This window comes from Prosthecobacter sp. (genome assembly GCF_014879935.1).
Classification (GTDB): domain Bacteria; phylum Verrucomicrobiota; class Verrucomicrobiia; order Verrucomicrobiales; family Verrucomicrobiaceae; genus Prosthecobacter.
Genome location: NZ_JACSRD010000166.1, coordinates 1 through 43,754, shown reverse-complemented (window position 1 = coordinate 43,754; position 43,754 = coordinate 1). Strand labels below are relative to the sequence as shown.

The 43,754-nt window shown below is 61.6% G+C and carries 32 protein-coding genes; 21 read left to right on the top strand and 11 right to left on the bottom strand.

Features of this window, described 5'->3' with window-relative positions; translation table 11 throughout:
- The 19 genes from IAE77_RS16860 to lpxA form a co-directional block, all read left to right on the top strand.
- On the top strand, positions 1-453 hold a 453-nt coding region (locus IAE77_RS16860; RefSeq protein WP_294228757.1), incomplete at its 5' end, for an FAD-dependent oxidoreductase.
- A gap of 324 nt (positions 454-777) precedes the next feature.
- Positions 778-2,040: a PQQ-binding-like beta-propeller repeat protein gene (locus IAE77_RS16855; RefSeq protein WP_294228754.1), complete on the top strand. Its 1,263-nt coding sequence runs from the start codon at positions 778-780 to the stop codon at positions 2,038-2,040.
- 173 nt (positions 2,041-2,213) lie between these two features.
- Positions 2,214-2,975: a carbonic anhydrase family protein gene (locus IAE77_RS16850; RefSeq protein WP_294228750.1), complete on the top strand. Its 762-nt coding sequence runs from the start codon at positions 2,214-2,216 to the stop codon at positions 2,973-2,975.
- Positions 2,976-2,996: 21 nt separating this feature from the next.
- On the top strand, positions 2,997-4,466 hold the full coding sequence (locus tag IAE77_RS16845) for a DcaP family trimeric outer membrane transporter (protein WP_294228748.1): 1,470 nt from the start codon (positions 2,997-2,999) through the stop codon (positions 4,464-4,466).
- Between the two features lie 60 nt (positions 4,467-4,526).
- Complete coding sequence (locus tag IAE77_RS16840) at positions 4,527-6,353, top strand: ATP-binding protein (protein ID WP_294228746.1); 1,827 nt, start codon at positions 4,527-4,529, stop codon at positions 6,351-6,353.
- 77 nt (positions 6,354-6,430) lie between these two features.
- Positions 6,431-7,078: a response regulator gene (locus tag IAE77_RS16835; protein ID WP_294228743.1), complete on the top strand. Its 648-nt coding sequence runs from the start codon at positions 6,431-6,433 to the stop codon at positions 7,076-7,078.
- A gap of 68 nt (positions 7,079-7,146) precedes the next feature.
- Entirely contained in the window at positions 7,147-7,584 is a 438-nt protein-coding gene (locus tag IAE77_RS16830) for a response regulator (protein ID WP_294228740.1), read from the top strand.
- Positions 7,581-8,615: a transporter gene (locus IAE77_RS16825; protein WP_294228738.1), complete on the top strand. Its 1,035-nt coding sequence runs from the start codon at positions 7,581-7,583 to the stop codon at positions 8,613-8,615. The genes IAE77_RS16830 and IAE77_RS16825 overlap by 4 nt, the downstream gene beginning before the upstream one ends.
- 26 nt (positions 8,616-8,641) lie before the next feature.
- The gene (locus IAE77_RS16820; RefSeq protein WP_294228735.1) at positions 8,642-9,223 is read left to right on the top strand and encodes a YSC84-related protein; all 582 of its coding nucleotides are present in this window, start codon (positions 8,642-8,644) and stop codon (positions 9,221-9,223) included.
- Positions 9,224-9,281: 58 nt separating this feature from the next.
- Entirely contained in the window at positions 9,282-10,769 is a 1,488-nt protein-coding gene (locus IAE77_RS16815) for an arylsulfatase (RefSeq protein ID WP_294228732.1), read from the top strand.
- An 81-nt stretch (positions 10,770-10,850) separates the two neighbouring features.
- Positions 10,851-11,861 carry a DUF4105 domain-containing protein gene (locus IAE77_RS16810; protein ID WP_294228730.1) on the top strand — a complete coding sequence of 337 codons (1,011 nt, stop codon included), beginning with the start codon at positions 10,851-10,853 and terminating at the stop codon, positions 11,859-11,861.
- 175 nt (positions 11,862-12,036) lie between these two features.
- Positions 12,037-12,738 (top strand): DUF3313 family protein, encoded by a 702-nt coding sequence (locus IAE77_RS16805; protein WP_294228727.1) that lies wholly within the window; start codon positions 12,037-12,039, stop codon positions 12,736-12,738.
- 49 nt (positions 12,739-12,787) lie between these two features.
- Positions 12,788-15,280, top strand: coding sequence for a hypothetical protein (locus IAE77_RS16800; RefSeq protein WP_294228724.1), 2,493 nt, complete (start codon positions 12,788-12,790; stop codon positions 15,278-15,280).
- Positions 15,281-15,421: 141 nt separating this feature from the next.
- Positions 15,422-16,075, top strand: coding sequence for a DUF502 domain-containing protein (locus IAE77_RS16795; RefSeq protein WP_294228721.1), 654 nt, complete (start codon positions 15,422-15,424; stop codon positions 16,073-16,075).
- Complete coding sequence (locus tag IAE77_RS16790; RefSeq protein ID WP_294228718.1) at positions 16,072-17,271, top strand: carbohydrate porin; 1,200 nt, start codon at positions 16,072-16,074, stop codon at positions 17,269-17,271. The genes IAE77_RS16795 and IAE77_RS16790 overlap by 4 nt, the downstream gene beginning before the upstream one ends.
- A 64-nt stretch (positions 17,272-17,335) precedes the next feature.
- Positions 17,336-18,607 carry a hypothetical protein gene (locus IAE77_RS16785; protein WP_294228715.1) on the top strand — a complete coding sequence of 424 codons (1,272 nt, stop codon included), beginning with the start codon at positions 17,336-17,338 and terminating at the stop codon, positions 18,605-18,607.
- A gap of 31 nt (positions 18,608-18,638) precedes the next feature.
- Positions 18,639-20,234, top strand: a complete 1,596-nt coding sequence (locus tag IAE77_RS16780) for an alpha/beta fold hydrolase (protein ID WP_294228711.1) — start codon at positions 18,639-18,641, stop codon at positions 20,232-20,234.
- A 250-nt stretch (positions 20,235-20,484) separates the two neighbouring features.
- Positions 20,485-21,804 carry a bifunctional UDP-3-O-[3-hydroxymyristoyl] N-acetylglucosamine deacetylase/3-hydroxyacyl-ACP dehydratase gene (locus IAE77_RS16775; RefSeq protein ID WP_294228708.1) on the top strand — a complete coding sequence of 440 codons (1,320 nt, stop codon included), beginning with the start codon at positions 20,485-20,487 and terminating at the stop codon, positions 21,802-21,804.
- Between the two features lie 27 nt (positions 21,805-21,831).
- Positions 21,832-22,647, top strand: coding sequence for an acyl-ACP--UDP-N-acetylglucosamine O-acyltransferase (gene lpxA / locus IAE77_RS16770; protein ID WP_345780991.1), 816 nt, complete (start codon positions 21,832-21,834; stop codon positions 22,645-22,647).
- Here the strand turns inward: lpxA and IAE77_RS16765 are convergent.
- From IAE77_RS16765 to IAE77_RS16750, 4 genes are read right to left on the bottom strand one after another with little or no spacing between them, the layout of a single operon-like run.
- Complete coding sequence (locus IAE77_RS16765) at positions 22,607-23,878, bottom strand: O-antigen ligase family protein (protein WP_294228703.1); 1,272 nt, start codon at positions 23,876-23,878, stop codon at positions 22,607-22,609. The genes lpxA and IAE77_RS16765 overlap by 41 nt on opposite strands.
- Complete coding sequence (asnB, locus tag IAE77_RS16760; protein WP_294228700.1) at positions 23,875-25,818, bottom strand: asparagine synthase (glutamine-hydrolyzing); 1,944 nt, start codon at positions 25,816-25,818, stop codon at positions 23,875-23,877. Before asnB ends, IAE77_RS16765 begins: the two co-directional genes overlap by 4 nt.
- 2 nt (positions 25,819-25,820) lie before the next feature.
- Positions 25,821-27,995 (bottom strand): glycosyltransferase, encoded by a 2,175-nt coding sequence (locus tag IAE77_RS16755; protein WP_294228697.1) that lies wholly within the window; start codon positions 27,993-27,995, stop codon positions 25,821-25,823.
- Entirely contained in the window at positions 27,992-29,350 is a 1,359-nt protein-coding gene (locus IAE77_RS16750; protein ID WP_294228694.1) for a lipid II flippase MurJ, read from the bottom strand. The genes IAE77_RS16755 and IAE77_RS16750 overlap by 4 nt, the downstream gene beginning before the upstream one ends.
- Positions 29,351-29,595: 245 nt before the next feature.
- Here IAE77_RS16750 and IAE77_RS16745 point away from each other — a divergent pair, with 245 nt between their 5' ends.
- Positions 29,596-31,905: a multicopper oxidase family protein gene (locus tag IAE77_RS16745; protein WP_294228692.1), complete on the top strand. Its 2,310-nt coding sequence runs from the start codon at positions 29,596-29,598 to the stop codon at positions 31,903-31,905.
- A 10-nt stretch (positions 31,906-31,915) separates the two neighbouring features.
- Here IAE77_RS16745 and glgX read toward each other — a convergent pair whose 3' ends face one another.
- Positions 31,916-34,135: a glycogen debranching protein GlgX gene (glgX, locus tag IAE77_RS16740; protein WP_294228689.1), complete on the bottom strand. Its 2,220-nt coding sequence runs from the start codon at positions 34,133-34,135 to the stop codon at positions 31,916-31,918.
- 38 nt (positions 34,136-34,173) lie between these two features.
- Here glgX and IAE77_RS16735 point away from each other — a divergent pair, with 38 nt between their 5' ends.
- Positions 34,174-35,406 (top strand): GDSL-type esterase/lipase family protein, encoded by a 1,233-nt coding sequence (locus IAE77_RS16735; protein ID WP_294228686.1) that lies wholly within the window; start codon positions 34,174-34,176, stop codon positions 35,404-35,406.
- A 127-nt stretch (positions 35,407-35,533) separates the two neighbouring features.
- On the opposite strand, the gene IAE77_RS16730 is transcribed toward IAE77_RS16735, so the two are convergent.
- From IAE77_RS16730 to IAE77_RS16705, 6 genes are all read right to left on the bottom strand, one after another.
- Positions 35,534-37,450 carry a DUF4838 domain-containing protein gene (locus IAE77_RS16730; protein ID WP_294228684.1) on the bottom strand — a complete coding sequence of 639 codons (1,917 nt, stop codon included), beginning with the start codon at positions 37,448-37,450 and terminating at the stop codon, positions 35,534-35,536.
- A 27-nt stretch (positions 37,451-37,477) separates the two neighbouring features.
- Positions 37,478-38,728 carry a polysaccharide pyruvyl transferase family protein gene (locus tag IAE77_RS16725; protein WP_294228681.1) on the bottom strand — a complete coding sequence of 417 codons (1,251 nt, stop codon included), beginning with the start codon at positions 38,726-38,728 and terminating at the stop codon, positions 37,478-37,480.
- Between the two features lie 428 nt (positions 38,729-39,156).
- Positions 39,157-40,449, bottom strand: a complete 1,293-nt coding sequence (locus IAE77_RS16720; RefSeq protein WP_294228678.1) for a Gfo/Idh/MocA family oxidoreductase — start codon at positions 40,447-40,449, stop codon at positions 39,157-39,159.
- Positions 40,450-40,542: 93 nt separating this feature from the next.
- Positions 40,543-42,153 (bottom strand): SGNH/GDSL hydrolase family protein, encoded by a 1,611-nt coding sequence (locus IAE77_RS16715; RefSeq protein WP_294228676.1) that lies wholly within the window; start codon positions 42,151-42,153, stop codon positions 40,543-40,545.
- Positions 42,154-42,186: 33 nt separating this feature from the next.
- Positions 42,187-42,687 (bottom strand): GNAT family N-acetyltransferase, encoded by a 501-nt coding sequence (locus tag IAE77_RS16710; RefSeq protein WP_294228674.1) that lies wholly within the window; start codon positions 42,685-42,687, stop codon positions 42,187-42,189.
- A 2-nt stretch (positions 42,688-42,689) separates the two neighbouring features.
- Positions 42,690-43,754: hypothetical protein (locus IAE77_RS16705; RefSeq protein ID WP_294228669.1), on the bottom strand; the 1,065-nt coding region annotated here is incomplete at its 5' end.

Sequence of the window (43,754 nt, the reverse complement as noted above, 5' to 3'; positions counted from 1 at the left end):
GGCCGCCGCATGGTCGGCGACTTCGTTTTGACCGAGGCGCAGCTCCGCAAAGCGAACCCCGAGCCCGTGAACGACAGCGTGGGCCTCATCTGGTGGCCGCCGGACTTCCACAGCGCCCGCTGCCTCGTCAAAGACGGCCGCGTGTGGAATGAAGGCGCGGTCTTCAACGTGTCGAAAGAGCCCGACTGGATCCCCTGCGGCATCCCGTATCGCTGCCTCGTGCCGAAAGCCGCCGAATGCACCAATCTCCTCAGCCCGACATGCCCGTCATCAAGCTACGTGGCCTACGGCGCGTATCGCGTCGAGTTCACCTTCATGGTCGCCGCCCAATCCGCCGCCACCGCCGCCGTGATGGCGATGAATGCGGACACACCGGTGCAAAGCGTGGACTATTCGGTACTACGCGAACACCTTCTCGCGGACAAGCAGGTGCTGGAAGTGCCGGCGAAGTGATTCAGCGGAAAATTTCGCGTAACCAACCGCCCGCTTCGTGCATTTCATCCCGCGATGAAGACCACTCTCACGCTATTACGCCCTCGTCTTCACGCCCGCCTCCGCCGCTCGTCGAGCGCCTGCGCGAACGCATCGCGGAGCGCCGCTCGCAGCGTTTGAATGTCGCGTCACATTATCTCTGGCCGGTGAAGACAGAATCACCGCTCCCAGTGCCCGCGAGCAGGGATGATCCATTCGGGGCGCCGTCACCTCCGGTGACGCCGTAATGCGGTGACATCTCAGGGCGGAATGCTGCGTTCTATTTCCGATCAATCCAACCACACCATGAAACGTACTCTGCCGCTGCTCCTGCTCTCCGCCCTTTGCGCACCGTTCCCCGCTCTCGCCGACAACTGGCCCATGTGGCGCGGGGCAAACGGGGATGGCACGTGTTCGGAGTCGAATCTGCCGGAGAAGTGGAGCCAGACGGAGAATGTGGTGTGGAAGGTGGCGCTGCCGGACCGGGGGAATTCCACGCCGGTGGTGTGGGGGGACAAACTGTTCCTGACCCAGGCCATCGAGAATGAGGGAAAGCGCCTGCTGCTGTGCTTTGACAAGAACACTGGCAAGCAGCTCTGGGACGCGGGCACGATCTACAAGGAGAAGGAGCTGACGCATGCGACGAACCCGTATTGCGCCGCGTCGCCAGCCACGAATGGCGAGCGTGTGATCGTGTTCTTCGCCTCGGCGGGCGTGTTTTGCTACGACATGAACGGCAAGGAGCTGTGGAAACGCACGGATCTGGGCAAACAGCACCACATTTGGGGCAACGGGACCTCGCCGGTGATCGCCGGAGACCGTGTGTTCCTGAATTTCGGCCCCGGTGAGAACACGGTGATGCATTGCTTCGACAAAAAGACGGGGAAATCGATCTGGCAGCACAAGGAGCCCGGTGGTGCGAGCGGCGAGGCGGGAAACAAGACCTGGCTCGGCTCCTGGAGTGATCCGCTGCTGCGGAAAGTCGGTTCGCGCTATGAGCTGCTGATGTCGTATCCCGGCCGTGCCTGCGCCTTTGACCCGATGAGCGGCAAGGAGCTGTGGACGTGCGGCGGACTGACGCCGCTGGTGTACAATTCGCCGCTCTACGCGGATGACATGGGCATTTTCATGTGTGGCTACGGTGGAGCAGCGATGGCCGTGAAACTGGGCGGCAGTGGTGATGTGACGGAGAAAAACCGCGTCTGGCATGAACCCCGCGTGCAGCAGCGCATTGGCAGCGGCGTGATTCATGAAGGGCGTCATTACATCCTGACAGACGGCGGCATCGTCGAATGCCGGGACGTGAAGACGGGGAAGCTGGTTTACAACGAGCGCCTCAAAGGCCCCGGACCCACGGCGAAAAACTGGTCCTCCTTGGTTCTCAGTGCTGATGGCAAATGCTATGCCGCGAACCAGGGAGGCGACTGCTTTGTCTTCAAGGCCGGTCCGACTTTCGAACTGATCTCCACGAACTCGCTGGGCGAGCTGATCATCGGCTCCGTTGCGGTGAGCGACGGCCGTCTGTACATCCGGGGTTACAAGAACCTGTGGTGCATCGGGAGGAAGTGACCCGTTTCGGTGGTTACCTGGCACCCACAGGCAACTTGAGCTTTCCAGAGGCATTGGTCTAAGGTCCAATTGAGCTCCGCAAGGCGGCCGGAGACTGTGCGCTTGTGAAAGCGTTCTTCCCTGTCCTCCCTGCTCTTTTCCTTCTTGGCATCCTTGCAGCCTGCAACAAGCCCGTGGGAAGCTCCACCCCTCACGGCGGTGCTGCGCGGCCTGCTCACTGGGGGTATGAAGGCAAGGACGGCCCGGAATACTGGCCGACCTTGAACCCGGCGTATGCGGCCTGTGGTCAGGGGAAAAACCAGTCCCCCATCAACATCACCCAGAGCGCCGCAGGGGATGCGAAGTCGTGGAAGTTCGACTACAAGACCACGTCGCTCAAAATCGCGCATCACGAGCATGTCACAGACATCGTGGACAATGGACATACGATCCAGGTGAGCGTGGATGGCGGCAGCACGCTGACGACGGAGCGCGGGGTTTACACGCTGAAGCAGTTTCATTTCCACACGCCCAGCGAGCACACGATCGACGGCAGTCACTTTCCGATGGAGATGCATTTCGTGCATCAGAGCGCCGACGGGAGGTTCGCCGTGGTGGCCGCGCTGTTCCAGGAAGGCGAAGAAAACGTGAACCTTGCCAAAATCATCCCGCACCTGCCTGCTGCGAAAGGGGCGAAGGCAGACCTTCCCGAAGTGCGGCTGGAGTTGTCCTTCCACCTGCCGGACAGCAAGGCGGCCTATACCTACATGGGATCACTGACGACGCCGCCTTGCACGGAGTCCGTGGAGTGGCTGGTGTTTCGTGATCCGGTCCCCGCGAGCACAGCCCAGTTGGAAGCCTTTGCAAGCCGTCTCAGCCCGAGCAACCGGCCGGTGCAGCCGCTCCACGGACGTGTCATCGGCAGCCGCACCACGGTGAACAAGGTTTCTCGTTGAACGCACGGTCCGTTTCCTGCCATGAAACGCGGTCACCATCGCATCCAGGTGCTGTGCATCGCCCTCATGAGTGCTGGCAGTGCAACCGGGGTCCGCGCTGAAAGCCAGGCCGCTGAATTGGAACATCTTCGCACCACGGTGGCGCGGATGGAGGTGATGATGCAGCAGATGCAGCGGCAGATTGCCCAACTCCAGAACCAGAACGGTGTCGCCAATCCCGTTGGCCAGACCCAAGCAGCGTCAGGGCACGCCAGGCCCCCTTCCGGCCTCGTCCAGAGCAGCAGCCCGGCATCTGAAGCTCCACGATTGAGCGATTCGGAGTCGAAGATGCGGCACCGGGACACAGTCACGGGCGACAATGTCTCCGCGCCGCGGCCTGGCAATGCGCCGATCGATCCCAGTTACAAAGGTTTCATGCAGATCCCAGAGACCCGCACATGGATCAAGCTGGGTGGTTACGCCAAGGTGGACTCGATCTTGGACTCCACCAAGATGGGCAATCCAAACAAGTTCACCACCAGCGGCATTCCTGTCGAAGGCGAGGCGAACTATGGCAAGGGGCAGGAGTATGCTCTTCATGCGAAGCAGAGCCGGTTCAACGTGGAATTACGCACGCCTTCGCCGTTTGGCGCCGTGCGCTACTTCTACGAAAACGATTTCTTCGCGAACAGCGCCAGCCCGGACATGGAATGCAATCTGCGTCACTTCTACGGACAGGTGGCAAACGTCACCGTCGGCCAGACATGGACGACTTTCTTCGATCCGGACACCATTCCGGACACGCTCGATTTCGCTGGTCCGGGTGTGCAGTCCATCCTGCGTCAGCCGCAGGTGCGCCACACTTTTTCCCCGGTTGCCGGTCACATGCATGTGGCTCTGGCTGTGGAGCAGCCGAAGAGCGACATTGGAGCGCTTCCCGCCGGAGCCACGACGCGCACCCCGATGCCGGACTTCACCGGTCACTGGCGTCTGGAAGGCGCTGCGGGGCATGTGCAGGTGGGTGGTGTGGCGCGTTCCCTGGCCTGGGAGGGATCGACAGGCACGGGTGACTCCGCGTTTGCCTGGGGAGCGAACATCTCCGGCGTCCTTCACACAACGAAGAGGGACAGCGTGGTGGCGGGATTGACGTTTGGAGACGGCATCGGTCGCTACATGCAGGATCTGCCCGCCGGCAGTGGCGCTGTGGTGGATGCTGCAGGACACCTCAACACGCTGTCCGGATGGGGTGGTCATGTCGGCTATCGCCACTTCTGGAGCGAACGCTGGCGCTCCGAATTCAGTCTTGGCTGCATCGACATGGAAACGGCGGGCGAACAGGGGCCGAAAGCCTATGACCGAACGTTGTACTCCGAGGTGAATCTGATCTGGGCGCCTTCAAAACGGTTTCACGTCGGCCTGGCGTATCTCCATGGATCGAAGAGGACGCGTGATGGCAGCGAGGGTGGCGCACACCGCATCCAGCTCGGCATGCAGTTCAAGCTCTTCGAGTGAACGCGCCCGAAGACAAGAATCTGATTGTTTCGTCCAACCGTTGATGCTTGAAGAGCCGTCGTGAATCTGATCACCATACTTTGGTCCATGGCGGCAGCGATTTCGCTGTCCTTGGGGGGGATCCATGGGACGGTCTGGTTCTCGGACCGGAAGGTGCGCGCGGAGCTTTGGTTCGCTGTGGCCGCCGTGTGCATGTGCACCTATCCATTTTTCGACATGGCGATGATGCGTGCCTCAACGGCTGCCGCCTATGGCGAGGCTGCGCGTTGGGCCCTGCTGCCGATCGCACTCATGACGGCAGCCATGTTGATGCTGGTGCATTCACACATGGGCACCGGCAGGCGCTGGCTTCTGATTCTTGCACTGACCAGCCGGTTGGGTGCCATCGTGGTGAATCTGGCCTGCCCGCAGGGATTGTTCTTCGACTCAATCGAAGGATTGAGGACCGTGACGCTGCTTGGAGAAGCCGTTTCACTGCCGGTGGGGGTGCCGGGCCGCTGGATGTGGGTGGAGCATCTCGGAGCTGTCATCTGGATGGGTTACGTGGCAGATGCTTCGGTCAGACTTTGGCGAAAAGGCGACGCGGAGGGACGGCGGCGGGTGGCGATGATTGGTGGTGGCATTTTGCTGATCTTTGTCCCAGGGCTTGTGCAGGCCTCGCTGGTGGTCCGGCAGGTCATCTCCGTCCCAGTGATGGTGACGCCGTTTTTCACGGTATTGATGCTCGCCATGGGCTTTGAACTGAGCCGGGACGTGCTTCGGGCGGCGCAGTTGTCCCACAGTCTTGCCGAAAGCGAAAAGCGTTTGGCACTGGCCGCCACCGCCGCACAACTGGCACTGTGGGAATGGGACCTGCGGACCAATTTGATCTGGGTGTCGAATGAAGGCCGCCGGATCTATGGCGTCGGCCAGGACGAGGAAATCGACTTCCAACGTTTTGTGGCCACGCTGCATCCAGAGGATCGTGACATGGTGGCTGTGGAGGTGGACAAGACGATGTCTGGAGCAGGCCTGTTTTCCGCCGAATACCGCGTCGTGGTGCCAGATGGGAAAGAGCGCTGGGTTGCAGCCTCAGGGCGGCTCGAACGGGATGCCAAAGGCCGTGCACTGCTGTTGCGCGGTGTTTCGATGGACATCAGCGAGAAAAAACGTTCCGAACAGGAGCTCATGCAGAAGCGTCAGGATCTCACGCATCTTTCCCGCGTCAGCATGCTGGGCGAGCTCGCCGGTACCATCGCTCATGAACTGAACCAACCCTTGGCCGCGATGTTGAGCAACTCCCAGGTCGGACGCGGCATGTTCGACTCGCCGGATCCTGACTTGAACGAACTGGCGTCCATCCTGGAGGACATCACTTCGGACGCCAAACGGGCCGGCAGCATCATCCACGGCATGCGTGCCATGTTTAAAAAAGAGTCGCTCGTCGAGATGCAGCCCGTGAACATCCATGAGGCGGTCAACCAGGTGTGCAGCCTTTTGCATAGTGAAATCGTCGTTAGAAAAGCCAAGGTCACGCTCGTGCTGGCGGAATCGCTTCCGGATGTGATGGCGGGGCGCGTGGAGATCCAGCAGGTCCTCATCAATCTTGTCCTCAACAGCCTCGATGCGATCAAGGCGGCAGGTAACAGCCTGGGCCAGGTCCGCATCAGCACGGAGCACCGGGATGGCCGCGTCATCATCAGCGTTTCAGACAACGGGCCTGGAATCGCTCCGGAAATGCTGACCCGCCTTTTCGAGGCCTTCGCAACGTCAAAGCCGGGAGGATTGGGCCTCGGACTCGCCATCAGCATGGGTATCATCAAGAACTTTGAGGGAGACCTTACGGGCGGAAACCTGCCTGGAGGCGGCGCGGCGTTTCACATCTCGCTGCCGGCCATTCGAGAGTGAGCTGGTTCACCGATGACATCTGGCGAAAATGCCGCTTGCGAGCAAAACGGGTGCCGCCAAAGAGTGCCATCCTGCCGATGAGTCCTGAACCCGCCACCGTCTTCATCGTGGATGACGACTTTTCCGTCTGCCGCAGTCTGGCACGTCTGGTGCGTCAGGCGGGATTGCGCGCGGAGACGTTCGGATCCGCGGAGGAGTTTCTGCGTTTGCAGACCGATCCGCTGACAAGGCCTGCCTGCGCCGTAGTGGACCTGCACATGCCCGGTCTCAGCGGCATCGAACTGCAAAAGCGTCTTTGCGACAGCCCGGCTGCCTGTCCGGTCATCTTCATCAGTGGAAACGGGGACATTCCCTCCACAGTGCAGGCCATGCGGCAGGGCGCGGTGACCTTCCTGACCAAGCCTTTTGACACGACCGAGCTGCTGCATGCCATCGAAGAGGCGCTGCGCAAGCATCGCGCATCGATGGTGGCTGATCACCGTGCGAGCGCGATCCTCGCCCGCGTGAACGATCTCACCGAGCGGGAGATCGAAGTCATGGCCTGGATCATCACCGGTGCGTTGAACAAGCAGATTGCCGCCGAGCTCAACATTGTGGAGAAGACGGTGAAGGTGCATCGCGCCCGGGTGCTGGAAAAGATGCAGGTCTCCTCCGTGGCCGAGCTCGTCCGCGTCTGCGCGGTGGTGAACTTCGCCCCGGCAAAGGCGGCGGAGCGGAAGGCGTGATCCCGGGCCTTTGTTGGCCCAAGGTCCAATAGCGGCGCTTTTTCGTTCCGGGCAGAGTGGCGCTGCAAATGCCCACCAAACGGCCCACCATTTTTTTGATCGATGACGACGCGAGCGTTCGCCGGGCGCTGGGGCGTGTGATGACGTCCGCCGGGCTGGATTATCTGGCCTTTGAGTCTGCGGATGAGTTTCTTGCCTGCAAAACCGTTGTGAAGTCCGGCTGCATCGTTGCGGACATGACCCTGCCAGGTCTCAGCGGCCTGGATCTCAAGCACGCGCTTAATGCGCGTCATTCGAAGCTGCCGCTCATTTTTCTCACCGCGCACGACACGACTGAATCACGCAGCGCGGCACACGAGGCAGGTGCCGAGGCCTATTTCCGCAAGCCTGTGGACACACAGGCGCTGCTGGACGCCATCCATTGGGCGCTCAACGAACCGCAGGACTCCAGTCCGCTTTCCTCCATCAAACCACAAACTCAAATAGCCGACATCCCGATCCCATGAAGACACTCCGGAAACAAAACCTCCTCGCCAGCCTGCTGCTTGGCATGCTGGCCTTTGGCACTCATCCTGCACAGGCTGAGATCGGCCACTTTGCGCCAGCGCTTCCGAACATCCGTGACTTTGCGGTGCCTGAACCGGGGTTCTATGGTGCGATGCTGAACTACTGGTACTCCGCCGACCGCCTGAATGACAGCGGTGGGAACAAAGTGACCACTCTGACCATCAGCCCCGGACCTGGACCCGGACTGACACTCACGCCTGACATCAAAGTGGACATCTATGCCCTCTCCCCCATGTTCATCTGGGTCTCGGACTACAAGATCTTCGGCGCAAAGTATGCCGCTTACATCGCGCCATCGTTTGCCACATCCACCATTTCCGCCTCGCTGACCACTTTGCGTGAGCGCGGCGCCTCAGTGAGCGGCCGCTCAGATTTCGGCCTGGGTGACTTGTTTGTACAGCCGCTTTGGCTTGGCTGGACCAGGAAGCATTTCGATTTTGCCTTCGGCTATGGGTTCTACGCGCCCATCGGTCGCTATGACACTGAAACGGTGACCCTGCCCGTCGTTGGCTCGTTCCAGACGGAGGCTGCGGACAACCTTGGCTACGGTTTCTGGACCAATCAGCTCCAGACGGCGGCCACCTGGTATCCTTGGGAAGACAAACGCATGGCCGTGGCTGTGGCGTTGACCTATGAGCTCCACGGCAAGAAGCGGGACTTCGACTACACGCCTGGCAGCAACCTCACCTTTAACTGGGGCGTCAGCCAGTTCCTGCCGCTGACGTCTGACCAAAAGCTTCTCATGGAAATCGGTCCCACCGGCTACAGCAGCTGGCAGGTGTCGGATGACAAAGGCAGCCACGCCAAGAACCCGAATGTGCATGATTCAGTTCATGCCGTCGGCGGCCAGTTGGGCCTGACCTACGTGCCTTGGATGCTGTCGATCAACTTCCGCGGCATGTACGAGTATGCCTCACGCGACCGGTTCCAGGGACACTCGTTCGGTTTGAACATTGCCAAGAAGTTTTAACCCGAACCATCCAGAGGACCGACTCCATGAAACATTCTTTTCAAACCATCGCGTTCACCGCTTTTGCCATCGCTGCCAGCTTGTTGACCAGCGGTTGCGCCAGCAATCAGAGGCCCAGTGCGTTGAGCAGCAGCGGACGCGAGATCTCGCATGAGTCGCACGCCGCCCTGCGCTGGCTCTATGGCACCAATCCCAAGGCGCGAGCGCTGGGCTCGCAGGCCAGGGCCGTCATGGTCTTCCCCAAGATCATCAAAGGCGGCTTCATGGTGGGCGGCATGGCCGGAAACGGGGCGCTCATCCGTGGCGGATCGACAAGCGCGTTCTACCAGACCGCGGGGCTCTCCTATGGCATGCAAGCGGGCATCCAAAGCTACGGTTATGCGCTCTTCTTCATGGATGAGGCCGCCCTCCGCTCCATCGACCAGAGGGACGGTTGGGAGATCGGCAGCGCTCCGAGCCTCGTGGTGCTCGATCAGGGCATGGCGGGATCGCTGAGCACCACCACGATCAACAAGGGCATCTACGCCGTCTTTTTCAACCAGCAGGGCCTCATGGGCGGGCTCGGCCTTCAAGGCTCCAAGATCACCCGCATCCACCCCAACCCCTGATGTCTGAAACAAGGGGCGCCGGACATCACCGCACTCACTTCACTAAACACACACCATCATGAAACACACCGTCAAACTCCTGGTGCTCGCCGTTGGCATGGCGCTCACCGCCCTCTCGACAACGCAGGCCGCGTCCAAACCCAACATCGTACACATCGTCTCGGATGATCTTGGGTGGAAGGACGTCGGATTCAACGGCGCCACTGACATCAAGACGCCTCACATCGACGCGCTGGCCGCCGGAGGAGCCAAGTTCACCCAGTTCTACACCCAGTCCATGTGTACTCCCACACGGGCCGCTTTGATGACCGGCCGTTATCCCTTCCGCTATGGCCTGCAGACCATCGTCATTCCCGGACCAGCCGGCTACGGCCTCGACACCAGCGAGTACTTGCTGCCTCAGTGCCTCAAGGACGCCGGTTACTCCACCGCCATCATCGGCAAATGGCACCTCGGCCACGCCGACATCAAATACTGGCCGAAACAGCGCGGCTTTGACTACCAATACGGTGCCATGATCGGCGAGCTGGACTACTACACGCACAGCGATGCCGGCGTGCTCGACTGGTTCCGCAACAACCAGCCTGTGAAAGAGGAAGGCTACACCACGCAGCTCATCGGCAACGACGCGGTGAAGTACCTCAACGAGCAGAGCGCCGACAAGCCCTTCTACCTCTACCTCACCTTCAACGCGCCGCACACGCCCTACCAGGCCCCACAGGATTACATCGACCGCTACAAGGACATCGAGGAGCCCACCCGCCGCATCTACGCAGGCATGGTCACCTGCATGGATGACGAGATCGGCCGCGTCGTCGCCACCCTCGAAAAGAAAGGCATGCGTGAAAACACCCTCATCATCTTCCACAGCGACAACGGCGGAACCAAGAACGCCATGTTCGCCGGCCAGATGACTGATCTTTCCAAGCTCAAGCTGCCCTGCGACAACGGTCCGTATCGCGATGGCAAAGGCTCCCTCTTTGAAGGCGGCAGCCGTGTCGCAGCCTGCGCCAACTGGCCCGGCCACATCAAGCCGCAGACGGTGGACGGCATCATCCACGCTGTGGACCTCTATCCGACGCTCGCCTCGCTCGCCGGTGCCTCCACCGCCAAGTGCAAGCCGCTCGATGGCGTCAACGTCTGGGACACCATCGCCAAGGGCAGGAACTCTCCCCGCACCGAGCTCGTCTATAACGTCGAGCCCTTCCGCGGCGCCGTGCGCCAGGGTGACTGGAAGATGATCTGGCGCACCTTGATCCCCACCAGCGTCGATCTCTACAACCTCGCTGACGATCCCTATGAGCAAAATAACGTGGCTTCGAAGCATCCGCTCAGAATCCACTCCATGCAGGCCCGCCTGAACGAACTCGGCAAGGAGTCCGCCAAACCGCTCGCGCTGATGTACGTCGCCAGCGTCGGTCTGGCCCACGGCAAGCCGAACATGGCCTCTCCCGATGGCAAAAAGCCCGCCGCCGAGCCGGTTCACGGCCACTCCATCACCGACGAAGGCGTTGGCGAGAAGGACATTCACGCCGAACAGAAGTAAACCATTCACCAGAGGAAACGGGGACATCTGGCCGCGAGGCCGGGTCTCCGTTTCCTTCGTTGTTTTCACACCACACGATCCATGAAGCTCGTCGTTCGAGTTGGGAAGAAACTGGGAAGGTGCCTTGTCTGGCTTTTGCTGTTGCTCGCCGCCGCATGGGCTTTTGGCGCGCTGCACTTTGATTTCCCGGTGTTTCGCGATGTCATCGCAGGATCCTTCGTCGTGGGTGTGGTGATGGCCTTGTTTCTGCCACGGGGCTTCTGCAAACAGACCGCCTGGGCTTTTGCATTGTGCGGCGTGGTGCTTGCCTGGTGGCTCACACTGACCCCGCGTGCCGACCGTGACTGGCAGCCGGACGTGGCGGAGATGCCTTGGGCCGCAATCCTTGGCGATGAAGTCACGGTTTACAATGTCCGGCAGTTCGAATACCGCACTGCGACGGATTTCACGCCGCGCTGGGAGACACGCACGATCCGCCTCTCGCAGATCACCGGCGTGGACATGTTCATCAACTACTGGGGCTCGCCCTGGATGGCACATCCCATCGTCAGCTTTCAATTCGCTGATGCGCCACCCCTGTGTTTTTCCATCGAGACCCGCAAGGAGGTCGGAGAAAAGTATTCCGCCATCGGCGGCATTTACCGGCAGTTCGAGCTGTATGTTGTCGCCGCGGACGAGCGGGATGTCATCCGCCTGCGCACCAGCATTCGTCCGGGGGAGGAATCGTACCTCTATCGCACACGCCTCACGCCCGAGCGTGCCCGCGAGCGTTTCATCGAATATCTGAGGACGTTGAACCAGTTGCGTGAGCAGCCACGCTGGTACAACGCGGTCACCACCAACTGCACCACGGCCATTCGCGGCCAGCACCCTGCCGGGAAACGTCTCCCGTGGGACTGGCGCATCCTTGTCAATGGCAAGGCGGACAGCCTGCTCTACGAGCGCGGCCACATCGAGACCGGCGGCCTGCCTTTTGCCGCGCTGCGTGAAAAAGCGCTCATCAATTCAGCCGCGAAGGCGGCGGGCACCTCCCCCGAGTTCTCTCGTCTCATTCGTGCGGGACGGCCGGGTTTTGAAAACGGCCCGCGATGAACCTGAGCCCCCCGGATGGCATGCCGCAGCACGTGTTGGCCTTAGGTCCAATAGGCGGAGCATCCATCGCATGACATAAGTGCCTCCTCACACCGAACTCATCCCTGATTTCATCACCACCATGATCCCAATCCGTCTTTTTCCTTGTTTGTCCGCCGCTTTGATGGCGACTGCCATGACATCCTGCCAGTTGCTTGAGCCCGCGCCTGCGGCCGATTCCGGCTTCAATCCGAAAACCACTGGATCGGCCCCCACGCGTGCCGCGTTTCTTCAGCAGGCCTGGGTGGCAGACTCCCATCGTGGCAAGCCGGTCAGTGAGCAATTCAATGCCGTGTACTTTGCTCCAGTGAACACCCGTTTCATGGCCGAGCAGAGCTGGTGGCAGCAGCAGACGCCGATGCGCCAGCAGTCTCTATCGGAAGATGCCCGGGCCATCGCCACGCGCATGCGGCAGCAGTTCATGGCTGCCGCCAGCAATCATCCATCCCACAAGATGCGACTCGCCACTTCTCCCGGGCCCGGAGTGCTGGTCATCGAGCTGGCACTGGTCGAACTGGTGCCGTCCAAGGCCTATTGGAATGCTGCGGCGACTGCCGCCGGCTTTGCCGTTCCGGGGGCGGGCTTTCTCTCTGTGGCTGGACGCGGCAGCATCGCCATCGAAGGCCGCGCGCGGGATGGTGCCAGCAACAGCCTCGTCGCCACATTCAAAGACAGGCGTGCGGACAAGACGGCTCCAGTCAATCTGGGCAACTATTCCTGGTATCACGGGGCGGAAACAAACATCGCGGACTGGGCCTCGGAGTTTGCTGAATTCATCAACACACCGCCCAGCCATGTCGTGAAGCGCGCCAAGCCGGTCACGCTGAAACCTTGGTAAGACGCGGCCTGGCACCTCCCTCCCCACTTCTCCCTTCTCTCTGAGCATCATGAAGATCAATTCCAGCATCCGTGTGCTTCGCACCGCGTTCTTCGCGGTTGTGGGCAGCTTGTCCATGTCCATGGCCGTGGCGGAGGACACAGGCGTCCTCGATCCCGAGTCCTGGCCGCGTGTTTATCAAATCGGTGGTGCGGAGGTGGCCATCTACATGCCGCAGATCCTTGAATGGCAGGATTTCCGCCATTTGAAGGGTACGTCTGCCATCGGGGTGAAGCTGGAGGGCAGCAAGGAGGCCACTTTCGGTGCCGTCGCCATTGATGCGGAAACTGTGACAGACCTGGATCACGACACGGTGCGTGTCGGCAAGCGGGAGTTCACCCAGTTTCGTTTTCCCGAGCTCGATGCCGCCGGCACCGCCAAAGCCGAGGCGTTGGTGCGCTCCGTATTGAAGCCTGAGACACCCTTGGAAATGCCACTGGCCGCTGTGACAGCCGCGTTGAACCGTGATGACGTCACCACGGCGGACACTGCGGTGAGTTTCGAGCCGCCGCCCATCTTCTACAGCGACTCGCCAGCCGTGCTTGTGACCTTCATCGGCGAGCCGAAGCTGGAGGCGGTGAACGAAGATGATCCGTCCCTCATGTTTGCTGTGAATACAAACTGGGACGTGCTCTTCAACGAGGGACAATACTACCTGCTGACGGAGAACCAGTGGCTCGTGACCCAGGATGTCATCCAAGGCCCGTGGAAGACTGCCAAGGCCGTGCCCGCATCCTTTAAAAAGCTGCCCGACGATGCCAACTGGTCCGAAGTGAAGGCGAAGATCGATCTTCCGGCTGACAGCACGCCTGCACCGCGTGTTTTTGCCGCAAACCGTCCCTCGGAGATCATCGTCACGACTGGCAAACCGCAGTTGGTGCCGATTTCAGGCACCTCTCTGATGTATGTGGCGAACACAGAGAGCGACCTGTTCCTGCATCCTGCCGGCAAAAACTACTTCCTGCTCACAGCAGGTCGCTGGTTCAGCGCCTCGAACCTTGAAGGGCCCTGGGCTTCCGCCATGGACACGCTGCCGGCAGACTTTGCCCGCATTCCCGAAGCACACCCGAAGGCGCACGTCCTGGCCTCCGTGCCCGGGACGCCCGAGGCAGACGAGGCGGTGATCCTCGCCTCCATCCCGCAGACGGCCACTGTGGACCGCTCCAGCACGACCGTACAGGTCGCCTACGAGGGCCAGCCAAAGTTCAAAGCCATCCCAGGTGCCACCGGTGTGCAGTATGCCACAAACACGTCCTATGACGTGTTCCTGGTGAACGGCATGTATTATTGCTGCCATCAAGGCGTGTGGTTCCAGGCACCAGCCGCCGGCGGCGCATGGATCGTTTGTGACAACGTGCCTGCGCCCATCTACAGCATTCCGCCGCAGAGTCCGAAGTACAATGTGACACATGTCCATGTGTACAATTCCACGCCGACGACCGTGCAAGTCGGAGCGACCTCCGGTTACTCCGGCGCTTATGTCGCCCGTGGTCTCGTGGTCTTCGGACTTGGCATGTGGCTCGGTCATGCGCTGGCGGACGACGATGATCACTGGCACCATCACTATTATCCGAGCCCGTATTGGTATGGCTACGGTTGTGGCGCGGTTTACCATCACGGCCATGGCTACTACCGCTGCGGCGCCCGCTACTACGGTCCGTACGGCGGCGCGGGCTTTGGAGCGGCCTACAATCCAGTCACCGTCATTTATTCTCGCGGCGCCTATGCGTATGGACCCCGCGGTGCCGTGACCGCCCGCACCGCTTACAATCCATGGACGAACACTGCCGCAGGTCGTGTGTCCGTTCAGACACCCTACGGCTCCTGGGGCCGCTCGGCAGTCGTGCGTGATGACGAGTGGGTGCGTGCCGGTCATCACTCGAACGCCCGGGGCACAGTGGGCGGCGTGCAAACATCCCGCGGCGGCGTGGCGGTCGGCGTGAACCGCAAATACGGCTCCGACGCCTTCATCACCAAAACAGCGGGTGGAGACGTCTATGTCGGCAAGGACGGCAACATCTACAAGAAGGACGAGAACGGTTGGCACTCACGCTCCGATGGCGGCTGGCACAATGCGCCCAATGTGCCGGCAAACAATCCCCCTAACCCCCCGCGCACGCCTCCATCCTCCTCCCGCCCCGAGCGTCCCACCACGCTGCCTGTGCAGCAGCCAGGCACGCGTCCGACCAAGCCCGAACAACCCGTGACGCGTCCTGCTCAGCCGAGCACTCGTCCTGCACCACCAACGACCCGACCCACACAACCCAGCACACGGCCGGTTCAGCCTTCAACGCGGCCGTCCACACGCCCGACGACACAGCCTGCGGGCCGATCTGGAGCGGGGAATCTCAACCGCGGCAGTTACCAGAACCGCCAGTCCACGCCCTCGCAGCTCAATCGGGACGCCTACTCCCGCTCCCGCTCCAGCGCTGCCTCGCGTTCGACATCCGGTGCTTCACGCTCTGGTGGTGGTGCGACACGTTCACGTGGCGGCCGCCGCTAAGTTTCACATTCGGTCCACCAGCCATGAAAACCCTCTTCATTCCCGACATGCTGATCTTCGTGCTCGCGTGGCTGCCGGCGGTCCATTCGGCGGGACACCTGGTCTCCATGAGCTGAACGGGCTGCGACGCCGGCCGCCTCCATGAAACGAATCGCCGCCTTTCTCAAAGCCACCACCCTCGGCGGGTTGTTTGTCTTGCTGCCGGTGGTGGTGCTGTTCGTCCTTGTGACGAAGATCGCGGTCTCCGTGCGCTCTGGAGCGCAGGCTCTCATGGAGACATTCGCCGGCCACGATTCGGTGGTGGCGGAGTTCCCGATGATCTACGCCGTGCTGATCATGGTGGGGCTGTCATTTGTGCTCGGTTTGATCATGATCTCACGCCGCGGAAGGGTGGTTGGCACCTGGGTCGAGCGAACGCTGCTGTTTCGTGTTCCCGGCTATTCCGCCTTGAGAGCCGTCATCGGGGGGCTGGCCTGCGTGGAGAGCGAAAGCGTGGTCAGACCTGGCATGTTGAAGACGCGCGACGGCGTCGAATCGTTTGTCTTCATCACCGAGGATCATGGCGATGGCAGACTCACCATTTTCATGCCCGGCACCCCCAATCCAGGCTCCGGCTCGGTGAAGATCGTCCCGAGGGAACTGGTCAGCCCATTGCATGTCCGCATCTCATCTGTCGCCAACGCGCTGCAGCAGTGGGGGGTGGGCTCGGCCAGGCTCCTCGCCAGGCACGAAAGCTATTGGAACGGCCGTGAGGAAACGGGCGAAAATTCGCAGCGCACAATCTCTGAAGCATGAAACGGCTTTCCTCATGCCTGCTCACAGCATTCGCCTGCCTTGCGTCCCCGGCGCCGGCCGAGCAGGCAGTTTCGGGCGGCGTGAAACGCAATGAGGACGGCATCGCCGCCACCATCGCCATTCGTGATCACGATTGGAGTCATTCAAGGGAGCAGTGGCAGCAACGACGCACTGCCTGGATGGAGGCGCTGCGTCTGGACATCGCGCTCAGCTACGACTCGCTGGCGATTGGCGCCGTGGGACGCAACGACGGCTGGGGCGCGTCATCAGGAGATGGCACGTTGAACCTGCGGTGGCAGATCAATCCGGATGCCAGCAAGGCGCCCCTGTCCCTCAACCTGCGGGTGCGGCATCGTCATGCCTACAGCGATCTTGCGCCCTCCCAGCTCCGCAAAGAGACTGGCGCGCTCTGGGGTCATGTCGATGGTTTCACGAATGCAGGATTCCAAGTGCCGGAAATTTTTTTGGAGGACAAGTTTTTCGATCAACGGCTGACGCTCCGTTATGGCCAGATGACCATCGATGACCTGCTCGACGGGCATCAAATGCGCAGCGCCAAGCGCTCGTTCATGAATCAAGCCTTCTCATCCAGTCCGGCGGTGGGTTTTCCAGGTTCGGATCTCGGTGCCGTTGTTCGATGGGAGAGCCGCGCGGGCTGGGATGTCACGCTGGCGGCCTCACACCTCGACTCCACCAATCTGAGCGAATCTGCCGAATGGAAGTTTCGAGGGGGCGCGTTGTTCACCGCGGCTCAGCTCGGCTACAATTTCAAAGGCTGGGAATGCCGGCCCGCCCGGGTCCAGTTGCTGGCTTGGAATTCGGATGCGATGCCGGAGTTCAACCTCCAGCCTGGCCGGGGTGTGAGCCTGACCCTTGAGCAACAACTGGCGGGTCGCACCCACAGTTTCTTTCGCTATGCCTGGGCTGATGGCGAGGCTGCGGTGACGGATCACTTCGCTGTGGCTGGCGTGGCGTTCGACCTGCGCAAGTCCGATCGCCTCGGGCTTTCCATCGCCGCAGGCAGTTCGTCCGCTGATTCGAACGGCTGGGAGAGCGTGGTTGAGGTTTTCTACCGTCGTCAAATCAGCAAGACGCTTCACATCACTCCGGATGTTCAGTTCGTCGCCGGTGATGGCGTCGGCGGTCATGCCGACTGGATCATCATCGGCGGCGTGCGTGCCAGTTTTGCCTTTTGAACCATCCTGTAGGACCAAAGGCCAATAGCAGAGGCTCGCGGGAATCTTCACCATGCGGCCTGTCATGCGTACCTCCCTCTTTCTCCCTCTTGTCGCCGCAGTCTTTTGCACTGCGGACGGTCTCCTGGCTCAAACAGCATCTGCCGCCGCTTCCGGGTATGAAAAGCCGCCGGTGCTGAAAGCTTCCGAGATCCTTCAGCCCGTTTATCTCTCCAGTCCCTTCCATCGCGTCAGGGAGGATGTCATTCCGGACCAGGGATCGAATCATTTTGTGATCGACTCGGACTTTGGGCTCTTCATCGCCCATGGAAATCAGATGCTGCACGACCGCGTCAAGGAGATCTTCGCCCTCGTCAGACTGCGTGAAATGTCCAACACCCAGGAGTTTGCGGAAGGCGTGAAACAGGCTGCCATGGCTCCGTTGCAGGCGGCGGATCATCTGATCAGCGATCCGGCGGAAACTCTCACCTCCACCATGCAGGGCGTCGGCAAGTTTCTCGGCCGTGTCGGTCGCGGCGCGAAGCAGGTGGTTACTGGTGAAGAAAGGGCGAACGGCCAGGACGGCATGTTGAAGGCCGCGGCCGGTGTTTCGAGCACGAAACGCCAGCTCTGCGCCGAACTCGGCGTGAGCCCTTACAGCACGAACGAGCTTCTTCAGGATGAGCTCGACCGCGTGGCCTGGGTGATGTTTGCCGGTCGCATGACCGTCAAAGCGGCCACCATGCCCATCAGTGGCGCAGCCGGAGCTGCCCTGAGCGCTCTCAACACCGTCGATACCACCACCCAGATGGTTTATGATCAAAGCCCCTCCGATCTCCAGGCGCTGAATCTTTCCCGCCTGCGCAATCTGGGCATCAGCGAGGATGCCGCGAAGGCCTTTCTCGCCACCAAGGCGTTTTCCCCCTGGCATCAGACGCATTTCGTCAGCTCGCTCGAGAAAATGACTGGCGTCAAAGGGCGCGAGATCCTGCTCCGTGACGCCACAAGCATGTGTGAGAATGAGGCGGACGCTGTCTTCTATCAACAGACGACGCTTCTCATCTCCCATGCTCACATCCACGGCATCCCGGTGGACCGCATTGCGCTGGTGAACGGCATGCCGGTCTGCATCGGGGCAGATGGCGGCCTTGTCGTCGCCTTGCACTGGGATTACGCCATGTGGTCGCCGCGTTCGAAGCGCTTTGCCGAGGCTGTGCAGGCGATGAGGGTGGACGGTGCCAAGCCGTCATCGCTCATCGTCGTTCTCACCGGGGTGATGTCACCCGGCTTGCGTCAGGAACTCGAGGCCCGCGGCTTCCGGGTGCAGGACAAGCTGCTCAAAGGGCCGCTGAATTAAGGCACGGTTCACCCCAGCATTCCAGATCACCATGACACGCGCCTGGATCCACCTCCTCGTCCTGTGCATAGCGCTTTGCCTGGACGCATGCACGACCACAAGCACAGGCCGTCGTTCTTCTGGCGGCACAGGTGCCGCCGCGCTCGAACTGGCGCTGGCCGATGCTGAAAAGGCCAGCACTGGCGGTCTCGCGACCAGGGAGGCCAGGCACGACTACAACGAGGCGGTCGAGAGGGCTGTCGCCCTTTGGTTCGAACGCAGCGATGAAAAGAACCGCTCCAGCAGCATGTTGGCGGGCAATTCCTATCGTCTTCAGCCTTCGTGGCCGGCCAACCTGCGTTTCGACGAGCTGGTTCCTGCCCGTGTCATCAAGAGCAAACGTCTCAGAAGCCGGGTGGTGCGTGAAGGTGTCGGAGTGCCCCTTGTGGCTCACTGGAGCTACTCTGCTGAGCGCAAAGGCGCTGAGCCGTTCATGACCGAAGGTGGCTATTTCTCCTCCGTCACTGCGACGATTGAATTCCGACGCTCTGGGAAGGGGCCGCGTGTCGCCTCGTTGGTGCTGCACGATTCACGCGGGCTGGAGAAGGTCACGCTCGCAGGGCGACGCCAGCCTCTGGCTGCCGATCTCTCCGCCTACGGAGAGCTGCTCCTCTCCCACAAGGAGATTCAAATGGGCGGGATCAAGGCGCTTCTGCGCAGCAGCGACTACATGAGCAAGCTCGGTCTCATCGCCCTGGAGCGCCCATCTGCGGAACGCATCCCGGTGGTGTTTGTGCACGGTCTCATGTCACGACCGGCGACATGGGAAAACGTCATCAACGAACTGAGCAGTGACATCGTGCTTCAAAAACACTACCAAGTTTACACGTTCCGCTATCCTTCGGGCGTGCCCATTGTCTATAGCGCCGCCAAGCTGCGTGAAAACCTGGCCAGCCTGCACAAGATCCTGGAGCAGCAGGGGACGGGCAGGCTTTGCCACCACATGGTGCTCATTGGCCACAGCATGGGCGGCCTTGTCAGCAAGGGACAGGTACAGGACAGCGGTGACCGCCTTTGGGTGAGTCTGCTCGGGGGAACACCGGACAAACTCGGTCTGACCCGCTCCGAATACGACGCCTTGCGTGGCTACATGGAGTTTGATCCAAATCCCAGTGTCAGCCGCGTCATTTTCGCCGCGACTCCCCATCGCGGCAGCTATTTGGCCGACAGCACTCTCGCCCACATCGGCCGCCGGCTCGTCAAGCTGCCCGGGGAGACCTTTGGCAACGCTTTTGACATCCTGGAGGGCATTGCCAAGCGGGATCCCAAGCTCGGCGAGTTGTTCGCCCGCGGCATGCCAACCAGCGTGGACAACCTCTCGCCGGAGTCGCCTTACGTGAAAGTGGCCACCAGCTTGCCCTTCCGCCGCGGTGTCCAGCTCCACTCCATCATTGGAAACAAGGATGGCCGAAGCCTGACGGATCCCGAATGCTCCGACGGCTTTGTGCCCTACAGCAGCTCACATCTCGAAGGTGTGCGATCGGAGCTGGTCGTGCGGTCCGATCACAGCGTGCATGAGCGGCCGGAGGCCATCGAGGAAATGCGCCGCATCCTGCGGCAACATCTCACGGGGCTTGATCTTAACTGAGGCAGGTTTGACTTGGACTCTGCGGCTTCTCGTCTCAAGAAGGCCCGTTCCTTCCTGGATCCACTTCGCAGCGGACCGTTGCCGAACGGCACCACAAACGACCTCAAGGGGCAGGACGCCATTAGTGACCGTCATGGGGTCTGGACTGACGCCTGGCCGTTCATGCCGTAAGCCCCGGTTTCTCCCCCCTGTTTTTCCCTTGCCGCCAGCGGGGCCGGACGCTAACAAACGCGTCCACTTTCCCCGCACCATGGCCCAATCCGACCGTCAGCACACCCTCGCCAAAGCCGTCTCCATGACGGGCACCTCACTTCATACCGGCGAGCAGGTCACCCTCACACTGCAGCCGGCGCCGGAGAATTTCGGTTTCAAATTCCGCCGCATCGACCTGGAGGACAAACCGTTCATCCCGGCGCTGGCGGAGAAGGTGCAGAAAGTCGAGCGCGCCACCACCATCTCCGAAGGCGGGGTGAATGTGCACACGGTGGAGCATGTGATCTCCGCCCTCACCGGCATGGGGGTGGACAACTGCATCATCGAGATGGATGCGAACGAGCCGCCCATCGCCGACGGCAGCGCGATGCCCTACGTCGAGCTGATCAAGTCCGCCGGACTCACCGAGCAGAAGGAAGCGCGGAAGATTTTCGAGATCCGCGAGCCGATCTACCAGGAGACGCGCGACGGCACGATCCTCACCATCGTTCCGGACAAGAGGTTCCGCATCTCATGCACCAATGTCGGCCCGGGAGGCCGCCACACGCAGTATTTCTCCACTGAGATCACTCCTGAGACCTATGAGAAGGAGATCGCCGCCGCCCGCACCTTTGTCTATTACGAGGACATCGCCCCGCTGATGGAGAAGGGGCTGATCAAAGGCGGCACGCTGGAGGCCGCGATCGTGATCCGTGGCGAATCCCTGCTCTCGAAGCAGCCTCTGCGCTATGCGGACGAGTTCGTGCGGCACAAGATCCTCGACATCGTCGGCGACCTGATGCTTTCCGGAAAGCGCATCCTGGGCCACGTCATCGCCGTGCGTCCGGGCCACGGTCCGAACACCGAGCTGGCCCGTGCGGTGGTGAAGCAATACGAGACGATGCGCAGCATGGTGCCTGCCGTGGTGAACATCCCGATCGGGGATGCCGTGCTCGACATCAACGAGCTGATGAAGATCCTCCCGCACCGCTATCCGTTCCTGCTGGTGGACCGCATCATCGGCTTCGAGGGGGAGACGAAGTGCACGGGCATGAAGAACGTCACCATCAACGAGCCGTTCTTCCAGGGGCACTTCCCGGGCCACCCGATCATGCCCGGCGTTTTGCAGCTAGAGGCCATGGCGCAGGTCGCGTGCGTCGTTTTGCTGCGCATGCCGGACAACCAGGGCAAGATCGGCTACTTCATGAGCGCCAACAACGTCAAGTGGCGCAAACCCGTGCTCCCCGGCGACACGCTCATCATTGAAACGGAGATCCTCAAGGCGAAGCGCAGCATCGCCACCGGCATCGGCCGCTGCATCGTCAACGGCCAGGTCGTCTCCGAGGCGGATCTCATGTTCAGCGTTGTGGACCGTTGAGCATCACGGCTCCGTTCGTCATCTGTCATCCCACATTCGTCATTCTCCGTGATCCATCCCACCGCCATCATCGATTCCAGCGCCCAAATCGGCTCTGATGTGCACATCGGCCCGTATTGCATCATCGGCCCGGATGTCGTGATCGGCGATGGCTGCTGGCTGCAGCACCATGTCACGATCATGGGCCCGTCGAAGATCGGGAAGGGAAACAAATTCTACGCCTACGGCTCCATCGGCCAGCAAACGCAGGATCTGAAATACAAGGCCGAACCGACCTGGCTCGAAGTGGGAGACAACAACACCTTCCGCGAGTTCTGCTCCGTGCATCGTGCCACATCGCCCGACGACAAGACGATCATCGGCTCCCACAACAATTTCCTCAGCTACGTCCACATCGCGCACGACTGCATCGTGGGAGATCACGTCATCTTCTCAAACAACGGCACGCTCGCCGGGCACGTCGTTGTCGAGGATCATGTCATCATCGGCGGCCTGACGGCGGTGCATCAGTTCTGCCGCATCGGCACGCGTTCCATCACCGGCGGCTGCTCGAAGGTCACGCAGGACATCCCGCCGTTTTGCACTGCGGATGGCAATCCAGCCCGTGCGCGTGGATTGAACATCGTCGGCCTCCAGCGTGCTGGTTTCAGCCGCGATCAGATCCGCGCGCTGCGCAACGCCTTCCGCAAAATCTACCGCAGTGGTCTCAACAACGCGCAGGCCGTCGAGGAGCTCCGCGCGGGCGAATTGAGCCCGGAGGCGGCTGCCTTTGTCGATTTCGTCGCCGCCACGAAGCGCGGCATCATCCCTGGCGGGAAATCGGCTGCGGATGAGGAGGAGTGAACGTCGCGGCCGTGGCCGGAGCGGTTTTGAGTGACCGCAGGGTGATCTGATAACGCTTTGGCCACAAAATGCAGGCCGCGGCGACCATCGCGAGGCTGAAGTGTGGCACTTCGATGCGGCCCTGGCCCACCGGTGTGTAAGCGATGAGCGCAAACAGCAGGTAGCCCGCGCGTCCGCCGGTCATGATGCTGCGCAGAACCAGGCAGATCCATGTGCCGACGAACAACACGATTCCAGGGATGCCCATTTCGAGCCAGAGGGAGACGTACTCATTATGAGGGGCATAAACGGTCCCTGAAATGCCCGTGCCATGGCCGAAGACTGGCTTTTGCATCACCGCCTCCCACGCGTCGTTGAGGTCCTTCACACGTTCGGGGGATTTCAGCTTCTCAAAGTCCAGGTTGTAGATCGCCTCCAGCCGGTCGGCGGTGTTCTTGTCCTTCATCACGCCATGTTGCGTGCCGTTTTCCAGCACGGCGACACCGATGCCCAGAAGCGGAAGCGAGATGCCGGCGATGACGATCAAGAAGCCCATGTTGCGCCGTGCGTTCAGCAGCACGTAAGCGCCGCACAGCAGCGCCAGCACGATCATGCCGCTGCGGCCGTAGGTCAGTGCCACGCCCGGCACCGCCACGGCGATCATGACACAGTTGAAGCGGAAGTTCTTCGACAGCGCAAAGACGATGCCCAGCATCTCGCACAGCAGCACGGGGGGGAAGTTCGGGTGGCTGTTGAAGCCCGCGTAGCGTCCCGGAATGCTGCTGAACTTTGCAAAGCCAAGCATCTCGTAGATCTCCGAGCCGGTCGTGAGCAGCATCGCCGAAATCGCGGCCCACAGCGCGGTCTTTTCCCACTTGTCGGTCGAAAGCACCGCGATCATCGCGATCAGCACCAGCATCATGCGCGTGAGGTCCATGGTGATCTGGTCCTGGAACGACGAATCGAACCGACGCAGCACCGCCGCGTCAAACAATCGCACCGCCGGCAGCAGCGCGATGCCCAGCGTCGCCAGACAGAGGCGGGGGCGGCTCATCAGCGACATGGCGATGCATAGAAACACCGCGCCCAGCGTGAACAGGGCCGGTTTGATCGGATGCAGGCCCGCATCGTAGCCGCCAATCACCGCATCCGCCGCCAGCGCTCCCAGCATGCCGCCACAAACCCACACGAGGACCCATTCACGAAAACGGGTCCAACCGGAGGAGCGGTGCATTGGGGCGGCGTAGTTCATGGCTTCGTGTGCGCATGCCAGGCCTGGAACATGAGCACGTCCCAGAGGTAGAAGTGCCAGTTCCGGGTGCCGCTGAGATGCTCGGCCCATTTTTGGCGGATGGGAGCGGCATGGAAGAAGCCTTCGCGCTTCAGGCGGGTCTCGCTGAGCAGATCCTCCGCCCACTCGCGCAGAGGTCCGCGGAGCCAGACATCGAGTGGAATGCCAAAGCCACGCTTCGGACGGTCGATGAGGTGCTTCGGCACATGTTTATACAGCGTCTCACGCATGAGCCACTTCCCACGGCCATTCCGCACCTTCATGTGGAAGGGAACCCGCCAGGCGAACTCGACGATGTCGGTGTCGAGCAGCGGGATGCGGCCTTCGAGGCTCACGCCCATCGCAGCGCGGTCCACTTTCACCAGGATGTCACCCGGCAGGTAGGTCTCCATGTCCAGATGCATCATGCGATGGGTGAAATCACTCACACGCGGCCACGAGGCGGTGTGGGTGATGGCCGTGAGCGGGTCCCTGCCGTTGATCACGATCTCATCCGGCTTCTTCCAGTGGGACATGAGGTTCAAATAGAGCGTCTCCTGCCCGGGCGCGGCCACGACCTCCGCCAGCTTGTGCAGTTTGTCGCCCACCGGGATGTGACGGAGGCGTTTCGGCAGCAGTTTGGCACCGAGACCATTCAAAACCTTCGGCGGCAGCGCGGTGAGCATGTCGACGGTCATTTTCTTCATCACCGGCGGCATCCACGAGAACTTGCTCCACAGCTTGCGACCCACCGAATAGCGTTCATAGCCGCCGAAAAGCTCGTCACCCGCATCCCCGCTCAGCGCCACGGTGACGTGCTGGCGGGCCATTTTGCACACGAGGTAGGTCGGGATCTGCGAGTAGTCGGAAAACGGCTCGTCGTAGAGCGAGGGCAGCATCGGGATGACATTGAGCGCGTCCTCGCCGCTGACATACATCTCGGTGTGATCGGTGCCGAGATGTTTGGCCACATCTTTGGCAAATTCGGCCTCGTTGTGCTCCTTTTCGTGAAAACCGATGGTGAAGGTGCGCACCGGCCGCGTGCTTTGCTTCTGCATCATCGCCACGATGAGCGAGGAATCGACGCCACCGCTCAAAAACGCGCCGAGAGGCACATCGGCGATCATGCGCATGCCGACGGCTTTTTTCAGCAGGCTCTCGAACTCGTCGATGGCTTCCGAATCGGTGCCCGTGAACGGCTTGTCGAGGCCACGCTCGACGACTTGAGGCAAACTCCAATACCAGCCCGGCTGTGGCCGCTCCGCCGGTGAGCGCAGCGAGATCATGGCGGCGGGCGGGAGCTTCTTGAAGCCCTGGTAGATGCACAGCGGGTCGGGAATGTAATTGAACCGGAGCAGCGACGTGAGCGCCTCGCGGTCCACCGACGCGTTGAATCCGGGGAAACGCTGAATGGCCTTCAGTTCGGACGCAAAGACGAACGTGTCGCCCAACCAGCCGTAGTAGAGCGGTTTTTCGCCGAGGCGGTCGCGCCCGAGATGCAGCACGCGGTCCTGTTTATCCCAAACCGCGAAAGCAAACATGCCGTTGAAGCGCTTCGTGGCCTCGACCACGCCCCATTGGCAGAAGGCGGCGAGCATGATTTCCGTGTCTGAATGGCCTCGCCAGGTGTGACCGTGCTTTTCGAGCTCGGCGCGGAGGTCCTGGAAGTTGTAGATCTCGCCATTGAAGACGATGCCGAAGCGTCCATCCGCGCTCGCCATCGGCTGGTGACCGAGCGGCGAGAGATCGAGGATGGAAAGGCGCCGATGACCGAGCGCAAGCCCGACATCCGCATCCGCCCAAGCACCCGCATCATCCGGTCCACGCAGCACGATGGCATCCGTCATGGCGCTGACGATGCGTTGCATCTCGTGCGCGGCACGAGACTTGGCAGGGGAGAAAAAGCCGGCGATGCCGCACATGGTCAGTGAGAAGTAAGAGGTGAGATGTGAGACGTGAGAGGCATCCCTTCAGTCGCTTTTGTCTTTTCAGTCCCTTCTTCGGTGATGAGACTCTCGAACTGCACCAGCACGCTCGTCAGCGAAAAATGCCGCTCAATGCGCTCACGCGCGGCGAGGTCCTGCGTGAGACCGCTGTCGAGGATTTCGAGGCAGGCGTTCGCGAGGGCCTGCGGATCACGCGGCGGCACGAGGTGACCGGTTTCGCCCATGACCCAGCGGGTGTCGCCGATGTCGGTGGCCACCACGGGCACTGCGCAGGCCATCGCCTCGCCGACGACATTGGGAAACCCTTCGCCGAAGGCCGACGAGGACACGGCGATGGTCAGCGAGGCGGTGAGTTCGGGTAAGTCGTGACGCTCGCCGAGGACTTGGATGTAGGGCGCGACATCGAGGGACTCGGTTTCGGCACCGACGATGATGAAGCGCGTGTCCGGCCGCTTCGCATGGATCAGCTTCGCCGCTTCAATGAAGGTTGGGTAGTCCTTCATTAGGGCGTTGCGGCCGAATCGGCCGATGTAGAACGAACTTCCAAGTTCGTTCGAAACGAGCTTGGAAGCTCGTTTTACGTCAGGCTTCCACTTCGCGAGATCAAACCCATTCGCGATGAGCTGCGTCTTCGATTTGGCATAACCAATGGCCTCGTGCTGCTGCGAGCTGAGCTGGGAGTTGTAGGTGATGCGTTTCGGCAGCCAGGAAAGCCACGCGAGAGCGCGGATGACCATGGCGGAGCCGCGTTTTTCGAGTTTTAGGTCGTAGAGGCTCTGGCGGATGTTCCAGATCATCGGCACCTGCTTGAAGCGCATGAACTTGGCGATGCTGGCGACGAAGCAGCCATGGTACATCCAGCCCATGAGCATGTCCGGCTTCTCACGACGGACGAGGCGGAAGAGCTTCCATAGCGCGGACAGCGTCGGTTTCCCCGCGGGCATGTCGAGGCTGTGGACTTCGACTCCGGCTTTGCGCAGCGCATCGGCATGCTTGCCGCCTCGGGTGAGCGAGATGACGACGTGCTGTGTCTTCGGCAGTCCGGTGATGATCTGGGAAAGCATCATCTCCGCACCGCCTGATCCGAGTCCGGTGGTGATCCAGAAGACTTTCCGGCCCAGCAAGCGGCTGGTGCGCTCGATCAAACGTGGCACGCTGAATTCATCGACGATGCGCTGGCGGGGATTGTGCGGCTGGAAGGCCAGCATGCATTGCGCGAGCTCCTCATGCTCGCCTGCGCGGAAGATTTGGGAGCGGTCGCCGATGATCCAGGCGCTGTCGCCGACATCGCTGGCGATGCAGGGCACGCCGCAGGCCATGGCTTCGGCGATGACGTTGGAAAATCCTTCTCCGAAGGCGCTGGAGTTCACCAGGCAGTCGATTCGAGCATAAACGGCCGGCATGTCGCTTTGCGGCGGCAGCCAGGTGACGCGGTTGCTCAGGCCGAGTGTGCCTGCGAGGTCGCGCATCTCCTGCTCGTAGGCCTTGTCACCACCGCCGACGATGAGGTACTGCGCATGCGGATCGAGCGCGGCTGCGTGCAGGAAGGTGGCGATGTCCTTCATCGGGCTCATGCGGCCGACGAGGCCGAAGGTGAGCGTTTTCGATGCCTGTCGCGGCCGGGGCTGGAAGTGATCCACGTCGATGCCATTCGGCACGACATGCATTTTGCGCCGTGGATAGCCACGGGCGGCATAGTAATCGCGTCCAGCCTGCGAATTGCAGATGATGACGTTCGCAAAGCGGGCGAGCAGGCAGTTCAGGCGGAAGCTCAGCCGTCCAAGCAGGCCCCACAAATGCGCGTCGGTCTGTGAATCACGCACGCCCCAGAACACGCGTGGAAAGCCGCAGAACGGCTTCAAGAAGAGCGCCATGAGGTTCGATTCGGCCAGATAGCCGTGCAGCACTTCGGGGTGGCTGTCGCGTGCGGCTTTCACGAGGCGGAGAAAGAAGCCGATCAGGTCCCGGCGGCCCTTTTTGCCCACACAAACCGTGCGCACGCCGGATTCGCGCAGCGTTTGCTCGAACGCTCCGCCGTAGAAATGCAGCACGGTGATTTCATGGCCGTCTTTGGCCAGCCCAGGAGCCAGCAGCGAGAGCTGACGCTGTGCTCCGCCGTGTCCGAGGTCGCGAATGATGAAGGTGATCCTCATGCGGCCTCCCTCCGGCGGATCAGCAGCAAACAGGCACCACAGGTGGCGATGGAGCAGATGAAATGCACCAGCACGGTCGAAAGGGCGATCCCGGCCGCGCCGAGATGACGCATGAGCAGCCAGTTGAAGGCGGCATTCAGCACCAGGGCGCTGAACGCGATGCACAGCATGAAACGCGAGGCCTGCAATGCCACGGCGACGCGGGCCGCCACGGTGCCGAGGATGTAGAAAGGGATCTGGAAGGCGGCAAAGCGCAGCACCTCGGACACACGCTGTGTGTCCTGCGGGCCGAAGGCACCGCGTTCGAACAGCGTGCTGATCACCCACGAGGCGCACAGGTACAGGAACAGCGTCATCGGCAGGGCGGCACTGATGATGATGCCAGCGCTGGCGAAGAGGCGTTTGCGCAGGCCATTCCAGTCACGACGCGCGACGAGTTCGGCAAAATGGGGAAACAGCACGTCGGATGCAGGCCCCGCAGTGACCGCCAGCACGATGGTGCACACTTTGTCGGAGTAGCTCAGCACGGCGACGGAGCCAGCGGTGAGCCATGCGGCCATGGTTTGATCGACAACGGCCGCGCTGCCGAAGGCGACGCCGCCGACGAGGAATGGGACTGCGTTTCGCAGCACCACGCGCAATCCCGGCTCCCAGTGACCCAGAGCGCAGCGCCACCAGCGGCGGGAACGCGGAAGACGATGGGCCAGGGCGGCTGCCAGGACGCCGACATGGGCCACAGCGCCCCAGATCGTGCCGTGGACGAGCGTCCAGCCGCTCACCTGATCGCCCGCCAGCAGCAGGGCGATCACAATGCCGGCCGGGATGAGCATCGGCGTCGATGCGGCGAGCACGAACTGCTTTCCCGCTCGCAACCAGGCCCCGAGATGCTGCGCCAGGCCAAAACACAGCAGGAAGGGCAGCAGACCGCGCATCAACTGGACCGCCAGCGCCTGCTTCTGCGGCGCGAAACCTTGGGACGCGATGGCGACGAGGCTGGGTGCGGCGAGGGCAAGGAGAATGCCGCAGAGCAGCAGGGCGCTGAAGTGCCAGACAGCGCATTGCAGGCCCAGGCGGTCCGCCCGGGCGCGGCCACGGCGCTCCCGCAGCTCGGCGTAGGCGGGCACAAAGGACTCCGGCAGGCCGCCTGCCAGCACCGTGGCGATGAAGGCAAAGAATCCGAACACCAGCATGAAGGCATCGAGGTCATCGGAAGTGCCGAGCCGGGCCGCCACGACCGCGTCCTTGGCGAAGGCGACGATTTTTCCCACCATGGTCAGCAAAGCCACCATGAGGAAGCCCGAGACCATGGCCGAGCCCGCCCCACGAGAGAGCAGGGAGCGCAGCGGGGCTGGCAAGGCGGCAAGGATTGCAGGCATTTCCATAAACTATAAACACCATAATATAGTTCAGCAAACCCTGTTGTGGTGGTTTTGGGATGGCACCGCAGCCGGCCGTCGCAGACACGGCCAGGACACCAGGGAAGCGCGAACGGACCAGATGTTGTCCCTTCTTGAGCCGGTTCCGACGTGGGAAGCGGCGGGAGCCAGGGGCGCTCGCTCTTTCCGAACCGGGAAATCATCTGCCGTCCCCGAAATCCTCCATGTTCTCCAATCGCATTCCGCTGGTCCGTTGGGGCTTTCTCGCCGCGCTCGCATGGACGTCTGCCTCTGCCGAGGTGGTGGATTACCATCTCTCGATTGGCGAAAAGCAGGTGAACTTCACCGGCCGGCCGCGCACCGCTTTGGCGGTGAATGGCAGCATTCCAGCCCCCACTTTGACGTTCCGAGAAGGCGATCTGGCACGCATCCACGTGACCAACACACTGAAGACGGACACCTCCATCCACTGGCATGGCATGCTGCTGCCGAATCGCATGGACGGGGTGCCTTTCATCACCTTTCCGCCGATCAAGCCGGGGGAGACGTTTCACTACGAATTCCGGCTGCGGCAGCATGGCACGTTCTGGTATCACTCCCACACGGCGCTGCAGTTGCAGAAGGGCATTTACGGCGCGCTGGTCATCCTGCCGCGTCAGGGCGGCACACGGGGGCGGACGGTGGTGCTGTCAGACTGGACGGATCAGAGTGCGCATGATGTCCTGCGCTGGTTGAAACGCGGCAGCGAGTGGCCGGCGCTCCAGCGCGGGAATGCGCAGTCGGTGCTCGGTGCTCTCAAAGCGGGGAAACTGGGTTCGTTTTGGAAGCGGGAGCTACTGCGCATGCCGCCGATGGATCTGGCCGATGTGGCCTACGACCGGTTTCTGGCCAATGGCGAACCCGAGCATCACATCTCCGCACGGCCGGGCGAGACGCTGCGGCTGCGCATCGTCGATGGTTCGGCTTCCACCTTCTATCACCTCCAGTTCGCCGGCGGTCCCATGACGGTCATCGCCGCGGATGGCAAGGAGGTGCGTCCGTTGAAGCAAGACCGCCTGCTCATCACCGTGGCGGAGACCTACGACGTGCGGGTGACGCCGCCCGGACCAGGCGCCTACGAAATGCGGGCCACCGCCCACGATGGCTCGGCGTGGGCTTCCATCTGGATCGGCCAGGGAGAGCGTCATCACGCGCCAAAGGTGCCCCGTTCGAACCTTTACAACGCCATGGGCAAGCTCAAGCTGAGCAACGTCTTCGCCCTCACGCCCGGCGGCACCATGGGAATGTCGGACCGGAAGGTGAACGCGGGGAAGCTGGATCATCCCGGCATGATGGGAGGCACCATGACCATGGCGGAGATGATGGGGGGCAGTGGCGGCAAAATGAAACACGACATGCCGATGAATCACGGCATGTCCGGGCAGGGCGGCATGCCCGCGACCGACGAGCGAGATGGCAGCGTTCACTCGGGGAAGGGTTACACGTGGAATTTCATCCCTCTGGGGCCGGATGTGGCCTCCCGGCAGCCGCTGGCCATGGATGGCATGGGGCCGCGGCCCTGGCCGCCGTATGAAAAGCTGCGCTCCACCACGAAAACGGCGCTCCCGCCCTCGCGACCGTTGCGGGAGGTGCGGCTGACGCTGGATGGCGACATGGAGCGCTATGTGTGGGCCTTGAACAACAAGCCGCTCTTCTCCAGCGACTCGATCAAGATCCATCGCGGCGAAACGGTGCGCTTCATCATGATCAACCGCACGATGATGCACCACCCGATGCATCTGCACGGCCACTTCTTCCGCGTGATCAACGGCCAGGGTGATTTCTCGCCGCTCAAACACACCGTGGACGTCCCGCCCATGCAGACCACGGTCATCGAGTTCGCCGCCGAGGAATTCGGGGACTGGTTCTTCCACTGCCACCTCCTTTATCACCTGGAGGGCGGCATGGCCCGCGTGGTGCACTACCAGGGCTTTTATCCAGCCCCGGACACCGCTCCGCTGCGGCACCAACTTTACGATGATCCGTTCTTCTTCTGGGGCACCGCCGACGGTCTCAGCAACATGACGCAGGGCTACCTGCAACTCTCGAACACGCGGAACATCTTCAATTTCGAGTGGGAAGCCGGCTGGGCGCAGGTGCCCGGCACCGAGTGGGAGACCACGGCTCTCTATCAACGCTACTTCAACCGCTTCTTCCGCGCCATCGCCGGTCTCAACACCGAAGGAGACATCACGGGAGACTCGTTCGATGTCGATGTGCACTCCAACCGTGGTGTTTTCGGCCTCATGTATCGCCTGCCGTTGAATCTCTGGCTCACCGCCTGGGCGGACACCGATGGCGGCGCTCGTTTCAAGATCGGCCGCAGTCTGATGCTCACGCCACGGCTGGCGCTGGGAGGTGAGGTGGAATACGACACGCACGACCGCTGGGAAGGCCGCGTGAACCTCGCCTACACGCTCAGCCGCAGCACGTCCGTCATCGGCCAGTGGCACTCCGACTATGGGTGGGGCGTGGGCATCCGCGTGCGTTTCTAGCAGCGCTTGGTCAGCAGCTTTTCGGCTCCAGGTCCTGCAAAGAACCGGCCGTCAGACTGAGACAGACGAGGCTGTGATCCTGCAGCACATACGCGCTGGTGCCGGTGTGCACCGGTGCTTTTCCTCGCGGAAACGAAGGACTGAGCGCCGTGTCGAAGGCCAGCGACCACTGCGCCTCCCGTGGGCCTGGAAGCAGGAACGGATGCGGGGCGGGGCCGTTGTTGAAAAGCAGGAGCAGGGGCTTCGATGAACGATCCGGCGCATCCAGCAGGGCGCCAAAGTGGCGGCGCTGGTCGTTGTGCCATTCCTCATGGCAGAGCAGGCTGCCATCACCTTCCAGCCAGACGACGTCCCGCATGCCTGTGACGGGATTCCGTTTGCCGTCAAAGTAGCTCTCGCGACGCACGGCAGGATGACTGCGGCGGAACGCGGCCATCTGCCGGGTGAATTCGAGCATCTCCTCGTCACACGCGGCCCAGTCGAGCCACGTCAGGGCGTTGTCGTGGCAGTAGGCGTTGTTGTTGCCGCGCTGCGTGCGGCCACGTTCATCACCGGCGGTGAGAAACGGCACACCCTGCGAGCACATCATCGTGCCGATCATGCCGCGACGCAACTTGCCGCGCAATTGGAGCACCTTCGCGTCATGCGTCGGCCCTTCGACACCGCAGTTGGTGCTGTGGTTGTGGTCGTCGCCATCGCGGTTGTCCTCGCGATTGGCCTCGTTGTGCTTCCTTTCATGGCTCACCAGGTCCAGCAGCGTGAATCCGTCATGCGAGGTGATGAAATTGATGCTGGCCAGCGGCGGACGCAGGTTCCAGCCGTAGATGTCCTGGCTGCCGCAGAAACGTTTCGCGAACTCGGCCGTGACACCGCTGGCACCACGCCACCAGGCGCGAACCGTATCGCGATACTTGCCGTTCAGCTCACGCCACGGCTCTGGAAACTGGCCCACCTGATAGCTGTCCTCACGCGAGATGTCCCAGGCCTCGGCGATGAGTTTCACCCGCGACAGCACCGGGTCCTGCGCCACGGCGCTGAGGAACTGCGAGCCGGCGTGAAAGCCGTCGGTTTGATCACGTGCCACCGTCACCGCGAGGTCAAAACGGAAGCCGTCCACGTGCATCTCCGTCACCCAGTAGCGCAGGCTGTCGAGGACGAGACGCAGCGCTGGTGTGGCGGCGGAATCGACCGAATTGCCGCAGCCGGTCACGTTGACGTAGCTGGCGCCGTGCTCGCCATAGTGGTGGCGGTAATAGCTGTGGTCATCGAGGCCACGAAACATCAGCGTCGGGCCCTGTTCGTTGCCTTCAGCGGTGTGATTGTAAACGACATCCAGGATGACCTCGATCCCGGCGGCATGCAGCGCCTTCACCATGGCCTTGAACTCGCGCACCTGCTCCTGCGGATCGCGTGCGGCGGCGTAGGTGTTGTGCGGCGCGAAAAAGCCGATCGTGTTGTAGCCCCAGTAATTGGTCAGGCCGCGCCCGAGCAAAAAGCCGTCGTCCAGATGCTGGTGCACCGGCAGAAGCTGCACGCTGGTGACCCCAAGTTGGCGCAGGTAACCCGTGACCGATGGATGGGCGAGGCCGGCGTAGGTGCCGCGCTTCTCCGCAGGCACGTCCGGATGCGTCTGCGTGAAGCCTTTGACGTGCATCTCGCAGATCACCGTGTCCCGCCACGGGATGCGCGGCGGTGTGTCGCCCGTCCAGTCGAAGGGTTCGTCCACCACCACGCTTTTGAGCATGGCGGTGCCGTTGTCGATGCATCCGGGGGCATGCATCGGGTCCGGCACCGTGCGCATCGATTCCGCGGCGTCCGGCAGGCCGTGGATGGCACGCGCGTAAGGATCGAGCAGGAGTTTTTTCGCGTTGAAGCGCATCGCATTGGGCGGCAGCCACGGGCCGTGGGCCCGGTAGCCATAAAGCGTGCCGGGGCCCGCCGTGCGCACGGTGACGTGCCACAAATCGCGCTCGCCCCGTCTCATCCGCACGCGGGCCGTCTCGCGGGAGGCATCAGCGGCATCGTAGAGGCACAGATCCATGGCCACGGCATGTCGCGAGTGCACGACAAAGCGCGTGCCGTCATTGAGCAACGTGACGCCAGGAACCAACGGCTGCCCGCCGGTGTCGAAGGAAACCGGAGCGATGCCGTCCGGAATCACACGCGGCTTCGTGGGAGGCGTGGGATCAGGGGCGAATCGACGTTTCCAGCTTCGGAGCAGTGGTTGCATGAATGAGTTCTATATCGCAGGACGTTTGCCACGCCGCCATGATTTATCGCCCCATTTTCGCCCTGCTGTTTTTGATCGTCACCGCACATGCGCTGGCGCTCGCTCCGGCCGATCCGGCACGCTTTGACAAAGCCATCGCCGCGTTTGAGGCGGAGGACGCCACCAACACGCCACCGAAGGATGTCACGCTCTTCGTCGGTGCCTCGAACATTCGTCGCTGGCAGTCGCTGGCGCAGCGTTTCAAGAAGTCACCGGTCCTCAATCGCGGCTTCGGCGGCTCGCACATCAGCGATGTGGCCCACTTCGCCGACCGCATCGTCATCAAATACCGGCCGAAGCAGATCTACCTCAATGCGGGTGGCAATGATCTGCACTCCGGACGCACGCCGGAGGAGGTTCTCGCCTCGTTTGAGGCCTTCGCGACCAAAGTGCGCGAGGAACTGCCGAGAACGAAGCTCGCTTTCATCTCCATCCCCACCGCGCCTTCGCGTTGGGAGGAGGTGGAGCAGGTCAAAAAGACCAACAGCCTCATTTCGGCCTACTGCGCTGAAAACGGCGTCGAATTCATCAACATCTTCCCACTTCTGCTCGGCAGCGACGGCAAACCGCGGCCGGAACTCTATGTCGAGGACAAGCTGCACTTCAGCGAGGCCGGTTATGACGTCGTCACGTCCGCGATCCGCTGGCAGAAGGACATCTTCGCCTTCACGGAGCAGGATGCGGAGGAGGCACCGCCTGCGAACCCGATCATCTTCACCGGCAGCTCCAGCATCCGGCGCTGGTCCTCGCTGGCGGACGACTTTCCCGGCCTTCCGGTCATGAATCGCGGTTTCGGTGGCTCCGAGGCGTTTGATTCCTTCAACTACGCCGATCTGACGGTGATCCGCTACAAACCGCGGCAGGTCGTGATGTATGCCGGCAGCAACGACATTGCCGCAGGCAAGACACCACAGCGCGTGCTGGCCGACATCCAGGCCTTCGTGGCAAAGGTGCATGCCGCGCTGCCGGACTGCCGCATCAGCTACATCTCGAACGCACCGAACCCGAGCCGCTGGAAGCTCGTGGACCACATGCGGGAGGTAAACCGCCTCGTGGCGGACTTCTGCAAGACCGATCCACGGCTCGAATACATCAACACCCACGACGCCATGCTCGGCGCTGATGGCAAGCCGCTGCCGGACATCTTCGTCTCCGACCAGCTTCACATGAATGCGAAAGGCTACGCGATCTGGACAAAGGTCATCGCCCCGCACCTGCTCAAGCAGCACTGATCCCCGGCTGCTCCTGCACCGCCCGATCTCAGCCCTGCCTCCCTGGCGGCGATGTTGGTCCTTGCGGGAACTGGATCGCATCCATGTCAGGACCGCGTGTTTTAAAAAAAGGCGCTGTGGGTGGTCATCAGGGATACAAATCGGGCGTCTGCCTGGTTTCCTCCGAAAGTTTCCAGCTCAGGTCCTCCACCCACGCGAGGTGGTTGAAGTTGCTGATGCCGCTGCGCTCGTAAGCGCGGCGGAAGGCCAGCAGCTCTTCGAGGACTTGTTTGATCTCATCCTTGGTTGCCGTGGAACCGGCCAGCGTGAGCTTCGCGGAGACTCGGGCACAGAGTTTCGCGTGTTGGAGGCCGAGCCGGAGAAATTTCACGCGTGCGGCGGCTTCTGCATCATCGGCCACGGCTTTCGCGGCAGCTTCGAGCATCGTTTCGGGCTGCTGGAAGCATTCCGGCGGATAGATCACGTGCGCGGCCTTCGCCCAGTTTCGCCAGCGGGAGGTTTGTGTCGTCTGCATGGTCTGCGCGATCTTTTCGCGGCTGTCGGTGGTGTAATCCTCCCATTGGTCGAAGTAGTTTTTCACCTGCGTCGATGCGGGGCCGAAAGCGGCGTAGTATTCGGCGAGCAACTCGTCCGCCGAAGCCTCAGGCCGCGTGTGCAATCGCGCGGCGACATAGAGATTCGGCCCCTGCGTGGCCCAATGGCCGGTGAGCGAATCGTAATCCGTGGCGACCATGCCGTGCTTCACCGCATGATGAAACTCATCCGCAAACTGCCGCGCAAAGATGAAGGGCATGCAGTAACCATCCAGCAGATGATTCGTGCGCATGAAAAGCCGCGCGTCCGTTTCGTGCCAGCCGGTCCATTGCTGCTTCATCCACGCGTGCTCTGCGTCGCTGCGGGGGAACCAGCCTGCGGACGGACAGAAGCCGACGAGGATGTTTTTGTTGAGCCGGATGCCGCTCGTGGGCGCAGAGAAGTAGTTGAAGTAAGCGTAGCCGATGACCGTGCAGCCCGCCGGTGCCTGTTTCTGCACATCCAGCCAAAAATGCGCGTAGCGATCCGAGACGAAGCGCGTGCCCGCCACCTTCGAGTCCGGCGGATAAAACGTGAGGTGATCGGCTGGTGCGGGACCATCGAGCGCGAGGCAGTTTTCACAGGTGCAGAGACCTGGGATGTCGTTCTCCACCGCATTGATGAAGCCGGACGTGGTCGCATCTGGCGGACGTTTCGCGCTCCATCGCGCCACGACCTCGCGGGCGAGATCGGGATTCGACACGCACAGGGAGAAACGTCCGCCCTTTTTCTTCGGCCCGCGTTTGCCACCATCGAGAAGCTGGAACCACTCGGGATGCGTCTTGCCGTCCTCCTCCCACCAATCGGTGAAGGCATGGCCGTAGCTGATGGATTGGCTCCGCCCCATGCGATGCCGGCGCAGAAACACCGTTTGTTCATCGCTGAACTGCTTCGCCGCCTCCTTCGTGAAGCCCAGCGCCGGATGCTCGCTCTCAAAGCCGAGTCCCGGCCGGATGTGTCGTCGGAAGAAGTGCGGTGCGATGGTTTCATCGGCGGTTTTGGCGATGATCGTCGTCCTCTTCGCCACAAACGTGCCCAACTCGCCCGGCCACAGCCAGCGCACGCCGAGATCGCGCTCCAGCCATTCATACACGCCCCAAAGCGTGCCCGCCCGCGTGTCCGTGTCGAGCGGATCACCACCGTCATCATTCCCCGCGATGAAAATCGCCGCATCTGTCACCCGCAGCACACAGGCCTCGGGCGCGAGCTTTTCCGCCTCCACGCCACTCTCGTGGCATGGCCCGATGAAAATGCGCGGGCCAGATTTCGCCATTCCTTCGGTGACGACGTCCAACTTCACTCCACATGCCTTCTCCACATGCCGCATCAGCTCCTGAGCGGCATAGCTCACGACGCGAGTCGGCTTCTCCGGCGTGACGACGACTGCCTGCGCTCTTCCATCCCGCACGAGGGCGACATCCGCCCACGAGAAGCTGCTCAGAAGCAGGAACGCAAAAATCAGGCGTGGCATGGGGTGGCCTGGAGTTGGAACATCACGCTAGATCACAGCCGCCATTCGCTTCGTCGATCCCGCAAAGCACTCATGCACGTAGGCCATGGACTTCTTTACCTTCGCATGAGCTCCTGGATAGTCCGCTTCGATGGCAAAGAGCGTCTCGGCGATTTTTTCGACAGGCGTCTCATCCATTTCGAGCAGCCACTCGGGCAGGCCGATGTCCTTGAACATCCAGCACTTCGGCGAATGGAACTCGGAGTAGGTGTGGATGATCGGCGTGCCGTTCGCCAGGGCGATGATGGGCGAGTGCGGCTCATGGCAGACGACGGTGTGCGCCCGGGCGAAGACTGAGGCGGCCTCGTCGGCGTTCCAGAAGTACTCCAGGTTCACCACGTGCTTCCTGATCTCCTCAGGCAGCGGATCGTGGATGAGGCGCTTGTTATGACCCATCTCTTTGATCGTCTCGGGTGCGATGAGCACCTTGTGGCCGGTCTTTTTCACCCAAAGCGTGACGAGTTCGCGGAACTTCGCCGCACGGCGTTCGTCGTCGGCGATCTGCTGCGGCGTGGGATGCAGCGGGTTGAGCTTTTCCGGCCGAGGGTCGTCCACGCCGGGGTATTTCGGCGTGTTGGTGCGGATTTGCACCGTGATGAACTTCTTCTCCTCCAAACCGAGCTTCTTCATCGTGGCGAGCCCGCGCTCGTCGTCACGCACGTCGATGCCGAAGCAGCCATCCGGTCCGAACTCCGCCTTCACACCGGCGTTTTGCAGGATGCTCAGCGTCTTCGTCTCCCGCGTGTAGATGAAAGAGGCCGCTCTCAGCAGCTCGATGCGTTCCGCCGCCCCCTCCCCCTGCACCATCGTGGGGAAGAAGGACTGGCCAAACAGGCCGTAAGGCCGGCCGTGCTGGCGGCAGAACTTCATGTAGCTGAGGTCCTGGCCCATGCCGGAGTTGCGGATGAAGAGATCGCAGTTCTTGATCGCGTCTTGAAGCTTCAGGTCCTTCTCGCCTTTGCCATCGAGCCTGCCTTGCAGGAACTCGACCTTTGGAAAGCGCCGCTTCAGCATTGCGAGGATGCGCTCGTCCACTTTCATCGCCCAGACGATGATCTTCACCTCCGGCAAATGCTGCTCAAGGACGCGCAAAGTGCCTGGGGTGTGGCCGATGTCGCCGATGTTGATCGTGTCCCACGCGGATTGCAGCAGAACGGTCTTCGGTTTGCCATCGGCGGCAAAAACAGAGCCGCCGAGCGTGGCGGTGACAGCGGAGATGAAATATCGGCGCGTGGGCATGGTGGGTGGAGAGCCTGGAAAGGCCGCTGAAACGCCGTTTTGGACATGTTCTGGCCGTTTTTCAGCACTCGTTCAAAACGAAGCGGGTTGCCTGCCGCGATCTCATTTGGGGCGCAGAAATCGGTGGTGCGTTTATGAGAGAACCCACCGTGCCGGAGTGTGAACAACCGCCACGATCCGAACTATCTTCGCCCTTCTCGTCCTCTCACTCGCCACCACGGCGCGTGACGGGACACGCGACATCTGCTGGATCGACTCTGACGGATCGACGTTGACGAAAAGACGATGATCACCAACCACGGCGACCTCGCCGACGGCGGTGCCGCGAATCACATCCGCTGCATAGTGGACGTGGATTCCAAAAGCTACTTGATCGGGTGTCCTCCCAGAATCCCACGCGAAGGTTCGAAACGCGGGCGAAGTGATCGTCAATCGTGCCGCCAATCCTCCCGGCTCACACGGCTGCGCAGCGCATTGGCTTGCTCGTCGTCAAAAGACTCGGTCTTCGGATCCCAGCGCAGCGGACGGCCCAGTTCCATGGCGATGAGGCCAAGATGCATGGTGGTGCTGAGACGATGCAAGGCCTCGGCGGTGTAAGTCGGTGCTTTGCCGTTGCGAATGGCTTCGAGGAAGTTGGGATGCTCGCGCTTCGGCAACGGCCAGAGTTTGTTCGTCGCCGGATCGATCGGCCGCCTGAAGATTTCCATGTCACTGGCCTTCAGCACGCCGTCCCAGCCATCGACACCGACCCAGCCATCGCTGCCTTCGATGCGGATCGCGGGCTTGTCGGCGCTGACTTCCATGACAACGCCGTTTCCATACGTGTAGGTCAGTTGGTAGGTCTGCGGCACGGTGTTGATCGAGTCCGGCGGAATCTCACCCTTCCCTTCCACCTTCACCGGGCTGCTGTTCTCCGCGCCGATGGCCACCTGTGCGCTGTCGATGAGATGGGCACCCCAGTCTGTGAGTGAACCGCCGGAAAAATCACGCATCTGGCGCCACACCTGGTCGTTCGTGAGGCTGGGAAAGTAATCGCGCTGCGGTGCCGGACCGAGCCAGAGGTTGAAGTTGAGATCCTCCGGCACGGGCGCGGCCGCCTCCTTCGGAAATACGGGTTTCTTTGGCAGCGTGATGCGAATGCGCCGCACCTTGCCGATGCCTCCGTTGCGCACGACCTCGCAGAGCTTGTGATACTTGATCAGCGAGCGATCCTCGAGCCCGGTGGCGAAGACCGCCTTGTTCCGCGCCACGAGATCGGCAAAGGCACGCCCTTCAGCGATGGTGAGCGTGGGCTTTTCGCAAAAGACATGCTTTCCCGCTTCGACTGCCATCGTGGCCATCGGAATGTGCCAGTGGTCGGGGGTGGAGATGACCGCAGCATCGATGTCCTTCCGCGCCAGCAACTCACGGAAATCCGCGATGTCGGCGCAGCCTGTGCCGCCGTTTTTCTTGTTCACCGCCTCAACGGCATTTGCACGGCGACTTTTGAATGCGTCACAGACGGCGATGACGCGGCAGCCGTCCTCCTGCAGAAAGGATTGCAGGTTCACGCCGAAGCCATGCTTGCCCACGCCGATGCAACCAAGCGTGATCTTCTTCGAAGGCGCGTCTGCTCCGAGCAAGCGTGCTGGAATGAACTGCGGCGCGAGACCCGCAGCGAGGATGCCGCCGAGGCCCGATTTGAGAACGGACCTGCGCGAGAGGCTTGGAAATGTGTTCATCTTCGGTCCAGTGAACGGCGGTCAATCAGCAAACGTAGCTGCGACCTGTTATTGGAGCCGGATTCTCCAAAGCATCCGCCTGCCCTGTCGAATCTACTTCCCCTGACGGATCACCGGTGCGAGCCACTTGGCTGTTTCGTCGCCGATGACGTTGTAGCCGGCGAGATTCGGATGGCGGTCGCCAGTCCAGCCGGGGATGTGGCCGAAAATACCGTCGAGACGATTGTCGAGCACGACGACCTTCGGGTCGTTGGCCTCCGGCACGATGTAGGGCGTGGCAAAGGGACGCAGGTCCTCGGGGATCTTAGAGAGTGGCAAGCGGCGATAGTTAAGTCCGTCCGGGTTCTTCTTCAGCTCCTCCAGGTAGCGTGGCGCGATGTCGAACAGCGTGAGCTTCTCATTCGCGGCGATCTCTCCGATCGAAGCGTTGATGTCCTCGTGCAGGTTGTTCAGCGCGTAAGGGATGACTGTCATCGGGATGAGCATGGCCTTCGGGTGATCTTTGCGCAGGCGCTCCAGCAGCTCATGAAAATCCTTCGGGAACTGGGTTTTGAAGTCCTTCACCTTCGCTGCGTCATTGAGGCCGTAGCGGATGAAGATGTAGTCGGCCTGCGGCTTGGTCTTCACCGCCTTGTCGTAGCGCGTGTCGAGCAGGCGGCGGATGAACTCGCCGCTCACGCCCTCGTTGTAAACGTCGCACGGCGGCAGGCCGCCCTGGCGTGCGAGCTGGATGCGCACGGTGTCTTCAAGTTGCGGCTCGGAAGGGGCCATTTTCTTCGGGATGCTCGCCTCAGTGGTGCTGTCGCCCAGCAGGATGATTTGCAGGCGCTTTTTACCTGCGGTGGCATCGCTGAACGCGAAGGGCTGGCCGCCGATGAACTGGTCGGAGGTGATCGAGGGGCAGATGAGACGCTCCACATGCTCGATGAAGCGCGCAGTGCCCTGCACGTGACTCAAGAAGGGCCAGCGGGCGGGATTGTACATCGTGTCGGTCATGTCGCGCATGAGCACGACGTGCTTGCCGTTCTTCGCCATCTGCCGCAGGCCGAAGGGGCGGCCGGAGACGCACATGTTGAGGTGCACGCCCATGTGGATGACGTTGTCGATGTTCCGCGACTCCAGAAGGTTCCAAATCTCCACGCCACTGTCGCTGATCGCGTCCTTCTCCTGGTCGATCCGTAGCGTGTCGATCTGTTTTGTCCACGGAGCTTTCGGATTGAGGCCTTTCGCGGACAGTTCAGCGGCCCACTTCGCATGTTCCTGCGGATCGTCATCCTCGCCGCCGTCGCTTTGATCCAGAGGATAGACGTTCAGCTCCTCGTTGGGGATCTGCTTGCACCACTCGCCGATCTTGTCCGGCAGACGAGCCGCAACCGGTGCGGACTTCGCCCGCTCGCGTGCCGGAGTGCCCTCGTAGGGCTTCATGCAGGAGCTGGGCGCATGAATGATGAGCACGCCTTCCTTGCGCGCCTTTTCGAGCACTTCATTGAAGCGAGGCGCCATCTCGCTCTCGCGAATCACGGCGTTCTTGCAGTGATGCAGGTCCCACATGTCGCAGACGATGATCGCCGTGCGGGACGGTAGCCATTGCTCTTTGACCAAGGACGGCCGGTTCGTGGCGTTGCGAGATTGCAGCGTCAGCGAAAGCGGGTTTTCCGCGACAAGGCTGGTGGCGAGAAGAAATGAAAAAGCGATGAAGCGCATGGCTTCTATACGAAGCCAACTTGTTGCCATTTGTCAGCGGGGCCAAAACAAGGCAAAGAAGCCCCTGATGAAACCCCTTTTGTTCCTGCTGCTCTCTTCCTCAGCCTCAGCCCTCACTTTGCCACCTGACGGTGAGGAAGTGGGTGCCGATATAGCTTTGCAAGCCAGCGCCAACCCCGCGGCGTTGGACTCCTCCGTGAGGACCCAAGCATGGTCACACCCGAGCGCCCGAGCATGGACAAACAACGCCTGCATGAGCCTCGAACCCACTCCCTGTCCCTGATAAGTTGGCGCAACGCCGACTTCGTTGATCCAAAGCTCCGGCGGCTTGTCGGGATGCACGTAGTGTACCGCCGAGGCCATGCCGATGATCGCCCCAGCGAGCAAGGCAACGGCGAGGTGATGCCGTGGATCGGCGAAGAACTCCGTGCACCAACGTGCATCAATGTCGTGATCAAAAACATCCGGCAGCACGTGATCGAGCAGACGTGCTTCGTCACGACCCAGCACCCGGACAATCACGGCCTCGTTCATGATCAATTGTGTTTGAACTGTAGCAGCCGCTCCCATGCCGCCTCGACCCAGAAGAACTGCGAATAGTAGAGCTTTGTGTAGTCGTAGTGGGCGATCAGCTTCTCGATCTCCGGTGCGTGTTGCTTCAAAACCTCCGCATCGGGACACAGCATGACATTCCACGCGGCGGCGGATGGCTCGCGGATGAAGGCAGTCTCCTTGCCGCGACGCGGAGCCAGCTTGCTGAACTTCTTCATCTGCGCCTGGGCCAGCTCCTGCGCCTCTTTTTCGGTGGTCTGCGGCTTCCAATCCGCGTTCATCACGCGCCAGTTCATCTCGAAGTAGCTCGTGTCCGCGTTGTCCCACTGTTGCGCCACCGGCAGGCTCTCGGCGGCCAGCTTCGCGCTCGCGACGAGTCCCTTCGCATAATCCGACTTCAGCGCCGCATCCGTCTCCAACTCCCACAGGCCGCGCAACCCTCCCACGGCGGCGCATGAGGTCCAGTTGTGCGTGCGTGAATACCAGAACTTCATGCCGCCTGCGCATAGCTCGCGCTTGCTCTCGTTCTTCTCGCCACCACGCGCGTCCAGCTCCGCCAGATACATCGTCTGCCACTTCGCATCGCCCGTGACGATGTGAAGCATCTTCATGACGAAGAGCTTGCGGGCCGCCTCCTCGAAATGAAAGCCTTCAAAGCTGCCGCGGGTGCCAAAGGGCTGCTCCGCAGGCATTTTCCAGCCGAGACGCATGATCTCGTCCGTGGTTTCGACAAGATGGCCCACGATGCGCGTCTTTTCCGCCTCTGTCGCGAGTCCGGACTCCCAGTAGCGCCACAGTCCGAGATACCACGGCATCGTCTGGTCGTTCGAGCCCATCGCGTAGTGCGATCTGCCATCGGTGCTCACGCCGCGCCCGACGAAGCCCTTCACATCGCTGATCGAATTGAGCAAAAGCAGCCCCTCCATCAGCTTGCGCGCCTTCGCCGCGTCGTCAGCCGCCTGCGTGCGCTTCCAGCGCAGGATCGCCGCATCCATGTAGAGCCCGTTGAACATCGCCCCATTCTCAATCGGCGCCCACCAGCCCAGCGC

What these genes read in the sequence shown, in the direction of transcription:
- IAE77_RS16855 (WP_294228754.1), top strand. Translation starts at nt 778, where the DNA reads ATGAAACGTACTCTGCCGCTGCTCCTGCTCTCCGCCCTTTGCGCACCG.
- IAE77_RS16845 (WP_294228748.1), top strand. Translation starts at nt 2,997, where the DNA reads ATGAAACGCGGTCACCATCGCATCCAGGTGCTGTGCATCGCCCTCATG.
- IAE77_RS16835 (WP_294228743.1), top strand. Translation starts at nt 6,431, where the DNA reads ATGAGTCCTGAACCCGCCACCGTCTTCATCGTGGATGACGACTTTTCC.
- IAE77_RS16830 (WP_294228740.1), top strand. Translation starts at nt 7,147, where the DNA reads ATGCCCACCAAACGGCCCACCATTTTTTTGATCGATGACGACGCGAGC.
- IAE77_RS16825 (WP_294228738.1), top strand. Translation starts at nt 7,581, where the DNA reads ATGAAGACACTCCGGAAACAAAACCTCCTCGCCAGCCTGCTGCTTGGC.
- IAE77_RS16820 (WP_294228735.1), top strand. Translation starts at nt 8,642, where the DNA reads ATGAAACATTCTTTTCAAACCATCGCGTTCACCGCTTTTGCCATCGCT.
- IAE77_RS16815 (WP_294228732.1), top strand. Translation starts at nt 9,282, where the DNA reads ATGAAACACACCGTCAAACTCCTGGTGCTCGCCGTTGGCATGGCGCTC.
- IAE77_RS16810 (WP_294228730.1), top strand. Translation starts at nt 10,851, where the DNA reads ATGAAGCTCGTCGTTCGAGTTGGGAAGAAACTGGGAAGGTGCCTTGTC.
- IAE77_RS16805 (WP_294228727.1), top strand. Translation starts at nt 12,037, where the DNA reads ATGACATCCTGCCAGTTGCTTGAGCCCGCGCCTGCGGCCGATTCCGGC.
- IAE77_RS16800 (WP_294228724.1), top strand. Translation starts at nt 12,788, where the DNA reads ATGAAGATCAATTCCAGCATCCGTGTGCTTCGCACCGCGTTCTTCGCG.
- IAE77_RS16795 (WP_294228721.1), top strand. Translation starts at nt 15,422, where the DNA reads ATGAAACGAATCGCCGCCTTTCTCAAAGCCACCACCCTCGGCGGGTTG.
- IAE77_RS16790 (WP_294228718.1), top strand. Translation starts at nt 16,072, where the DNA reads ATGAAACGGCTTTCCTCATGCCTGCTCACAGCATTCGCCTGCCTTGCG.
- IAE77_RS16785 (WP_294228715.1), top strand. Translation starts at nt 17,336, where the DNA reads ATGCGTACCTCCCTCTTTCTCCCTCTTGTCGCCGCAGTCTTTTGCACT.
- IAE77_RS16780 (WP_294228711.1), top strand. Translation starts at nt 18,639, where the DNA reads ATGACACGCGCCTGGATCCACCTCCTCGTCCTGTGCATAGCGCTTTGC.
- IAE77_RS16775 (WP_294228708.1), top strand. Translation starts at nt 20,485, where the DNA reads ATGGCCCAATCCGACCGTCAGCACACCCTCGCCAAAGCCGTCTCCATG.
- IAE77_RS16765 (WP_294228703.1), bottom strand. Translation starts at nt 23,878, where the DNA reads ATGAACTACGCCGCCCCAATGCACCGCTCCTCCGGTTGGACCCGTTTT.
- asnB (WP_294228700.1), bottom strand. Translation starts at nt 25,818, where the DNA reads ATGTGCGGCATCGCCGGCTTTTTCTCCCCTGCCAAGTCTCGTGCCGCG.
- IAE77_RS16755 (WP_294228697.1), bottom strand. Translation starts at nt 27,995, where the DNA reads ATGAGGATCACCTTCATCATTCGCGACCTCGGACACGGCGGAGCACAG.
- IAE77_RS16745 (WP_294228692.1), top strand. Translation starts at nt 29,596, where the DNA reads ATGTTCTCCAATCGCATTCCGCTGGTCCGTTGGGGCTTTCTCGCCGCG.
- glgX (WP_294228689.1), bottom strand. Translation starts at nt 34,135, where the DNA reads ATGCAACCACTGCTCCGAAGCTGGAAACGTCGATTCGCCCCTGATCCC.
- IAE77_RS16735 (WP_294228686.1), top strand. Translation starts at nt 34,174, where the DNA reads ATGATTTATCGCCCCATTTTCGCCCTGCTGTTTTTGATCGTCACCGCA.
- IAE77_RS16730 (WP_294228684.1), bottom strand. Translation starts at nt 37,450, where the DNA reads ATGCCACGCCTGATTTTTGCGTTCCTGCTTCTGAGCAGCTTCTCGTGG.
- IAE77_RS16725 (WP_294228681.1), bottom strand. Translation starts at nt 38,728, where the DNA reads ATGCCCACGCGCCGATATTTCATCTCCGCTGTCACCGCCACGCTCGGC.
- IAE77_RS16720 (WP_294228678.1), bottom strand. Translation starts at nt 40,449, where the DNA reads ATGAACACATTTCCAAGCCTCTCGCGCAGGTCCGTTCTCAAATCGGGC.
- IAE77_RS16715 (WP_294228676.1), bottom strand. Translation starts at nt 42,153, where the DNA reads ATGCGCTTCATCGCTTTTTCATTTCTTCTCGCCACCAGCCTTGTCGCG.
- IAE77_RS16710 (WP_294228674.1), bottom strand. Translation starts at nt 42,687, where the DNA reads ATGAACGAGGCCGTGATTGTCCGGGTGCTGGGTCGTGACGAAGCACGT.